The organism is Bacillus cereus group sp. BfR-BA-01309, from assembly GCF_022664315.1.
GTDB lineage: Bacteria > Bacillota > Bacilli > Bacillales > Bacillaceae_G > Bacillus_A > Bacillus_A mobilis.
This window is the reverse complement of the sequence record NZ_JAKUHE010000029.1, coordinates 1-40,570: the sequence shown is the minus strand read 5'-3', so window position 1 is coordinate 40,570 and position 40,570 is coordinate 1. Positions and strand designations below refer to the sequence as shown.

Sequence of the window (40,570 nt, the reverse complement as noted above, 5' to 3'; positions counted from 1 at the left end):
CAAACATATAGTGTTCTTACAGCTTTGATTTCGTCAGCATTATTAACAGCAAGCATTACATGGTTTGTATACACTCACCGATAAAATACCTCGCTCCCAAGATAAGCAAAATGTTAAGTAATTAAATTTCAATTTATCGGTATGCTTAATTTGAAAAACATAAGACACTTCGGTGTCTTTTTTAATATCATCGACAATTTTCCCAGTCAAACCTAATTACTATTGCTTCCACTAACCTGCTCCATTCGTGGAATAAAGATTTTTAAACAACTTTATTATTTCTGCACATTTATCATTTTAGCCAAGAAGACTCCTTCCTCAAGGAACGCGAAGTGAGTAGGTGGGAGTCTTCTTGGCTTCGAACAAGGGATGGCAGGAAGCCATCTTAATTGTTCGACATACAGAAGGTGTTACTTTACTATCTATCGAATATATGTTCTGTGTATAATAGTTATATACCGAAATGGAGGTGAATGAAATGATGATCAATAAAGCCTATAAGTTTCGTATCTATCCAAATCAAGCACAAGCAATTCTAATAAACAAGACGATTGGTTGTTCCCGCTTTGTATTCAATCATTTTCTATCCTTATGGGATCACGCATACAAAGAGACAGGAAAAGGCTTGACCTATGGTACATGCTCTGCCAAACTTCCTGCCATGAAGAAAGAGTTTGTTTGGCTGAAAGAAGTGGATAGTATTGCGATTCAGTCGTCTGTTCGCAACCTTGCCGATGCTTATACACGCTTTTTCAAAAAACAAAACAGCGCACCGCGCTTTAAATCTAAGAAAAACAACGTACAATCTTACACCACAAAACAAACAAATGAAAACATTTCTGTTGTAGGAAACAAGATAAAGTTGCCGAAACTAGGTCTTGTTCGATTTGCCAAAAGTCGCGAAGTAAAGGGACGTATTGTAAATGCTACAGTTAGACGGAACCCTTCTGGCAGATATTTTGTGTCACTATTAGTTGAAACAGAAGTACAAGAACTTCCGAAAACACATTCTTACATTGGGATAGATGTAGGACTAAAAGATTTCGCTATTTTGTCAGATGGAACACCCTATGAAAATCCGAAATTTTTCCGATCATTAGAAGATAAGTTGGCGAAAGTACAGCGTGTTCTTTCTAGAAGAATGAAAGGATCTTCTCGTTGGAATAAACAACGAGTAAAAGTAGCTAGAATTCATGAATATATATCAAATGCTAGAAAAGATTACTTGGACAAAATCTCAACTGAAATCATCAAAAACCACGATGTTATCGGTATAGAGGATTTGCAAGTATCGAATATGTTAAAAAATCGTAAGTTAGCAAAAGCAATTAGTGAAGTATCTTGGTCACAGTTTCGAACCATGTTGGAATATAAAGCAAAATGGTATGGCAAACAAGTCATTGTCGTATCGAAAACATTTCCTTCCAGCCAATTATGTTCTTGTTGTGGATATCAAAACAAAGACGTTAAAAACCTAAACCTACGTAAATGGGACTGTCCTTCTTGTCGTACACACCATGATAGGGATATTAACGCAAGTATCAATATAAAGAATGAAGCAATAAAGCTTCTAACCGCAAGGACTGCGGGGTTAGCCTAATCAATTAGAGTTCGATAGAACTCTTTACTTAGGAATCCCTCACTTCTAAACGAAGTGAAAGTGGGGGTAGTTCAAAACGCTGAATTTGATTTAGGCATGATAGAAAACACTTGTATTGCTAACAATGTAGAATTTAAGGATTTTAAATCCACATGTGTTATGAAAATGTACGGCGATTATGTTGATTCAAAAAAATGGATTTCATTAAGTGATGCAACGGAATTAACGATTAAGCATCGAGCAGCAGCTGACTGTTTTGCTGTCCTGGAATTATTTCAACAACTCAAAAATAATCAAATAGATTAAAATACTGTAAATAGGGCTAAATTACTAACATAAAAATAAGCACATCCTGTAAAAACGGATGTGCTTATTTTTAAATTTTTATGCGTTTTTACATTTTAAGAAAATAACTCCACCAACAATTAACAGTAATGCGCCTGCAGCCATAGAGATCCAACTTGTAAAGTCAGCACCTGTTTGCGGTAACCATCCAATTTTAGATTGAACTTCTTTCTTAGGTTGTGGTTGTTCTTTTACTTGCTCTTTTGGTTGTTCTGAAGTTGGAGTATTTTTATCTTGATGCGGCTGTTCTGGTTTTGGTTGCTCCGGTTTTACTTCTTTAAATTTCACCGTTTGACCCTTATCTTCAATGTCAACGTGTATAGCTACCAAGACATTATCTTGATACAATTCTTCAAACACTACCACTTCTTTTCCTTGTAATGCAGAAGCATTAAATGTGAAATCGAGTGTGATAGAACCATTTTTCTCTTTTGGAGTAAACTTAGATTCTACTGTTACTTCTTTACCATCAACTAATAATGGTTTTTTTGTTGCTTTATCCATTAGTTTACCTTTTACTACGTACTCTTTACCCACGATTAAGTCTTTGTATTCCACTTTATCTTGGATTGTTACAGTTTTAGAAGCGTCTAACTCTTTAGAACCATCAGCTTTATTTGTAGCTGTCGTTTTAACAGAAGGCTCTACAAATCGAACTGTTTGACCTACATCGTTAATATCAGCGTGAGTTGCTATTACTTGACCTTCATGTAATAATTCTTCAAACACTACTACTTCTCTTCCTTGCTGTTCAGCACCAACAAAAGTAAAGTCTAATGTTACAAAACCATTCTTTTCTTTTGCAATAAACTTAGTCTCAGCTGTTACTTCTTTTCCATCAATTAATAATGGTTCGTTAATAGCTTTGTTCATTAATTTTCCTTTTACAGTGTACTCTTTACCAACAACTAAGTTAGTATACTCCACTTTATCCTGAATGGTGATAGAATCCTTTGAATGAATCTCTTTTCCACCATCAGCTTTGTTTGTAGCAGTTGTTTTTACTGATGGCTTAACGAACTTAACTGTTTGACCTTTATCATTGATATCAGCATGTGTAGTAACAACTTTTCCGTCTTTCAGTAACTCTTCGAATACTACTACTTCTTTTTCTTCTAAACCAGTTGCATCAAATGTGAAGTCTAATGTAATAGAACCGTTTGCTTCTTTTGGTGTAAACTTCGTTTCAGCTGTTACTTCTTTACCATTTACAACGAATGGTTTATTAGTCTTTTTATCCATTAATTTACCTTTTAAAGTGTACTCTTTACCTACTTGTAGGTCTTTGTATTCCACTTTATCTTGGATTGTTACAGACTTAGAAGTGTGCATTTCTTTTGTGCCGTCTTTTTTATCAGATGCTGTTGTTTTAATTGAAGGAATCTTCTCATCTTTGACGGTATGTTTAATTATTTGACCATTCTCTTTGATTTCAAAAGAAAACGTCTCTTCATTTAAGATATAACCGTTTGGTGCAATAGTTTCTTTATATGTGTATTTTCCAAATGGTAGCTTTTCAAATTTAGCGATACCTTTATCATCTGTTTTACCTTTTACTACTTCTTTTCCTGCTTCGTTATAAATCGTAAATTCTGCATTTGGAAGCTTATTGTTTCCATCCGCAACATCTACCTTTGTAATTTCCAGATCACCTTTGATTAGATGATTAACTGCTAATAGCTCAATAATTTTTCCATGTTCCTTTATTTCGAACACAATTGGTTCTGTAACAAGAACATAACCGTTTGGTGAAGTCTTTTCTACAAATGAATACTTACCATACGCTAGATCTTTAACGTTAATCTCACCGTTTTTATCTGTCTTATATTCACCAATTACTTTTCCACTTGCATCTTTTAACTCGAATACTGCACCTTCTAACTTTTTACTAATATCTTCTGTATCTACTTTTAATAGTTTTACACTACCTTTTACTTCGGTATTTTCTACTGTAAAAGTAAGTGTTTTATTGTGCTCTTTAATTTCAAAAGGATACTTTGTTTTATTTCCAATATATCCATTTGGTGTTTTTGTCTCTAAGAAATAATACTTACCAAATGTAAGGCCTTCAACCTTTGCAATTCCATTTTCATTTGTTACTGCCTTCTTCACTTCTTTTCCATCTTCATTAAAAACAGTGAATTCAACATTAGGTAGCACTTTACCTGAATCACTAAGTTTTTTTATTTCAATGTTTCCCTTTGCCTTATTGTTTACTATTTGAACAGCCCCAGTTTCTCCTGTCTTAACCTCAATGGTTTGTGGTTTATCACCTAAAACATAGCCTGTTGGCGCTTTTATTTCTTTTACAGTATAAGTACCAATTGGTAGGTTATTTAATTCTGCAATACCATCAGCACCAGTCGTAATTTTTCCAACTGAATCATTATTCGCATTAAAAACCTCGAATACCGCACCAGCTAATACTTCTCCACTTTCTCCAACTTTTTTAATTTTTAAAGAACCAGCTGCTTCCCAATTTACTGCAAGGTCACTACTAAGCTTTTCTTCATTTCTTTCTAGTAATACTGTAGCATTCTGAACAGTATCCGTACCGCGGTAAGCAATTGCTTGAACTTTTGTTAAGTTTGCAGCAACACTTAGATTAAATTCACCTGTTTTTGTATTTTTAGGAATTTGGATACGAAACTTCTCTCCAACTGAAAGCTGATCTTTCACTTCACCATTTTCACTAACAATTTTTACTCCATTAGGTGCATTTTTCGCTACTATTTTATAAGAACCACTCTTCGCATTTGTTTGTACTGTATATAGATTCGTTTCGAAGAACTCACCCTTTAATTCTGCTTTTTGCTTTTCAGCTGGGATAACATTCATAAAAATATCTTGAGTATCTTCACTTGTGTTTGCAGCATTAATAATTGCCTTAGCCGCTTTTTCAACATTTTTATTCTCATGTTTTAATTCATTTACATCAAGTTGACCTAATGCATTCCAAACCGCAAGCTGAGTTGCATAATGTGCTTCGTTCTTATTAGCTACTCCCAGTTGTTCTGCACTTTTTTGTGGGAAACCATTTAATAAGACCCTATATACTACATTATCTGTTTTCCCCATTTCAGGAAGATCTTCACCATTTGGTGATTTTAATCCAAGAGTTAAGCAATAAGCAATTTGACCGCTTGAATTTTTAATAATTTCAGTTCGAATGTACTTACCTAGACTATCACTATAACTCCAGTCCATTGAATATTTCTCGTGCGTCATAACCTCTGCACTAGCCCTTGGTAAAAATACATTAAGGAATAATGCCAGTACTGATAATAATGTAAAAACTCTTATAATAACTCTCTTACCCAATTTTGAAACCTCCCTAAAATAAATTAATCCGATTGTACATCGCGATATCTAAAACATTCACGACCAACCCGAGTATCATTATAAAACAACAAATTACAAATATTAAATGCATTTAATGAAAAATTCGAAAAATTTACACATTTTAATATTTTTCAAGTTTTCAAATGAAATCACTATATACAAACCTCAAAACACGCCCACAATTAACAAAACAAATATGTATGTTAAGTATGTTAATAGCAGTTCTTTTACTCAAGTTATTAATTCCCCACATTTTTTTAGCTAGGGGAATAGGCAGATTCAATTCCCCTGTTCTTCATTCTGTTAGGGCTCAACAATAATTATGAAAACTAAATTTCAAGTCTATTTATAGGTACTACAGTCTCAAAAACTCGGAAAAGGAGGCGCTAAAATAATGAGGAAAGTAATTTAAATTTTAGGTATCACTCTAGGATTGGTAGCCGTTTTTCAGATTTAGTTTTACCTCAAACAACATTACTCAAAATGCTGAACATGGGGGAAGCATTTTAATACTTAAAAAGAGCCATACAATCTGGCTCTTTTTTCATGACATTACTTTGCCTTTTATGGGGGGAATATTTGGTGTATAAGAATCAGCACGCTTTAAAATCAATTTATTGCTTGCAACGGCTTTCATTTGTTGCAATTGTAGCATAATTCATGAATCCTCCCCTTTGTAAACAATATTTACTTCTGTCTCTCTACTTCTAATTTGTTACCTTTACTATCTACCATTCTTAAAGAACCTGCTCTCAAGAACTCCACAGTATAATCTACTACCGCATTCATTTGTCTAGCATCTATCTTCTTACCGTCTTTAACAAATTCAGTCGGAATCATAGTTACTTGCTTCTTGTCTGCATTATATAACCACGTACCTGTCATATGGTTATCTTCATAAGAAGACTTACCAGTATCATCATAAGCCGTGAATGAATTATCTTCTTTAAGGTCTAAACCTTTATGAAACTCAGAACCTCTGTAACTACCCCACGCGCCAAATAACTCTTTACCGTCTGCGGATAATTGTACGTTACCATTATCAGAAGTAGTTGACGACTTAGAGTCGGTCTTCGTATCTACATCGAAACCTAAGGCTTTTGCTTCCTTCTCATTATGGGATTCAATAGGGTCGAATCCTTTATGCCAGTACTTGTTACCCTCATTAATCAAGTCCATTGACTTTTTAGACTTTTCTCTATCTTCGTCTGTTACTTTTCCTTTACCCTTCATAATTTCTACTTGAAGTGCATAGGCTTCACTATAACAGTCTACTGCTTTTAAAATCTCTTTATGAGCGTCTTCAAACTCTTTTGGTGGGTCTATCTTCTTAAACTTAGCGATAATCTTTTGCAACTCAGACTCTTCTTTTAGAATTTCTTTCTTTAAGTCAGTTTCCTTTTTAGTTTTATCCATAGCTATCTCAGTTATTACTGTAATTTTCTGCACTAACTCAGAAGATAAACCAGTCATTCGAGTTGGATACTTCTCTTTTGACAGCTTTTCTTTCGTTTCTGATTTAGATTCTACTTTTTCTTTTGGCTTTGCGTCTGTTTTATCGGTACCACAACCTGCCAATAGCATGAACGGTATCACAAACGTTACTAGTTTCTTTGCTTTCACTATGCCCCATCCCCTTAGAAAAAATTGTATTAAATTAACATATTGTACCATAACATAATTTGTATAAATAAGATAGAAAGTTTATCCATCATTAGTTAAAATGTAGACTCTACATAAAAAAAGCACTTGAACATTAAATAGCTGTTCGAGTGCCTTATTTCTCCCTATTTTTCATGTAATTTTAAAAAGAGCCTCCAATTAAAGTTATGTCAATTACAATAAGTGAAAAGAAAAATATATATTCAATCATACTTCCTGTTCTTGTATATATCGGAAATCTTATTTTCATTTTCAAAGGATAAAGCAATTGAATCCCACTTGGTGTAAGGGCATCTAATACTAGATGACTTAATACCCCAATAAACATTCCTATATATATCATGGGGTACTGGGGTACTAGATACTTAAGAAGTGCCGTTATACCAAACAAAAAGATTATACTGTGTGTTATTGTACGGTGACCAAAAGTTTTATTGATACCCCAAGATAATAAAGGTATTTTTCTTCCTAAAGTGGATCCTTGATGACAAATATCTGGTATTAATGCCCCAATTATTGATGTGGCCGTTAATAAATATGGATCATCACCTATTCCCGCATAATTATGTGCAATTAAAGCCAATGCTGCTCCTGCTGCTACATGTGTCGGTCCTCTCAAATATATCCTCCTTTCTATTATTCAAGCTTTATCTTAACAGTTGGCGAAAATATAATATCCTTTCACCCAGCGCTCTTTTAACCATCTCAGTTTATATTCCATGCTTGGTGTATAAGTTGCTGCAGAATCCATTAAGTTATATCTATCTAAAATCTCCAAACATCTATTAGGATTCGTTAAAGTATTTAGAAATTCCAAGTCCTCGCTTTCGAGAGACTTCCATACAATTCCTTTAAAATTAATTGGCAGCAGTTCTAATATCATATCTCTATCCAAACCTGATGTTCCTAAGAAATTTTGAAGATGAGAGAGAGATAAATAACTCCAGTTTGTACTTTGGTATTCTTCCCCTAAAAATGTATATCGATTTAAGTCATTACAATTTAATTCATAACTCTTTATTGCTTCTATTCCCCATTTCATCTTTTTCCCCCACAATCATTATTTCCGTAATCAACCGATAGTTATGTTCACAAATCCCCTATTATAAAAAAAGATCCAAGCATCAGTAATACGCTCAGATCTCTGTTTAATAATTAGATTAAATAAAACTTTATTGGCCTCTTTTTAGAAAATTAAATATGTTCCCCATGATCCATAAATACTTCAATTGATTCTAGTTGTGGTACGTCTTTTACATTAGTAAAACCAAAAGTAAAAACGGTGGACAACATCATCATTAATAAGATAGCTTTTTTCATTTTAGCGCCCTTCTTTCTTTGCTTATTTTGTCTGCGTCTAAAGCAATGTGTAAATATTTGCTTGCCTTTTCATGATTTTTTGAATTGTAGAATTGGTCACCTAAAAGAGAAGCATACTCTTTTACCCACTCATATAATTCTTCTGCTTCAAAATACGAAATACCTTCTATAACTAATTTCTCAAATTCTTCGAGTGGCGCTTTATTATGTAATGCCCTTAAGATTTCGAAATGATGACGATAACCTACATCACTAAGCTTATAACCTTGTTCAATATATTCATTAGCAATAGTATGCTTTCCTAGCTTGAAATGTTCTCTCGCTAAAAGAAACATAGTTTTAAAGTTATTCTCTAATGAATTCTCTAAATGTTTAACTGCTAACTCTGGCATATTTTGACTTGCATATAAAAGTCCTAAATTATGCTTAACGCGTTTAATTAGAATTTCATCACCTGATTTTTTGAAGGTGTCTAATGCTGAAAGTAAATATTCTTCTGCATTTTCAAATTCATTTAGTCGTATGTTTGCCATTCCTAAAGTATTTAAACATGCTGCTATTTTCAGTTCATATCCTGCGTTATTTATAAATATTTCATTTGCCTTCATAGCATATTGAATTGCTAGAATTGGTTTCATTATATGGTAGTAGTAAACAGCAAGCCAATAATTAAATTCTGCTTTTTCAATTTCATCATGCATGTAATCTAGAAGCTTTTCAGCTTCTTCAAAATGAACCCTTGCTTCACTATTGTTGGCCGTATTGATGGCGTAAATAGCTTTAAATAAATGATAATAGTACTCTAAAAATGTTTCATTTTTGTCTGGTAAAGGTTCGACTTTGTCTAAAATATCTTTTGAACCCTTCGTATCACGAATTAGAAGGCTGTACCGCGCATTTAGTAAAGCGTAATACATTAATATTGTTTCATCTTCCTTGATATAATTAATTTTACTTTCAATATCTTCTTTTATCTTTTCAGACTGTAATACACGTTGTGCAATCATAGCTTGATACCAGTCATTTAATAATTTGGTGATTTTTTCGTTAGAAATGAGGTTAACACTCATCTGCTCCTACCCCCTTTTATCAAATATTATCATGGCATACTTGCATTTATAAATATATTCGCAATATTTCAACTTGAGAAACTTATTTTTGAATATTCACAGAAGAAAATGAAGAAAGTAATTCAAGTTTTAGGTATCACTCTAGGATTAGTAGCCGTTTTTGGTTGTACTTCAAACAACACAATACAAAATGCTGAACACGGAGAAACATTTGCTCCAAAAGTACAGGATAACTCTATCCATTACGTAATGAGAGAACACGGAGAAATATTTTAATACTTAAAAAGAGCCATAGCATCATATATGGCTCTTTTTTATTACATTAAGTTGTACTCTTGTGTCTTTAAGTTCATATATTCAGCTGAATCCGTCAGAATTTTACTAGTAGTTGTTCTCCCGCCTAACTTCTTTACTTCATCCAATTTTATGCTGGGATTTTCACTGTCCACAAATCGCAGGATTAACTATTATATAGAAAGGGTGTAATTTATTCTATGTTGACTACACTTCCGATCATAATGACTACCAATCGGCAGAAATTAAATAGATTTTATTGAATTAAATGCAGCCATGGTTTAATTGGTATGAAAAATTCAAATAATATAAGATTATAGGGATCACTCCTCGAAAACATTGAAATTGGAAGAATGTATTTTTAAACTTTTTTCTGAAAGATGGATTAAATTTATTCATAACAAAGGGTACACTTTTCTAGTATAACATTGATTTGAAAATTATATTTTTTACAACTATAAATTCATCAAAAAGCATTAAATTATATTCCATTTCTAATACTTATTATCCTATACTTATATTTTTTATAATTTATTATTTATTATGGTATAGATATTTATTTAAAGGATTTTGTACGAAATGAACAATTGGTATTTTTAGGGATTGACAACCTGTTGCAACATCTTATTTTCTTAATTCACATAATTTTCAAATACAAAAGTGCATATGTTAATATTTGGTATATAATAAAGTTAACCCGTGGTTATAGTGTTTGCTCCGATTCAAATTATGAGATAGTTTGTTTTAACTTTTTTACATTATCTAAAAAAGAACTTGTAGGGATTCCTACAAGTTCTTTTTGTTTTTTAGTTAAATATGAACTAATTAAAATTGTAGCTTTGAAACAAAGGGTGATTAAAGATAGTCCATAAATTCATTCTTTGGCACATAAAATGAAGCTGTTTTGAAAAAAAGATTAATCAAAATACCTTCTTTTCTTCTCTGATAAGCTATTTTATAAAATATTTTAATTAAACACATTTAGGTTTCTTTATATATAAGATTATTTGATTTTGAAATTAATTCCATATATCTAAGAAATCTTCATCCTGTTTTCTCATTTGAACTAGATAGTCTTTAACCTTACTATAACTTAGACTAATTTGTGAGTGCATTAGTGACATTGTAGCAAGATAAAGCTCACTTAAATCTACATCAGAATCTTTAAATAAATTTTCCTTGTTAATTAATAAAATGTTATCCTCTTTAACATCAAGGTTATTAAAGAAAGAAAGTTTAGGTATTGAGGTTCTTGCTTTTTCTATGTTTTCCTTAGATCCTTTTTTTATAAAAGGATAATTTTTTTCCTTTAAAATACCAACAAGAATGTCATTGTTATCCACTCCATTTTTATATGAATCCAGTGGGTTTTTATATGGAGCTGATCCTATTAGATTTTCGCATTCTAATTCATCATTACTAGACTGAGCAGGTATTTTAGTCATAGATGTAATGAGTAAGTTATACTTCTTTAGACATTTGCTGCGTATACTTCTCATTATTTCACCCGAAACATCTCTTGTAACCCCGTCTACTAAGCTTGATATTTCATCAACCATGTCTTTCTTAACTTGTGTCATTATATATTGTTTTAAAAAGGTTTTCTCTCGCAATTGTAGTATATATCCTGTTGGTGGTTCTTTTTCAACATGTTCTAGGAATGAATTCAATAGGGGTTCCACCAAGACAGAGTCAAAAGTACTTCTATCTATATCGACATATATTTTAAGCATGTTTTCATAATCCGATAAGTCTTTCTTCATTAGCGACTGAAGAAAGTTTGTTTTCTTAATATGGGTTGCTATATATTTAGCAGTAAAATATTCTAAAAACGATTTGTGAATCCATTTATAATCAACACCATCTTTTGTTACTAGAGGTACATGCTGAGTTATATCAACAAATATGTCGTAAGCTTGATTCTTATTTGAAAAATAATTATCTTTTAGAACTTCTCTAATAATATTTTGTAATGGGTCAATCTCAAAATTACTTATATCCTTTATAAAGCAATAGTAAGCAAATTTTTGAAAGAAAAACTCCAGTTCATCTCTGGAGAGGTCACTACCTCTTTCCCTTTTAAATTCATCATCTTTTGTTAAATCGTGATCTGAATATAAAGCATCATAGACAGTACGATAGAAAGAAGCTTGAGTAAGAGGCAACTCTCTTTTATTTTTATAAGTAACATAGAGCAATGAAACAAACATTGGATTTTTCAAGAAGCTGTTAAAATGTTGCTCAGAGTTTTTAATGGTTTCTATTAATTCTTTTTGTAGACGATATCCGGTTATATTATCATATTTTCTTATTATCGAAAATGCCTCATCTAATTTTAGATTTCTAATTTTGTATTTTTCAAAAGTAGCAAGATTTAACCCAGCATCCGGTCTAGATGTAATAATAAATCGGTTCTTGTTAGCGTGAACTAGAAATTGTTTTAAATCTGCTGATACTTTTTCCCTATCTGAACGGGAAATTTCATCATATCCGTCTAAAAAAAATAGAAAATCTCCATCCTTAATTAGCTCTAGAATGTTTTCTTTATTGAATTCATCTGATAAATAGTTAATCTTTTTATATATTTCATCAAGAACAGAGTTATCATTTTTTAAATGTCTTAATTCGATGAATATAGGTAGTTGAATTTTTTGTTGCATAGCTGATAAAAATAAGAATTTTAGAAAAGTAGATTTTCCCATCCCTGCATTATCAAAAATTATTAGTTTAGGATGATTTTCAAAAAAACTATCATCATAATTTAACAACGTATACTCTGCTTGGTTCGCTAAATCGTTTACCCCAGCTTCTTTTAGAGTTAAAGGTTCGTATATATTCTCTAAAGATACACGTTTATCTTTTAAAGCCAGAGTAGGAATGGAACTATATTCAAAATAGCTCTTCTCTAAATAATTACTAAATTTTTTGGCTAATTCTTCATATGAATCTGCACTTATCTTTCTCTTATTAAAAACCTTCTTAATCTTAGTATCTAAATTACAGAATAGATACTTTGCTATTTCAGTTGTTACAGCCCTAGATGCAGGTTCTAATAAAAGCTTCGATACTGTATCTATAGTTTCAACTTGAGCCACATCCTAACCCCCTCGTATGTAGAAATGCTAATAAATAAATTATAAATAAAAACAATTGAAATATGTACATTTTACCAAAAAATATTTATAGATTGGAAAGTAGTAAGTTAAAATATGGTACGATTATTTATAGAATATAAAAAATGAGGTAGATAGAAATCATGAGAATACAAGAGATTGAAATATTAAATTATAAAACCACAGTAGATTTTAAGTTTAATTGTTTCAAAAATGGACTAAATGTTTTTATAGGCACAAATAATGTTGGAAAAAGCAATATTTTAGAAGCATTAAATGCTTTCTTTAATAGGAGTTATATAGATGATAATGAAGTTTCAAGATTTCTTAATCATCAAAAGGTTAATGAATATGATTACCCTGTTATAGGTATTGATTTTGATATTTCAAATTTAGGAATGTTATATGCCCACTTCCAAGCAAATAAAGACAAAAAAGGCCTTGACAAAAATGTATATGCGCAAAGTACTAATTTAGCAAACTCTCTTAAAGAGCATGTCCCTAAATTCATATATCTTTCTAGAACAAATGACCTTAAACAAACAATACAATCACTTGTTGGAATGCTTTCCTTTGAAAATAAATTATATTCAAGGATTTTAACGAATGCCAACCAATTTATGAGCGAAATATTTGATTCAACTTATAAACTCTATTTTGATTATAGAAATTTAGATAATCCACAAATTAGATTAATTGATGAATTTAATGATGATGATATATTAGAAAACAAAAGTTCTGGTACACAAATGGCAGCGTTAATTTCTTTATTACTTAGTATTGGATTAAATGATGATAGCCCCAATGGTTTTATAGTGGCTATTGATGAACCAGAAACTAGTTTACATATCGGATCTCAAAAGAAGTTATTTGGATTCTTAAAGGAACTCTCAAAGAAACACCAGGTTTTAATTACTACCCACTCTGTAGTTTTTATAGATAAGGCACATGATGAAAGTATATTTTTAGTTAAAAGAGATCATTTAGGAAGAACGGATTATCATTTAAAAGAACATAAAAATGAAAATTGGAAATCTTTAAGGGAAATTCTGGGGACAACTATATCAGATGGTTTACTTCTTGGAGAGTATAATATTGTGGTAGAAGGGCGAACAGAACAGTTTCTGTTTCCTACAATGATAGAAATTTTAGTAAGTGAAGGATTACTAAAACTTGATACATCTATGTATAATTTTATTTCCGCTGAAGGATCAGCGAAGATAGAAGCTTTTATGTCAATATTAAAAGACAAGATAGAATTACCTTTATGCTTATTTTTAGATAATGATAAATCGGGATTGAATACAAAAAAACAAATTGATAATAAAATTAAATTTAGCGGTGATTTAATAATAATCCCCAAAAAACATAACTTCCAAGAATCTGAAATTGAAGATTTTTTAGATGATGATCTTCTTTATGATTGTATCAATGAATATTATACAAGACAGATAACAACAGGTTATACCCCATTAGAAGAACTTCAATTAAAGGAACTGAGAAGTAATCTAAAATTTAATGAATTTAAAAAAAATGTAGAAGGCCACATAGCAATTAATTATCCTGAGGCAAACAAAGATTTGAATAAAATGGCTTTTTCTTTATTGATAAAAGAAAAATTGCAGTCTTCAAGTCAATTTCAGGAATTAGTTTCAAATTTTAAATACGTTGAAAAATACTTTTTAAGAAAGTAAGCTGTATCATAAAAATTTACAAAACAAAAAGGAATCCTTAACGGGTTCCTTTTTATATTCCCTTCAAAAGGTACACCTTTTGGAACATCTTAAAATCCACTCGTTTCAATACTTCAAAAAGCCCAAAAACACACTTTTGAAGTACTAAATAATTATTGACACCTTTTGAAGTATTTTCGTTCAAATTACATTAGAAACACTTCTTAAAGGATGTCTTTTTATTTTGAGTACAAGAAAAAATGGATATTTAGGGTTAGTAGGAAAGATCAAAATGTAGATTGACATCTCATCAACCTTTTGAACAATAACAGTTACTTTAATAATATTATTCCCCCTATTGAACCACCTCCTCTTTCACTTCGTTTAGAAGAGGAGGATTCCTAAGTAAAGAGTTCTATCGAACTCTAATTGATTAGGCTAACCCCGCAGTCCTTGCGGTTAGAAGTCTTATCGCTTCATTCTTTAGATTGATACTTGCGTTAATATCCCTATCATGATGTGTACAACAAGAGGGACAATCCCATTTACGTAGTTTTAGATTTTTAACGTCTTTGTTTTGATACCCACAATATGAACATAATTGACTTGAAGCAAATGTTTTCGATACGACAATGACTTGTTTGCCGTACCATTTTGCTTTGTATTCCAACATGGCTCGAAACTTTGACCAAGATACTTCATTAATTACTTTTGCTAACTTATGATTCTTTAACATATTCGATACTTGTAAATCTTCTATACCGATAACATCGTGGTTTTTGATGATTTCAGTTGAGATTTTGTCCAAGTAATCTTTTCTAGAATTCATTATATATTCATAAATTCTAGCTACTTTTATTCGTTGTTTATTCCAGCGAGAAGATCCTTTCTTTTTTCTCGAAAGAACACGTTGTGCTTTTGCCAACTTTTCTTCTAACAACCGGAAAAATTTCGGATTTTTATAGGTTGTTCCATCTGACAAAATGGCGAAATCTTTTAGCCCTACATCCATTCCAATGTAAGAATGTGTTTTCGGAAGTTCTAGCACTTCTGTTTCAACTAACAATGACACAAAGTATCTACCAGAAGGGTTCCTTCTAACTGTCGCATTTAGAATACGTCCCTTTACTTCACGACTTTTGGCAAATCGAACAAGACCTAATTTTGGTAATTTAATTTTGTTTCCTACAACTGCAATGTTTTCATTTGTTTGTTTTGTGGTATAAGATTGTACGTTTCTCTTCTTAGATTTGAAGCGTGGGGCACTGCTTTGTTTTTTAAAAAAGCGTGTATAAGCATCCGCAAGGTTTCGAACAGACAACTGAATTGCAATACTATCTACTTCTTTTAGCCAAACAAACTCTTTTTTCATGGCAGGAAGTTTAGCAGAGCATGTACCATATGTCAAACCTTTCCCTGTCTCTTTGTACGCATTATCCCATAGAAATAGGAAATGATTGAAAACAAAACGAGAACAACCAATTGTTTTATTAATTAAGATCGCTTGTGTTTTATTTGGATAGATACGGAATTTATATGCTTTATTGATAACTATTCATTTCACCTCCCTTTCAATATGTGTCTATTATAAAACAAACGTACATTCGAAAGAAGTGAAGTAATCCTAACAAATTATCCAGTAACATTTTATAAATGTTGAACAATTAATATGGCTTCCTTCCATCCCTCAGCCGAACTCTCACTTACTAGGAAATACCCCTTCACGTTCCTTTTGGAAGGGGTATTTGTAGCTAAAATGATAATTTATCCACCATTAATATATTAACAGCTCTTCATTATGGTTTAGATTGCTCCAATTGCTGTTTCATTTTCTTTTCATTTTCAGTTATAAGATTTATTAACTCCTTTTCCCTATTATTATAATAACTAGTTAGTGTTTCAAAACGAAGCTTAATAAGCTTTTCAAGACTGAGTTTTTTATGATTATCAATTATTTCTTTCTCACTTAAGTAAGAAATATTATTCTTTAAGTTATAATGCTCTTTATTAATTACATCATTAATCTCCATATGAGCCTTTTTAATATCCATAAATAAATCTGCCCACTGCGTATTCAGACTGAAGTATTGATCAATCTTCCAATTTTCCCATTCTTTATATAGTTTTTCATACTCCTTATTAAGAGTTTGGTGTAATTCATCAGCACTACTTACTGTCGCGTAATTCCCTTTTCCTGCTTCTGCAGTATTCTTTAATTGCTGCTGCTCGCTATTTTTCACATCAAATCCAATGATATTTACAACTGCATGAGTACTAGATTGGTTGAGATTTTTGGCAGCATTAACTGGGTCTCCTCCACAAGTCTCTTCTCCATCACTCACAATATATACTACGTTTAGGTTTTCTTCTCCGGTATACTCTTTAAAATCATCATTTATAGACTCTATAGCGGATGCTAACGGCGTCCAACCCTTTGGACCAAATTTAGATAAAGCAGCATTGAATTGCTCCTTATTATAAGGCTGTAATGGATACATTACCTCGGAAGATCCACATGATAAACTTTTATCATTTTCATTATTACTTCCTTTATGTCCATATACCCTTAACATTACATTGGCATTGTCCGGAATCTTATCAAGATAGTTGTAAATAGCTTTCTTAGCTGCTTCCATTTTAACTTCACCATTAACTTTACCAGCCATACTCCCGCTTGCATCAAGTAAGATCTCCACATTCAGGGATTTAGCTTTTGGTTTTATAGAATGTACATTGTCATTATTTTGTTCTTTAATCGCTAATTCAGGAATTATTCCCTCCAGTTTACTTACAGCTTCTTTATAACTTTGCGCCTGTAAATTTAGTAATTGTACATATATTTGTTCTGCACTTAAATCTTTTGGTAATTTCATCAATTCCTGATTAAGTTCATTCATTTCTTCTGATGATAGTGCTCTTTCCTTTGCGTATTTACCTGGTCCTTCTTGAATCATTAACGGGGCATTAGTAGCAAATAACGACTCATATGTCTTGGTATCCTCTTTTTTAATTTCTTTCTTGCTGATTTCCTTTTCAACTACTTCACTTTTTGGTTCATTAGATTTAGAAGGCATAGTATCTGATTTTGAACACGCAGTAATAAATACACAGAACCCCAGTGTTATTCCAATTACATTAAATAATGCTTTCCCCACTTTAAAACCTCATTTCTTCCGTCAATGAAAACAGATTCAATGTTTTACTTTTGATTAAAAATTGAAATTTGAATGGTTCTTTCCTTCTTTTCCACCTTTTCTTTAATTTCAGGCTTTTTAAACTCTAACTTATTAGCTGCTATGTTATATGACAACACAGCATCGAAAAGATCCTCCCCTTTCTTAAATCCTTTAATCGTGTTTGTTTTTCCATCTTTCAATAATTTTTTCACTTGCGCACTAGATATTTTCTTTCCTAATATCTTCTCCTTAATTTGAAAATCACAGCCTGTCGTACTATATGCTGTGCAGCCATAAAAACCTTTTTTTAGAACTACTTGACTACCGCACTTTAAACACGAACCTAGTAACTTCTTCTCCTCCTCTTTCCTTTTAGCCTCTTCAATTTTTTTAATTGAAGAATCTAAATTCCATGATTTAGAGATTTGTTCAATATCATTTAATAGCTTCACTACTAATTTTTCAACCTTACCTATAAATTACTTATAATCAATTCGACCATCTGAGATTGCCTCTAAAACATTTTCCCATTTTGCCGTTAATTCAGGTGAACACACAATCATCTTGTCACCAAGTGCATCCATTAACATCCGGCCCTTCTCTAATAAAAGTACCTTATTATTCTTATTAACTAAATATCCACGATCATATAATGTATGGATAATACCATCACGCGTAGCAACAGTACCTATTCCACTTGTTTTTTTAAGGATTTTTTGCATTTCTTTTTCTTCCATAAGTGAACCGCAATTTTCCATTAATTCAACTAGTGTTCCAGGTGTCAAATATGGGGGGGCTTTTGTCATTCCTTTACTAATTTCCGTATCAACAATTGTCCCTGTATCTCCTTCTTTTACATCCGGTAATTGGGCCACTTCTTCATTTTCCTCTTCTTGATCATCTTTCTCTTCAAATACTTGTTCTTTCTGATATAACATCTTCCAACCCAAACTCACTTCTTGTTTCCCTTTAGTTAAAAACGTTTCTGTTTCATCTACAACTGTGATAATTGAAGTAAAATCATACAATGCATCTTCGTGATGCGCGGCAATTACTCGTTTAACCACCAAGTCATATATTGCTTTTTCACCAGGATTTAATTTAGAAAAATCCTTAGGAACGTCTAATACTATAATTCCGTGATGATCTGAGACCTTTTTCTCGTTTATATACCGCGAGGACAAATCTGTACTACGTATTGGAGCAGGTAAATATTTAGAATATGACTCGGTATACTTTAACTTTTCTAAAACCGCTGAAAGGATTGGCGCTTCAGCTGCCGTAATATACGGATTATCTGCGCGGGGATAGGACAACAAACCAGCTAAATACAAGCTTTCTGCATGATGAAGAGTTTCCTTAGGATCCATTTTAAATAATTTATTAGCCGTAGATTGAAGTCTAGTTAAATCAAAAAACTGAGGTGGCTTAAATGCCTTACGTTCCTTTTTAATTTCCTTTATAATAGCTGGCTCTTCAAGCAATCGAATTGAAAGATCCTCTATTTCTTCTTCACTATCAAACCGATTATTATCTTCTTTGAACCATCTTCCTGTATATTCTTTACCGTCTATTTCAAAAGTCCCAGATAAAGTCCAAAAAGGTTCTGGTACATGTGCTTCTATTTGTTTAATACGATCGTAAACAAGACGTAGCGTCGGAGATTGGCACCTTCCAATCGAAAATACTTCCCTTTTCAAACCATTTAAATCGCCATTTTCAGCATTTCTACTTGCAAATTCTGATTGCATTCTTAGAGATACAGACCTTGATAAATTTATACCTACTAAGAAATCAGCTATCGCTCGCGCATAAGCACTATGATATAAATTCTCTTTAGATTTATAAGGAACTAATTCTTGCATTCCTTTTTTTATTGATGCTGGCGTTAGAGAAGAAATCCACAAGCATTTTGTTGGAAGGTTTCTATTTGTTACGTATTTTATTATTTCAGTAAATATTTTCATACCTTCTCTTGCTGAATCACAACAATTAATAAACATTGTAACTTTAGGATCATTAGCTAGTTTCTTTATTGTTCTAACATGTTTTTCTCTACCTTTTATTGGTTTATAAATATAATTTTTAGGCATTATAGGTAATCCTGACAAACTCCATGGAGTGTTAGTCCCCATTTTTTCTTCATCAAAAGTCAAAAGGTGACCCATACAATAGGCTACATATGCACCATCAGGAAATTCATTACAGGGCATTATCTCGTAATACAAATCATGCTTTTTATATTTTGGAAAAGCAGCTACAATTTTCTTTGCTACATCTGGTTTCTCTGCCAAACATAAATACAATCTTAACCCTCCTTATAAGCATAATAGGCTTTTACTATCCGGTTACTATTTCAATAAATCCCCCAATCGATATTAATTTATAGAAATAGTCTCCCTCATATGGATTATGGGATTTTTCACATGAAAATCTAAGAGCATAAAAAATGTTTATTTTAAAAAAACTCATAGAAGCTGTATTCCTAAATCTCACCGCATACAAAAAGAATCCATCTAATTAAATCAAAATGGATTCTTAAATATATTTTTATGCCCAACTATATTCCGTTTATGTTGTTTTATAATCAGAAAATTCGATAAAAGAAACAAGAAAAAAATATAAATACAATCGAATTATAGTATTGGGTGAAAGGTAAGCTATCTATAATGGATTTTAATTAAGAGTTTTGTTTTTTATATAACTAACTAAATAGTTTTTGGCTACAATCTCCTTTGATCAATTTTTGCAGACCATGTACCTTCTCCCCTCACTCTTGTGCCACCGTCCACTAATTTTCCTCTTAAAGAAGGATTATTATTACCAGGACGACTATCTTTTCTTAAGATTGTTACATCGTCTCCTGAGATATAAATATCAACTTTATATGTTACAACGTCCCCGTCTTCATTTAATTGATCATAACAGTCAAAAGTATTGGTTTCACCATCTCGTTTCCAAATTCCATTCCATCTACCATTACTATATAACCAAGTGTAGCCAAGTGGCGACGGAACAGTTTGATTTGGCAATATGTTATTCAATAAATAGTCGTCACACTTAATTTCCTTACATTCTTGATTATCAGTGGATGCCACATTGAATGTTGTTGCTGTGGCTTTTAACTTATCTAATTGCTCACTTATTTTCAAAATATATTCTTCTACCTTTATTTTGTCCAACCCAGGAAATAGTTCCATATTATCAAGAGCATACTGAAGGTCATTTCTTTGTCGAATAAACCGGTCATAAATTCTTGCAATTTTTTCAAGACAGTTTTGCCTTTCAATTATAGGAATTTCTTTAACGTCTGGGTGTGGAATTTGGCTATAAGGAAAAATTAACACCGAAAAAGGGATCGCCTTTTCATTTAACACACTTGCTGGAAAATTCATAGCATCTTTAATCAATTGCTCTGGTGAAATAGGTTGTAGAGCCCCTTCAGATCCATCACGAATTATAGTTGCTTTTAATTTATAAGATGAAGTAAGTTTATTTAATGCTTGCTCAAAAGATCCTGAAGCCGAAGCACTCATTACACCTACCATAGCTTTCCCTGATAACTCAGCTTTGATTGAACGATATTCTTCAGCAGACTTACTTTCAATCTCTAAAATCCCATAATATTCTCCACCACTGATAAGTCCATAAATAAAATGAGTTCCATATTGATTTAAGAAACTATTTTGATTTGTTGCATACAAAAGTTGTGCTTTATCACTCATTTTTATCTGAGTAAGATCTAATAATGTTTGTTGATTTTGCACATGTACCTTGACCAACACATATATAGAGAAGCTATTTTGCTTAAGTGCTTGGACCAAGCTAATTTTTGCTGAACCGCTCCCTGTCATTCCATAGGACATAGACGCACTAACAGATACACCTACTTGTTCTGCCAAACTGAGTGAATTGCTTAACATCTCTACACTAAATTGTACTTTTTGACCACTCGCTTGAACAACAGGACGCAACAAGTTTACGTTATCTAATGCCGATGATACTAAGCCATTATTTGTTATTACATCATAACCTAAGCCTAAATTCATGCCATTTTGATATGGAATCTCTTTCATTTTTGATCTCCTTTTTATTATAAATGTGAATAGTTTGTTCCTTTTTCCATAGTTTTATGTTTTTTTATTTAAATTTCAAATTGACTATAACACCTACTAAAAAATTGTTGTTTTTAACCAACAAAGTTAATTATTTTTTCATTTTTCTATATAATTATCCAAACCCTCTTCATAGTTATATTCAATCATCATGTTCTTTAATTAATTTACTTAATTGGTATTCCTCACTTCACTAATATGCTGTTATATCATCTTATATTAAAACCCCCCCATTAGATAAATCAATCTAAAAGGGGGAGAATTACATTTCTAAATGATCAGTTTTTGTAAATCTTATTATTTCTCTAAAATACTAATGGATAAAATCCTCCTAACAAAATAGATAAAAAATTTAATAAAAATATTAAGTCTCCTCTATATGAACAGAGATATTTGACCGCATTCCTCTCCTTGTATTTTTACTTCTGTAGCAGGACAATTAACGATTTGTTTCTTTCTGTGATTTGTACTAATTCCTTCACGAATTGCACTGAGCAACAACTGATTAATACCTAGATTATAATACTTATTATTCATAGTACCAGGTTCCTCAGTCCATCCTAACCAATTAAATATAACTTTCCGTGCCTCTTCTATTGTTCTAATATTCGAAGAGCAGATTATAAATTTCAATTTATTCCACACCACTTTAAAATCACTATTGTCATAGCAAGAAGGGAAACAAAAGTAACTCTTTCTTGTTATACGCTGCCTTTCTTTTAAAAAGGAAAATAATTCTCCTTTTTCAAAAGGATAATCTACATCCACATAAAAAATAGGATTTTCATTTTTGGTTTTTTGCTTATTCACTTTCATATCAGGTAAAAGCACAAGCTCACCATCATAATTAAAGTCTTTCGGTATAACTTCATTCCTTGATACGCGAATACCTTCTGTTTCGTACCAGGCATCTAGAATGGCTTCTATCTCGTCTTCCTCAATCAATGTATATTGTGATTTCTCTTGTGCATACAGTAAATATTCAAGTAATATAAAACGCCCTTCAAAAGATATTCCACCAGGTATATATCCTTCATCACTAGCACGATTAAAACTCTCGTAGTAGTGCATATCTTGATATTCTTCATCACAAAGTTGGAAGATGTCTAATTCACTATTATTAAGGGTGTCACCTTTTAAAATTTTATTGTACACAGGTCTTGGTTTTATGCTACGATACCTACAATCATTACGCATTTTAATAACAAGGGTTTTCCAATCTAATAGGAATTGATAACTAGATTTCCCTTCCGCGATCAATCGCTTTAACATCTTATCTTCAGATACAACTCCACATGACCAGCAACCACTCCTTGCACCGTTCATTGAACATGCAGAACCAATATCATTTGCACTTGTCTTAATACCACACTCTAGCATTTCCTCGCCATATTGAATTGTCATCTCTTCCACTTCAATCCCATAACTTAATGTTCCTCGATCCATTAGTTCAAAAAACACCTCATCAGAAGTTAAAAACTTTATGGGATGGAAATACTTAATTCTAGGCATATCTGGATGTTCAGCAAAGTATGAGGCAACATCATCTTCAATTGAAGCAATACTCCTTCTGCGACGTGCACTCTCTTCATTCCTTACACCGTTATAAAGTAAAACATCAAAATCATCATTTACTATATCCATAGGAATTTCATTTAAGATTTCTTTCAATTTACTCTGCATCGGCAGGAGTTTCAAATGGCTTGTGCACCATCTATTTCTTACATTTCCTAATGGAATTGAAGTACCCCGCCCTAGTAATTTATAAAAAAATCTACTTTTCATTGGTGGTTTCACCATATGAACCACAAACGGCATTTTTCCCTTATTATGAAACTCACCAGCTGCATATCTCTTAATTTGTTCTAAGCATCTATATTGATAAGCAGTCATTTCTGGCGTCTCAACACCCGTATCAGCACAAATTATATGAACCATGTGAATACGTTCCTCTGGTTTCATATCCTCTAATGTTTCACATAATAGTTGCAGTACAAGTGAAGAATCCTTTCCTCCACTCATCGCAACCATGTGAGTCTTATATTTTAAATATACTTCCTTCATTTTCTGCTTTATTAATTTAATTTCATCTAAAGAGTTTTTGTTCATTTTTTTACCCAATATTACAATAAAAAACACAAAGGGATTTCCCCTTTGTGCATATTGCAACAAAGGGTTATCCCCCTTTCGTTTATGTTATTTACTACATGCGTAGTCTTTAATGAAGCAGCAGGTTAAAATAAAGTTAACTGTCCTGATTCATCATTATTCAAATCCATCTCTTTGCTAGTTTTTTCTTCCTGTTCCGTTGGTTCTTCGTTACATGATTTAGATAAAACACTTAGTGTATTACAATCTGCATGATTCCGCTGATAACAAGTGCAATACAATGGTACTTCAGGATCAACTTGTTCTAAATAGCAATCCCCTTTGCCCAGAGAACAAATTTCCCAGTGTCCATATGCCCCAAACCCTTTCTTAGAATAGCCTAGAGCCGTGTATGAAGCGTCTGATTTCATATGTGGGTTTCGTTCCATTATTCTTTTTAACTGTTCTATCCACATAGATTCGCACCCTTATAAAGCAACCATATATACATTTTTTTGCATCTTAATGAACATTTCTTGCAGAACAAGATTTAACGAAACATTCGCTTGTCTTCTTATATAACCTTTTTCTAAAAGTTCTATTGCATCAGCAATTCCTTTTACACCCAGTTTTTCAGCATGTAGCTCTAAAATACCGATTTGACTTTGAAAAGATATTAAATCTTTCTTATTCGTTAAAGCATATAGTACATCTTTAAACCATATATTTATAAATTTAAATAGCATTGGCTCTTTTTCTTTTGTATCTATTAATTTTAATAACTTTATTATTTCTATAAAGACTGTAGGTTCCATCAAATTTTTCATCAACCTAACTATTTGTGAATGTAGTTCTATAAACCACTGCTCTTTTGCCAGTGATATAGCTTTATCAATATTATTTGTCATACGAGTTAAAAGCTTTACTATATCCTGAGAAAGGTTAGCTGCAGATAATTCATCTTCGTATTCTCCCATAGGTGTATCTAGAAAGTTTAAAATTTGGCATCTAGATTGAATCGTACCGAGAACCCTTTGTATGTTTTCTGTAACAAGAATGGCTGTTGTATTTCCATCCGGCTCTTCTAAAAATTTCAATAAACTATTAGCAGCACTAGTTGTTAGCATCTCAACTCGATCAATAATATAAATTTTTCTTGATAGTTCAGTAGATGTATATGAGATTTCTTTGTGTAACTGCTGAATTTGCTCCTTTTTAATACTCCCACCCTCTTCTGGTAAAATAATAACTACGTCAGGTTGAATGTTGTTATTTATGCGATCACAATTTCGGCAATCATTACATGGTATTCTCTCTGTATTTTCAAAGCAAAATAGGCTTTTAATAAATAATAAAGCTGTCTCTTTTTTTAAAGTACCTGCTTCCCCATTAAATAGATACGCATGACTAACCTTTTTATTTACTAATCCATTCTTCAGTATTGTCCCTACAATATGTTGCTTTTGCATAACTTCGCTCCAAGATATAATCCTTGTCATCATTACCACTCCTTAAATTTTATTATCACAAAAAGACCTTTCGAAGAAATAAGTGCTATTGTAAGAGGCTTACAATAATTCTTATAACCCGAAAGGTCTTGTGTATTAGTTTAAGCAAAATAAAAATATTATCAATTAAATAATAACGAATATTCAGACAGTATTCAAGCAAATATATCAAGCTACATTTCTATTTTAGCAACTTTCTACAGAACAACTACCATTTATACTTTAAACTACTCGCTAAATTAACTAAAGACTTACATTCATGATCGATTTTATCTTTTAAATTCCAGGTGAATTTATGCGTATAACTGTCTGTCACAGAGAACCATCTCAACATCGAAAGTGGTTCCCATAGTACGTCAGGCAATATTTTATTAGCCCATGGATTTTCTAAAACCGATGTTATTCTAGGTAATGATATAATAACCGAACTTAACTCCTGACTCGTACGAAAACGCCCATCATGTTGCATTATTTCTGGTGGCTGACCTATTTTTTCTTCAAGGCTATGTGATTCAAATACGGGTGCACCTTTCCATCCATAAAACGCATACCATATCTCCCCTGACACAAATTCACCTCTAAAGGATCGCAATGGATGCAGATTTTCTCGAGTCAATAACATATCCCAAACTTCATCTTGATAATCCAGCCAAATAATAGATGGAATTTCTTCTGATAATTGATGGCCACGTTGTTTTGTAGCACAAATTTTACTAATTGCATTTAAACCAACAGTATCCCCCGGTTTATTTACAACTGGTTTTCCAAATGGGGTAACTGTATGTACCCTAAAAGGAGCTGGTGATTTCTCTTTCTTGAATTCCTGATAAGCTCTAGTTTCCTCATTATTCATTTGTTTTGAATGCACTTCAACAATAAACTGGTTTCCATTAAAAGAACACTCAAATTCTGGCGTTCCAATCCCCCTTTGACATGGTACAGGTTTTACTTTTACTCCAGCCTCTAATAAATAACCATATGCGCGTAATTCTCCCAATGCTGCTGAGGATGTTGAATAATCTTTAATCTCCATCAATCTACTTTTTAATGAAGATAACCATTGTTTATTAATACCATTAACAACTCTGAAAGCAGTTAATGTGTTCATCGCCACTTGATTATCATTACCAGCATAAGGATCTCTTGGAAACAATATTCGCTTTAGAGGATGCTCACGATCTAATGTTTTAAAAGAATAAATTTGTTGCTGTTCCTCTTCCGTAAATAAATCTAACCACTCTTTATTTACTTCCATCCATCATCTCTCCCTATAATTTGACCTTCTTCAAACACGATAAACACTAATATTAAAAATGTCAAATATAAGGATATAATTCATTACTAACGCAAGTATGATGGAACTCTTATCAATCTGACTATTAAATACACCACTAACTAAACATTTAACTTACCTATATTAAATTAAGGAAAAAATCCTATACAAACTATTTGAATTTCATATTATGGTCTTTGTTTTAAATAATAAAATTTCTTTATATATCCAAGTCTACCACCCATTAATTTTGCTCATTGGCATATCTTTTTAATGCACTTTCAAATGCTGAAATCCCCTTACTATTTACAAAGCGAATAGGAGTGTTATAACGAGCTGCTGCAGGGATAATTAATTCATGATATATATGACTCAGTAATTCTGTTAGATAAAAGACTACATCAGCTTTTTTAACTGCACTATCTATTTTACGATGCTGATCTTCTGCTACAAATATAATTTCTGCATTGTATTTTTCAACGCACTCTCTATAGTATCTTTCTTTATTTCCACCAATTACAGCCACTTTCTTTCCTGATAAATCATTCTTATACACATTTCCTTGCGGCTCTTCTTCTTTCTGCAATTGAATGATTTCTTGAGCCATTTGTACAATCATTTTATTTAAATACGCTACTTCTTTTTTATGTTGTTCTGACTTGATTTCCTCCTCTGTTGCCAAATCAGTCATCAATTCATTTACTGACCTCTCTGCTTGTTTAACAACTCTTGATGCCTTAGCATCTGATGAGATTTTTTGTTTTTTCAGATGTTCATTTTCCAGTTTATATTTATTTAACATTTTCTCTTGTTTATTAAACTTTTTTTCATACTCGTTTAACTTACTTTGAAGTTTATTCCGCTCCTCTTTAAACGAAATCTCTTCGGCCTTTTCTTGACTAGGATATCTCTCCTTATGAAATATTGCTAATTCTGCAAGAATGTTAATGTATCTGAATGGAGCAGCTTCTAAGTACAAATCATGCATATCATCTGTTCCTTGAGTTTTTATATAAGCAGTAATGAAAATTGTGAAATGCATTCCGTACTTCTCAATTACTTCTTGTACATCTTTAATTTGCTTCTGTTGATTATCTGTTTGATCATACGCTGCTTGTAATTGAGCTATCTCTATTTCACCAGCGACTTTTAAATTCTTTTGAAGTCTTTCTTTCATTTGTAGTTTACTATATTCTTTTAACAAGCGATCGATTTTCCCTCGTTTACCCTGTTTCTTTTCCTTCGCTGTTAAGAAAATTTTACAGTCATTGAAAAAACGTGTAACTATTTTCTTGTGTTTCGGTGAATCACTTTCTATTAAAGAAATAATAATGTACAAATCAACAACATCAGATAATGATTCCGTAGATTCTAACCAATACTGAGAAACAGCATCTTTCACTTTTGTAAATAATTCATCAGATATTTTATCGTGACCTATAGAATCTCCTTCCTCAAAACACTCACTGTAATGTTTAAATAAATCTATCGATTCTTTTCCTTCGTTTTTTGTAATCGAAACTAATTCACCCATTTTTAATCCCCTCCACGATAGAATTTTCTGATAACTACTCTAAATAGTAATATGTGGAATTATGAGTGTCAAATTGATTCATTAAGTTTTTAATCTTCCTTTTTACCAAATCAATAGTTATAATATTCTTATAATTTTTTACTTTTTGTTTTTTCTTCTTTAAATTAAAAGCAGCCCTTTGGGTTGAGTTAACACATGAAAATGTGAACAGTAACTCTACTCATTTGGCTGCTTTTTTGCATTTAAAAGGATTGCCATTTAATAAAATTTGATATTTATGGGAGGAATATTAATGAGTAATTATGTTGCACTATACCGCGCGTATAGACCAAATAGCTTTAACGATTTAGTGGGACAAGATCATATTAAAACGACAATCATGAATGCGATTAAACTAGAAAAAGTAGCACATGCCTACCTTCTATCTGGACCACGTGGTACTGGTAAAACAACCGTTGCCAAAATAATTGGAAAAGGTGTTAACTGCTTAACTCCATTAAGTAATGGGGAGCCTTGTCAAAAGTGTGCCAACTGTAGTGATATCAATAATAATAAATTCGCGGATATTCTAGAATTTGATGCTGCAAGCAATAATGGAGTGGAAGAAATACGGCAGATACGAGACCAGGTACATTTAGCACCGGTTACAGGAAAATATAAAGTGTACATTATCGATGAAGTGCATATGCTTTCAAACTCTGCATTTAATGCTCTATTAAAGACATTAGAAGAGCCACCAGCACATGTTATTTTCATACTGGCTACAACAGACCCACAAAAGGTTCCTAAAACTATCATTTCAAGATGCCAACAATTCGAATTTCGAAATATACCTCTTCAAGCAATGATTGACAGATTAAAATTCATCTCCAATGATCAAGGAATTCAGATTACAGACGAAGCATTACATTTAATATCTCAATTAGCTGAAGGTGGTTTAAGAAATGCTCTTAGCATAATGGACCAAGTCATTGCATACGCAACAAATAATGTAACAATAGAGCATGTTGCAACAGTCGTTGGTAAGGTAGCTATTCAAGATATTGAAAAACTAATACATTATATAACTGAGAAAGATTTAACCAGCACTTTGGATTCTTTACAAACTATCCTAGAGAGAAAACAAGCGGATTTCTTTTTAAGCGATTTAATCGGTTACTATAGAGACCTCATGATATTTAATCTATCTCAAAAAACTGACATGTTTAAAGTGGCCATTTATAATAATGCCTTTTTAAACCTTGCTGAGCGAATACCATTATCCAAGATTCCAAGTATTCTTGAAGAGCTTACTACGGTACAGTATAAAATAAAAAATTCTGTATATGCAGCAACGCTAATCGAAATTGCATTAGTAAAGATACTTCAGCTGGAGCAGGAAATATCAACGATCCAACCGAATATCAAAAATAATGAAAATGAAGATTCCAGTGAGCTTAATCAAACCTTGTTACAAAGTTTACTTGATGCCATCGCAGCATTCAATCAGCGTTTAGACGAATTAGAAAAACAAAAAGAAGAACCAACTGCTAATCAAAGACGCAGAAACATTCAAATTTATCGCGATCCTAAAGCTAAGGAAACTGCAAAAGATATTGTTTTACCAGAAATCACTTGGGAAACAAGCAAATTATTAGAAACTTTCCTCCCTAACTGTATTGCTCATATAAAAAAAGATAATCCTCTTATTGCAAATAGTTTAGGAGAAATAGTTCATGCTACTGGATCCAAACACCATATTATTTTCGTAATGGAAAATCCCCAACAAGTTGAGACATTATATAATCCATTAAATGATTCCATAGTTACTAAAACCATTTCACAATTACTTAGACGTCAAATTAAAATGATTTACTTAGAAAAAATTGAGTGGGAAGAGATAAATACTAATAAGGAAGTGTAAAAATAAATCAAAATCCCCGAATCATTAAACAGATACGGGGATTTTTTATTAGCGTTTCTCTATATTCCTATAAAAATCATGTAACTTTTGTTGTAGCATATCACGATCCCATAACAATACATTTGTACCCTTCGCCTGGTTTTGTGCCTGTCTAGTAAAATAGTTATTGGTGATAACCAATCCTTGGTCCAATTTATAATAAGAGATACCAGCTATCACTTATTGTACTGCCTTATTTGGAACCTTATCACTATATCTCTTTGCCTGTATTCCAATAGATAACCCTTTTCTTTTAGCAATAACATCAATACCATAATCACCCGAACTATTTGTTACCTCTGCCTTATAACCCATTTCCACAAATAGCTTCGCTACAAATTCTTCAAACTGGTATCCATCCATTTCATCAATACTTTCAAGTGTTATAGATACATTATCCTCATCCTCAGCTAAAAGATAGGATTCATAATCTTGCAACATCTGATCTTCACCTTCTTGCATTAACATGTTTGTCAGTTTTTCTTGCAATTCTTGATATGTTACGTCTAATTCGATTTTGTTATTTTTTAACAAGAAACACATGAAATTCGCCACATCTTCGTGATTTTCTATCATAGCAAAATCCGCTGCATGAAACGCTTGTAAACATTCCGTTAATGTCATATTTGATATATTTTCAAATTGAACATTATTATGCAGATTGAATGTTTCTGAAAAATCGTTAATAGCATTCTCAACAACCTGTTCTCTTACAAAAACACCCACTAAAAATTCATCACCCTCTATATACTTTTTTTCCATTAAGAATTGGGTGAAAGTTTCAATCTCATCATGGAAATTTACTGTATCGTCTAAAATATCATCTAAATAAGTTGCATTGATTAAAGGTTTGATTTTCTTTTGATAAAATCGCTCGAATAAAATTTGAATCGTATTATTTTCCAAGCATTTTTGTTTCCACAGTTCCATTTGATTATTCTGTACCTCATCTAAATCAGTTAAGTACTTTCTTATGCTCGATGCAAACTCCTCATCATAAAAGTTATAATGCCATTCACCAAGTGATATACGTCCTCCGTTTATACGAAGCCAACGTTTAGTGAGAGTTTCCGTAGAAGGTTCGTTAGGTAAGCGGAAATTGTCATCAGTGCTACCATAGATATGAGTTGCCAAATACGCTTTGTTATCCACCAAAACATAAATATCTCCATTAATATGACGAAGATCAAAAACTTTAAAAAGTGTATGAGGCTGAGATTCTATTTCTTTTATCCAATCAGCCACAACCCGTGGTATATTCTCCTCGTCTCCCTCCTGATTCACGTTCCCTTCCAAATTATCAGTTATTTCAACGCTATCAACAAATTCACCAGTGTGAATGAAAAAAGCATATTTGATATTATCAATGAGATCACATGTTAAATTTTCAGCATCGTCCACATTATAAATATAAAGGATTTGCTCCTCATATGAATACACTTTACTAGCCAAAAGGGTTTCTTTGCTAGAATCTATGTAATACCCGTAATTTAAAGTATAATGAACTACTGTATTCCAAACCTCTTCTATATTCTCCACAGGAAGGAATCCAACCTTGTGATTTTGAGGTACAAAAGCAATTTTAATTTTTTGATTACCAATTAAATATCCTAATATGGATAGCCTATTTTTATCCCACATTACATCTCGTTTTTTTGGAATATACGTTTCATATATTACTTCGTAATGAATAAATAACATCTCCTGATAATATGTATAGGATTTATAAGATTCTTCAACAAAACCTGGGAGTACATCAATTATTTCTCTTGCAACTTGTTCTTGAACACTAGTATCCTTTTCAATCTTGGCTTTAACCAGTTCCGATTGGTTTGGTATAATGGTAACTTCTTTATATCCATAGTTTGATAATTCAAGCTCAATTACCCGAATTATTAATTCTTTTATTTTCGGATCTCGAAATGTTTCTAGTGCCTCAAAATTGCAACCTATGAATAACCTTTCATCCCTATAACCCTTTATTGATAAAGCTAGATTATCCAGCATGTCTATTGGAAAGTCCCGTGCAAAATCAAATGTCGATGTGAACGTAATATAATCATCTAATGCACTTAACATACTCCCTATTAATGGCATATGATTATCTTTTAATTTGCTATTCTTTTTTCGATATTTTTCTAAATCTTTAATTATAGAATTGAGTATTTCTATTTTCGCTTCATCTATCCTTTTATTTCCATACTCAATAAAATAGGTAATTAGATATTGGTACATTTCTTTTAATTCTTTATGCTTTTCCTCATAGCCAAAAATTGATTTCTCCATGTTGTAGTAGGGAATTTCGATTTCCTCTTCCTTCGAATAATTCAATCTATATTTAATAAAGATTGAAATCAAATTCATATTGTCCATAGCAGCAAAATCAAATTCATTCGCACATTCTTCAGGACTATACATATCCCCAAAATTTTCACCTGACTCTTTTTGTATGCTTATTTCTTCTGAATTATAGCGTATACCCAGTCCATGTATATCACCTAAATCTAGGATATTTGGTTCTTTTTCTGGACTGGAAAATTGTATATAAGCTATCTTTTTAGACAATTCATCAAGAAATAAAACATGCAACAGATCTTCACTTACAAATTCAAAGTCATAGTGAAAATCTAATAAAAACTCCTTTGCTATCCGAATTACTTCCTCTTTGTTTTTAATATAGATTTCAATTCTTTCTTCTTTAGACAACTTTGCAGCCTTTTTTCGTTTAAAAAACCCCCACATTTCTCATCACAACCCCATATATAGTAAAAAACATATTTATAGCTTATATGTATTATAAACGCTTCCATAAATGCCCTGCTAGTTTTAAAAAATTAAGCATTTTGGGGCAAGTAAAAAAGGATGATACATTTACTATGTATCATCCTTTTTTATTAGAGTGTGATTATAAAAAAACATACTCATTCTCTTTTAAGAATATTAATTCTTATTTAATCAGTATATTTTTATTTATTAAAATACGGTTTTTCCTTGTTATGTCCTTTATTTTCATACAATCATAAACAATAAAATTTATAGTTACATTAAAATCATAAAACTGAGTTAATTACCTATTATCCTTAATTTTATATATACTGTTCTTCAGCTTAGGATTCTTGTGCAACCGTACTTTAGTCCCATTAATATCTAAGTCGATTTTTTCTTCCTCTAAAGCCTCAATTTTCTCTTTATGTTCCTTTTCAATTCTATCTCTTTCTTCTTTTTTCTTAGTCGCCTTGGGACCAATTACGAATAGAATTAAGAATATACTCACCATGACAACAAAAGTAGTCACTAGTACCTCTCCCCCCTTTGCCAAAACTTCATACAACGAAATTCCTTTTAATGTCTAAGACTTAATTCAGAAAATTAGAGGAGAACGAGTACTAGTATAATTACACAGAAAAATAATAGAAATTACCTGCACTATTCCCTCCTACCCTAGATAAACATAGATTATAAATGGCGCAACAAGGTCGGTACTATCAATGTCATTACAAATATAAAAATTGAACTATATCTCAAACTAGAACTCCATTTCCCATATTTCGGGTGTTCAAATTTCTTATAAAGCATACCTAGTGCTAGAGATATTAAAAACATTAATACAGCTGTCCCTAAAATTATAGAAGTGATTAAACCCACCATATTACTCATAAAAGTTTGAAAATCAAAAGAACGTGTTGTCAACATTAACACCGGTAAAATCCTTATTAGTAGTATGAGAATGAAGGATCCTACTCCAAAATATATAGATCTTTTTTTCCACTTTATATGTTTAAACCATAAAGAAGCCCCAAAAACTAATAATGATATTAAAATTACTACAGAAAGTATAAGGAAAATAACATCAAAGAATGCAGGCACACTCGCATGGACTGCACCATCTATTTTATCTCCCCCATCTTTTATTACATCACTGCCGCCATTAAACAAAGAACCAAACCAGTCTACAATCCAATCCGTCATCCAGGAAATATCGAATGGTAACTCTTTATTATCTGTTTGTGCAGGAGCAGCTGAGTTAAATACCTCCAAATTATCCTCCCCCTTATTTAAAATTAAGCCCTTTACTTTAAGTATATAAATTTCTCCTACCAAAACTAAGAAAGTTTGAAATGATACAGATTATATTTTTAGAAAAATGATTTAAAACCCCTATTAATTATATATTTTACACTCGGATCAAGGTTGGCATTATCAAATGCGACAATATCATCAGTCGCTTAAAAAACATAACGTTATCCAAAGTATGTCCCGTAAGGAAATTGCTTAGATAATGCAGTCATGGAAAATTTCTTTGGCTTATTAAAATCTGAATTACTTTATCTTAAAGAGTTTGAAAGTATGGAACAATTTAAGCAAGAACTAGAAACTTATATTCATTACTACAATCACAAAAGAATTAAAACAAAACTAAAAGGATTGTCCCCTGTGCAATACAGAGTTCAATCCTTAGTAGCCGGGTAATATGTACCCATTTGGAGCCCACTTCTCCCGCGATTCAAGTCGCCCAAGGTAACGAATTAATAGCAGGTCCAGCCAATACAAATCTACCGTTAATCATTATAGGAGATTTTAATTCAAATGCTAGTGGAACCGGCACACCAACATACGGTAACTTTATCAATGCTGGATTTCGAGATGTTTGGGTAGAGGTTGGTAAGGGACAAGGATTTACCTGTTGCCAGGGCTCTGATCTATTGAATGCTGTGTCCTCCCTAAATAGAAGAATAGATTTTATTTTGCTAAAAAACGGTTGGAATCCAATTGTGGCGGATGTGGTAGGAGAAGAACAGCATGACAGAACGTCAACTGCTCTCTGGACCTCCGATCACGCAGGAGTATTTGCAAGTTTACAATTATAGAGTCATCCTAACCATCACCTACAATGACAAAAGTAACAATTGATATTTATACAAAAATGAATAGACGGCAGGATTCTCTTTCATCTATTTTTTATTTATTTTCTTTGATTTTTGACTAAATGAGATTAATTAAAATAAAAGAGAAGTTTGTTCTAAATCATTCACCAAAACCTTCACCATGGCTTTTTCCTCTCTTTCGCTGCAGCAACCTCATACCGAAATTCCTGCTTCACCCTCTTCGTTTCCTGCATCTCGCATAGTTTTTGTTTTTGGGGCAATCTGTTCTGTTAGGTTGATTGGCATATGACGGGGCCTATATAAGGAAAAATGCGGATGAATTCCAACAAACAATATATACCGATAAATGGGGTGATAAAAATATTAGATCAAATCACTTTGGAAACGCCAAGTCGGCAGACAAAAAGCAATGCAATGGTTCTCGACTTGGACAAGCAAATATACGAGTCGAACCGCTTAGATCATTCGTCTTAAGATAATTCTTATTCTAAAAATAGATACGTAATACGTGGGGTTTCCCCCCCACACGACGAGCCAGCACTCTGGCCAAAAAGCAAATTTCAGCCCAAAAGATTAAAATAAAACTAAATCAAGTAAAAAATAATAAGCTAAATTATCCCCTGTATAATCACCCAAAATAGTAGAAATGATATAAGCACCCATATACATCTATTAACAATTTAATAGACTGAGAATATAAAGTAGTATAACGAATTAAATAACTAATTAGGAGTGTTATGTTATGTCATTTGGAATTGATGTGAGTCATCATGAGGGCAATATTAATTGGAATGAAGTAAAGAATGATCCAAATCAAGTGAACTTTATGATTGCAAAAGTAACAGAGGGTTCTGAGCAAGGCACTAATTTTGTCGATCCAACCTTTCAATATAATATCAATGGTGCAAATAGTGTTGGCATCCTGACAGGAGCTTATCATTTTTTTCGGGCAATCTCTGTTAATGATGCAAAACAAGAGGCTGCTTTCTTCATTAAAAATTTACAGAGCGTAACATTAACTGCACCTGTATTTGTTGACATAGAGGTTAATGATGCAAATTTGGATCCTGATACATTAACAGATGCTGTAAATGCATTTTTAACAGAATTGAAAAATGCAGGGTATACAAATACCGGTGTTTACAGCAACCTATATTTCTTTCAAAATAGTCTAAACGTTTCACGCTTACAAGATACTTTATTGTGGGTTGCGCGTTATAATCCAAGAGGTGCAGGAATGGAATGTGATATTTGGCAATACACAGATACCGGAAATGTACAAGGCATTAGCAGTAATGTCGATTGCAATATATCTTATGTGGATTTGGATAACGGGAATAATAACAATAATGGACCTAATAGCTCCTATATAGGAATTGTTACTATCGCAGGTGATAATGTGAATTTACGAGATCAACCTTCTATGAGTGGTAATGTCATTGGAACGTTGCATCGTAACGAATCCTATAAAGTATTTTACGAACAAAATGGCTGGTTAAACTTAGGTGGGAATGAATTTGTTTTTTATGATTCTAATTATATTTGTTACTGTAACTATATAGGGATTGCTACAATTACAGGCAATAATGTAAATTTACGAGATCAACCTTCTATGAGTGGTAATGTGATTCGAACATTACATCATAACGAAGCTTATAAAGTATTTTACGAACAAGATGGCTGGCTAAACTTAGGTGGAAACCAATTCATTTACTATGACCCTAGCTATATTGATTATCAATTACTTTCTGCATGTTCCAATTGTTAAATAGTGGACAACTCCTATGAGGGGTACCACCACATCGCTATCAAGCTAAGAAAAGAAAATACCCCAAAACGAGAAAATTGACATCTCCAGGTGAAAATGTACAATTTTTTGTTTTGGGGGCGTTATAAAATTTTTAAGTTGATGTGCATGTATGGTGACCCCACATCCATCAACTTAAGGATTTAGACTATTCTTGAAGTTAAAAGCACGTTACTATTCTTTTATATTAACGAGAAAGAGTGACGTACTTTTTATGCATAATTTCAGTGTACACAATGACATTATTTTTTGCACCAGAACCGGATAAACTACTGGTGTGCCATATTAATCTCCACTTTCCTCGTTATTACAAGCTAATAATGGTTCGTACATCATTATAGCGTGATTCTCCGTTACATATTGATCTTCTACAAACTGTTTCTGTTGGCTATATACTCTACGTTGAATAACATTGTGTCGTATATAACCACCCCAGTATGCAGATTGGATTGAGTGTTCTTTTTCATAAACTTCATATTGATAAAGCTGCGGATAGGCTGTTCTCCATTCACCAACTAAATGTTTATCTGTGATATAAAGGTGAAGTTGATACGATTGGTCCGTTTCATTTTTAATTTGCAAGTCCAAATAGTTATAGGAACAAGTCGCTCCGCTTCCAAACGGCTGGGTCCGCTTGGAATCAGGAAAGACATCAAAGCTATGACGATATCGCTCTGTTACTGTCAGTGGTGTATGTAAGGTCATCCAATATATTAAATTTGAAAGCTGACAAAGTCCCCCTCCAATGCCTGCTTGAAAAGATCCATAGTGTAATATCATACCTTCTACATACCCTTTTCTCCTAGTAGGCTTACCTATTAAACGCCAGTAAGAGAATGTTTCTCCCGGTCTAATGACGATACCATCTAGCTGTTTAATGGCAATCTTTAAATTAACAACTTTATTCTGTTGATACCACATATCTACATCCTTGAGCTTACGAAGTAGAATCGTTCGGTGCTGAATCGCTGTACAGGGTAACTTTTCTTGTTGTAAAGTTTTTGCGTATGTTTTTCCGTCTGCTAACCACTGGATGTACCTCTTTGTAGAGTAATACCATGTTCCTAGCATAATACGATACTTAGACCGCTGTTTAGGACGTAAGTTCACTATATTCATTTTATTTTCTCTCTCTATCGTTTTCATATTTTGACCTGGTCAAGAAAAACTAGAACACTATTTTCTATTTCAGCATGGAAAGCATAACCTTTTCTAATTCAGCTTTATTTAAAATACTAACGGTGATTACTATTTGATACGCACTTTTTCCATCTTTCGCAGGAACAATCATTTTCATTCCTGTTATATTACTATCACTGGACTTACCAAAGGTCACTTGGTTTCCACCAATCATCTCCATACCTTGTACAAACTGTAGTTCATATTCTTCAAACATATGGAATCCTTTTCTATTCCAAGGATCTTTTTTCGCTCCTAGGACTTCTGATTGTTCGATGATGATTTGACCATCATCCCCATCTGTATATTCAGTTCTAACTACAGGATTTAGTTTCTCTATTATAATGTCTGAGTCAACCTGTTCTTTTACTAGATGGTATCCTTCTGGCATATAATTTGGTTTTTTTATCGGAAAATCAACTAGTTTTTTCGCATCTTCTATTGTAGATGGGAAATGTTTTCTAACTTTTTCCCAAAGTGGACCTTGAGAATTCCCGTTTGTTTCTAGTTTATTTTGTTCTTCTTCATTTAACATCCCCCCTAAAGCCACTTCTTTTTTCTCGAGAGTAAACCAATCTTCTTGCAATTTCACTAATGTATCAAATTCTTTTTTTGTCAAAAACTTTTTAGCCGCTGCTATTTTGTCAATCATTTCTTTATATTGGTCTTCTGAAATCTTTAATTCTGCATGTGCCTGTTCTTTTGTACCGACTATCTTTTCTACAACTGTATGAATAGAAACATCTTCTTCTTTTTGGGTTTCTTTTGTTTTGATTTTTTCTAATGTTTGTTCTTTCTGATGCTTATTTGACTCATCTGCACGTGCATTTAATAAAGAGAAGGATGATACAGCGATAAAAGCAACAACTCCAAATGCAGACCAACGATAAGAGTTCTTTTTGAACTTTTTAATCATAAGAATTCTCCTTTTTAATGTTCTTTTATTTCTACTTAAGTTTGCTAAGCCTGGCACTTGATAATAACTTGAGTAATGTTCTAAAAGACTAATAATGGTATGACCATATGCAATTTGTTCCTCTGAATCTATAAATGTAAGAGCGAACGCATCGCATGCCAGCTCCTGATCTTCTCGCATACATGAGTAGGCATACCAAAGAATTGGGTTAAACCAATTTAGAATGAGTAAGCCATGTATAAGCCAATTTACTCCAACATCTCTTCGTTTGATGTGAGCCAATTCATGATAAAAAATGTATCGCAACTGTTGCTCATCTAGTACTTTCATATGTACAATTGACAATAACACCTTTGGCCGAATAAATCCGAACACAGTTGGACTTGAAATCTTCCCGGCCAAAAGTAGTGGGATATCCTGTTGAACGGACATAGATTGTTTGCAGTTCTTAAAGATTTTAACAATTCTTTGTTCTGTAATTACAGGTTGTTTTTTTATGTAGAGTAATAAACGCCTATTCATAATGATGGTAGTAAAGCTCAGAATGATAATCCCAGCAAGCCAAATATATAAAAGGATTGTATAAAATGAAAACGTCTCATCATCTTGCTTTTCATTATTGTGCGTTTGTTTCTTACTTTCCTCAGCTTTTTGTGTTGAACTAGATGTATAGGTATCTTCATTTGTGATTACCTTTGTATCACCTATATCTACCGATCCTTGCATACGTTCTTTTGTAGGAGGAACAGTTACAGGGTCTTGGTGAAAGATAACTGGAGTTCCATTACCATTACTGTACGAAAGGATAGAATAGATACTATAGGAACTATCTGGTGACCATGGTAATAGAAGTCTTACAATTAAAATCATCCATAACATATACTGCCATCGTGGAGTTAACTTGTTTCTAAGCAAGGTTTTGACACATAAGATTAGACCAACTAATATACTTGCCATAATGGATGTTTCTATCACCCAATCAAAAAATCGAGGTAGATAGACGTTTACAAACATATCTATCATCATTATCTATCCTTCCTCTGATTTTCCTCAGACTTCTCATCCAGAATACGTTTGAGTTCGTTAATGTCTTCTGAAGATAGTTTTTCTTCCTTTAAGAAATTCACAAGTAAAGGTTTAAATGCCGCACCATAGAAACGTTTGAGGAGAGATTTTGTTTCTACTTGTAGATATCTATCTTGCGACACTAAAGGATAATATGCTTACATACGCCCTTTATCTTGCTGGTAAGAAACAGCTTCTTTTTGGACTAATCGATTAATAAGTGTTCGAATTGTTTTCGGTTTCCAGTCCATTGTTGCCTCTAGCGCTTCAATCACTTCATTCGCTGTTTGAGGAGATTTTGACCAAAGAACTTTCATGATTTCCAATTCAGCTTCCGATATTTTAGGTAATTCTTTCATTTAAGAAAATAATTATCAGGTCAGAAGCAAACGCCAAAATTAAAGATTATTCCTACATACTTACTGAAAGAATTCTCCTTCTTCAAATGTATGCAGGACGATAACCCAACGGTAACAGTAAGAAGGACTTTCTTTTCTACTCATAAATAGAAAAACGAGCACCCTATCATGAACTGCACCCCAATTGTTAGACACAGTCTAACAATTGGGGCGCAGTTTTTCTATGGCTAAATTTACAGCTGATGAAAAAACACAAATCGTTCTACGTTATTTGAACGGCAATGAAAGTTATCGAGAAATGGG

26 protein-coding genes and 5 pseudogenes are annotated in these 40,570 nt (G+C 32.4%); 7 read left to right on the top strand and 24 right to left on the bottom strand.

From position 1 onward, the window contains the following. The first annotated feature begins 478 nt into the window (after positions 1-478). A complete protein-coding gene (gene tnpB, locus MR115_RS28040; protein ID WP_242243535.1) occupies positions 479-1,600 on the top strand; it encodes an IS200/IS605 family element RNA-guided endonuclease TnpB in 1,122 nt (373 codons plus the stop codon). Positions 1,601-1,672: 72 nt separating this feature from the next. Beyond that, positions 1,673-1,906 (top strand): annotated as a pseudogene (locus MR115_RS28035) (3'-5' exonuclease); the annotation flags it as partial. 78 nt (positions 1,907-1,984) lie between these two features. On the opposite strand, the gene MR115_RS28030 reads toward MR115_RS28035, so the two are convergent. The 7 genes from MR115_RS28030 to MR115_RS28000 all read right to left on the bottom strand — a co-directional run bounded on the left by MR115_RS28030 (position 1,985) and on the right by MR115_RS28000 (position 12,728). Further along, positions 1,985-5,266 carry a VaFE repeat-containing surface-anchored protein gene (locus MR115_RS28030; protein ID WP_242243534.1) on the bottom strand — a complete coding sequence of 1,094 codons (3,282 nt, stop codon included), beginning with the start codon at positions 5,264-5,266 and terminating at the stop codon, positions 1,985-1,987. 708 nt (positions 5,267-5,974) lie between these two features. Further along, positions 5,975-6,910, bottom strand: a complete 936-nt coding sequence (locus MR115_RS28025; RefSeq protein ID WP_242243550.1) for a DUF7018 domain-containing (lipo)protein — start codon at positions 6,908-6,910, stop codon at positions 5,975-5,977. A 181-nt stretch (positions 6,911-7,091) separates the two neighbouring features. Next, positions 7,092-7,568, bottom strand: a complete 477-nt coding sequence (locus MR115_RS28020; RefSeq protein WP_098939085.1) for a metal-dependent hydrolase — start codon at positions 7,566-7,568, stop codon at positions 7,092-7,094. 33 nt (positions 7,569-7,601) lie between these two features. Further along, on the bottom strand, positions 7,602-7,991 hold the full coding sequence (locus MR115_RS28015; RefSeq protein WP_242243533.1) for a hypothetical protein: 390 nt from the start codon (positions 7,989-7,991) through the stop codon (positions 7,602-7,604). Between the two features lie 152 nt (positions 7,992-8,143). Next, positions 8,144-8,269, bottom strand: coding sequence for an aspartate phosphatase (locus tag MR115_RS28010; protein WP_242243531.1), 126 nt, complete (start codon positions 8,267-8,269; stop codon positions 8,144-8,146). Continuing rightward, positions 8,266-9,339: a response regulator aspartate phosphatase gene (locus tag MR115_RS28005; RefSeq protein WP_242243530.1), complete on the bottom strand. Its 1,074-nt coding sequence runs from the start codon at positions 9,337-9,339 to the stop codon at positions 8,266-8,268. Before MR115_RS28005 ends, MR115_RS28010 begins: the two co-directional genes overlap by 4 nt. A gap of 1,313 nt (positions 9,340-10,652) precedes the next feature. Further along, a complete protein-coding gene (locus tag MR115_RS28000) occupies positions 10,653-12,728 on the bottom strand; it encodes an NACHT domain-containing protein (protein ID WP_242243529.1) in 2,076 nt (691 codons plus the stop codon). A 161-nt stretch (positions 12,729-12,889) separates the two neighbouring features. On the opposite strand from MR115_RS28000, the gene MR115_RS27995 reads away from it, so the two are divergent. Beyond that, positions 12,890-14,440 carry an ATP-dependent nuclease gene (locus MR115_RS27995; RefSeq protein WP_242243527.1) on the top strand — a complete coding sequence of 517 codons (1,551 nt, stop codon included), beginning with the start codon at positions 12,890-12,892 and terminating at the stop codon, positions 14,438-14,440. Positions 14,441-14,852: 412 nt separating this feature from the next. Here the strand turns inward: MR115_RS27995 and tnpB (MR115_RS27990) are convergent, their stop codons facing one another. From tnpB (MR115_RS27990) to MR115_RS27945, 10 genes are all read right to left on the bottom strand, one after another. Then, a complete protein-coding gene (gene tnpB, locus MR115_RS27990; RefSeq protein WP_242243548.1) occupies positions 14,853-15,974 on the bottom strand; it encodes an IS200/IS605 family element RNA-guided endonuclease TnpB in 1,122 nt (373 codons plus the stop codon). A 241-nt stretch (positions 15,975-16,215) separates the two neighbouring features. After that, positions 16,216-17,574: a VWA domain-containing protein gene (locus MR115_RS27985; protein ID WP_242243525.1), complete on the bottom strand. Its 1,359-nt coding sequence runs from the start codon at positions 17,572-17,574 to the stop codon at positions 16,216-16,218. A gap of 44 nt (positions 17,575-17,618) precedes the next feature. Continuing rightward, complete coding sequence (locus tag MR115_RS30115; protein ID WP_242243523.1) at positions 17,619-18,047, bottom strand: topoisomerase C-terminal repeat-containing protein; 429 nt, start codon at positions 18,045-18,047, stop codon at positions 17,619-17,621. Between the two features lie 27 nt (positions 18,048-18,074). Then, the gene (locus tag MR115_RS27975; protein ID WP_242243521.1) at positions 18,075-19,901 is read right to left on the bottom strand and encodes a DNA topoisomerase; all 1,827 of its coding nucleotides are present in this window, start codon (positions 19,899-19,901) and stop codon (positions 18,075-18,077) included. 417 nt (positions 19,902-20,318) lie between these two features. Further along, positions 20,319-21,671: an MAC/perforin domain-containing protein gene (locus tag MR115_RS27970; RefSeq protein ID WP_242243519.1), complete on the bottom strand. Its 1,353-nt coding sequence runs from the start codon at positions 21,669-21,671 to the stop codon at positions 20,319-20,321. 414 nt (positions 21,672-22,085) lie between these two features. Further along, a complete protein-coding gene (locus MR115_RS27965) occupies positions 22,086-23,882 on the bottom strand; it encodes a phosphoadenosine phosphosulfate reductase domain-containing protein (RefSeq protein WP_242243518.1) in 1,797 nt (598 codons plus the stop codon). A 62-nt stretch (positions 23,883-23,944) separates the two neighbouring features. After that, positions 23,945-24,274, bottom strand: coding sequence for a hypothetical protein (locus MR115_RS27960; protein ID WP_242243517.1), 330 nt, complete (start codon positions 24,272-24,274; stop codon positions 23,945-23,947). A 12-nt stretch (positions 24,275-24,286) separates the two neighbouring features. Further along, on the bottom strand, positions 24,287-25,297 hold the full coding sequence (locus MR115_RS27955) for a DNA polymerase III subunit delta' (RefSeq protein ID WP_242243514.1): 1,011 nt from the start codon (positions 25,295-25,297) through the stop codon (positions 24,287-24,289). A 217-nt stretch (positions 25,298-25,514) separates the two neighbouring features. After that, positions 25,515-26,561, bottom strand: coding sequence for a hypothetical protein (locus MR115_RS27950; protein WP_242243512.1), 1,047 nt, complete (start codon positions 26,559-26,561; stop codon positions 25,515-25,517). A gap of 262 nt (positions 26,562-26,823) precedes the next feature. Next, positions 26,824-28,113: a DUF2325 domain-containing protein gene (locus MR115_RS27945; RefSeq protein ID WP_242243510.1), complete on the bottom strand. Its 1,290-nt coding sequence runs from the start codon at positions 28,111-28,113 to the stop codon at positions 26,824-26,826. Positions 28,114-28,405: 292 nt separating this feature from the next. On the opposite strand from MR115_RS27945, the gene dnaX reads away from it, so the two are divergent. Beyond that, positions 28,406-30,016 carry a DNA polymerase III subunit gamma/tau gene (dnaX, locus tag MR115_RS27940; protein ID WP_242243508.1) on the top strand — a complete coding sequence of 537 codons (1,611 nt, stop codon included), beginning with the start codon at positions 28,406-28,408 and terminating at the stop codon, positions 30,014-30,016. Positions 30,017-30,064: 48 nt separating this feature from the next. Here the strand turns inward: dnaX and MR115_RS30285 are convergent. The 3 genes and pseudogenes from MR115_RS30285 to MR115_RS27925 form a co-directional block, all read right to left on the bottom strand. Then, positions 30,065-32,062 (bottom strand): annotated as a pseudogene (locus MR115_RS30285) (restriction endonuclease). A 1,060-nt stretch (positions 32,063-33,122) separates the two neighbouring features. Next, the gene (locus MR115_RS27930) at positions 33,123-33,350 is read right to left on the bottom strand and encodes a hypothetical protein (protein WP_242243505.1); all 228 of its coding nucleotides are present in this window, start codon (positions 33,348-33,350) and stop codon (positions 33,123-33,125) included. A 161-nt stretch (positions 33,351-33,511) separates the two neighbouring features. After that, positions 33,512-34,093, bottom strand: coding sequence for a hypothetical protein (locus tag MR115_RS27925; RefSeq protein ID WP_242243503.1), 582 nt, complete (start codon positions 34,091-34,093; stop codon positions 33,512-33,514). Positions 34,094-34,226: 133 nt separating this feature from the next. On the opposite strand from MR115_RS27925, the pseudogene MR115_RS27920 reads away from it, so the two are divergent. Then, positions 34,227-34,525, top strand: a pseudogene (locus tag MR115_RS27920) (IS3 family transposase); the annotation flags it as partial. A gap of 11 nt (positions 34,526-34,536) precedes the next feature. Beyond that, a complete protein-coding gene (locus MR115_RS27915; RefSeq protein WP_242243501.1) occupies positions 34,537-34,923 on the top strand; it encodes an endonuclease/exonuclease/phosphatase family protein in 387 nt (128 codons plus the stop codon). 173 nt (positions 34,924-35,096) lie between these two features. Here MR115_RS27915 and MR115_RS30390 read toward each other — a convergent pair. Then, positions 35,097-35,183, bottom strand: a pseudogene (locus MR115_RS30390) (DUF3967 domain-containing protein); the annotation flags it as partial. Positions 35,184-35,683: 500 nt separating this feature from the next. Here MR115_RS30390 and MR115_RS27905 point away from each other — a divergent pair. Further along, positions 35,684-36,709 (top strand): GH25 family lysozyme, encoded by a 1,026-nt coding sequence (locus MR115_RS27905; RefSeq protein ID WP_242243498.1) that lies wholly within the window; start codon positions 35,684-35,686, stop codon positions 36,707-36,709. Positions 36,710-37,033: 324 nt separating this feature from the next. Here MR115_RS27905 and MR115_RS27900 read toward each other — a convergent pair whose 3' ends face one another. From MR115_RS27900 to MR115_RS27890, 3 genes and pseudogenes are all read right to left on the bottom strand, one after another. Then, on the bottom strand, positions 37,034-37,867 hold the full coding sequence (locus tag MR115_RS27900; RefSeq protein ID WP_016119196.1) for a VanW family protein: 834 nt from the start codon (positions 37,865-37,867) through the stop codon (positions 37,034-37,036). Between the two features lie 64 nt (positions 37,868-37,931). Beyond that, positions 37,932-39,866: a M56 family metallopeptidase gene (locus tag MR115_RS27895; protein WP_242243537.1), complete on the bottom strand. Its 1,935-nt coding sequence runs from the start codon at positions 39,864-39,866 to the stop codon at positions 37,932-37,934. Positions 39,867-39,868: 2 nt separating this feature from the next. Beyond that, positions 39,869-40,267 (bottom strand): annotated as a pseudogene (locus MR115_RS27890) (BlaI/MecI/CopY family transcriptional regulator). Positions 40,268-40,570 lie beyond the last annotated feature (303 nt).

Bases quoted from the DNA above. Each gene is read 5' to 3' on its own strand.
- tnpB (WP_242243535.1), top strand. From the start codon at position 479: ATGATGATCAATAAAGCCTATAAGTTTCGTATCTATCCAAATCAAGCA.
- MR115_RS28015 (WP_242243533.1), bottom strand. From the start codon at position 7,991: ATGAAATGGGGAATAGAAGCAATAAAGAGTTATGAATTAAATTGTAAT.
- MR115_RS28010 (WP_242243531.1), bottom strand. From the start codon at position 8,269: ATGAAAAAAGCTATCTTATTAATGATGATGTTGTCCACCGTTTTTACT.
- MR115_RS28005 (WP_242243530.1), bottom strand. From the start codon at position 9,339: ATGAGTGTTAACCTCATTTCTAACGAAAAAATCACCAAATTATTAAAT.
- MR115_RS27995 (WP_242243527.1), top strand. From the start codon at position 12,890: ATGAGAATACAAGAGATTGAAATATTAAATTATAAAACCACAGTAGAT.
- MR115_RS27970 (WP_242243519.1), bottom strand. From the start codon at position 21,671: ATGAAAGAGATTCCATATCAAAATGGCATGAATTTAGGCTTAGGTTAT.
- MR115_RS27960 (WP_242243517.1), bottom strand. From the start codon at position 24,274: ATGTGGATAGAACAGTTAAAAAGAATAATGGAACGAAACCCACATATG.
- MR115_RS27955 (WP_242243514.1), bottom strand. From the start codon at position 25,297: ATGACAAGGATTATATCTTGGAGCGAAGTTATGCAAAAGCAACATATT.
- MR115_RS27950 (WP_242243512.1), bottom strand. From the start codon at position 26,561: ATGGAAGTAAATAAAGAGTGGTTAGATTTATTTACGGAAGAGGAACAG.
- MR115_RS27945 (WP_242243510.1), bottom strand. From the start codon at position 28,113: ATGGGTGAATTAGTTTCGATTACAAAAAACGAAGGAAAAGAATCGATA.
- dnaX (WP_242243508.1), top strand. From the start codon at position 28,406: ATGAGTAATTATGTTGCACTATACCGCGCGTATAGACCAAATAGCTTT.
- MR115_RS27905 (WP_242243498.1), top strand. From the start codon at position 35,684: ATGTCATTTGGAATTGATGTGAGTCATCATGAGGGCAATATTAATTGG.
- MR115_RS27900 (WP_016119196.1), bottom strand. From the start codon at position 37,867: ATGAATATAGTGAACTTACGTCCTAAACAGCGGTCTAAGTATCGTATT.
- MR115_RS27895 (WP_242243537.1), bottom strand. From the start codon at position 39,866: ATGATAGATATGTTTGTAAACGTCTATCTACCTCGATTTTTTGATTGG.